48 protein-coding genes and 1 pseudogene (2 of these 49 running past the window's edge) are annotated in these 57,671 nt (G+C 68.2%); 29 read left to right on the forward strand and 20 right to left on the reverse strand.

Annotation, left to right across the window (positions count from 1 at the left end):
- The 3 genes in view from DI276_RS28490 to cobF are tightly spaced (at most 9 nt apart) and all read left to right on the forward strand, a layout consistent with a single transcriptional unit that may run on beyond the window.
- Positions 1 to 2,192 carry the 3' portion of an acyl-CoA reductase gene (locus DI276_RS28490; RefSeq protein WP_112268890.1) on the forward strand. It extends 280 nt beyond the left edge of the window, so only the last 2,192 of its 2,472 coding nucleotides appear in the window; its start codon lies off the left edge, out of view; it ends in the stop codon at positions 2,190 to 2,192.
- A complete protein-coding gene (locus DI276_RS28495) occupies positions 2,192 to 3,424 on the forward strand; it encodes a phenylacetate--CoA ligase family protein (RefSeq protein WP_112269286.1) in 1,233 nt (410 codons plus the stop codon). The genes DI276_RS28490 and DI276_RS28495 overlap by 1 nt, the downstream gene beginning before the upstream one ends.
- A gap of 9 nt (positions 3,425 to 3,433) precedes the next feature.
- Positions 3,434 to 4,177, forward strand: coding sequence for a precorrin-6A synthase (deacetylating) (gene cobF, locus DI276_RS28500; RefSeq protein WP_112268891.1), 744 nt, complete (start codon positions 3,434 to 3,436; stop codon positions 4,175 to 4,177).
- A 9-nt stretch (positions 4,178 to 4,186) separates the two neighbouring features.
- Here the strand turns inward: cobF and DI276_RS28505 are convergent, their stop codons facing one another.
- Positions 4,187 to 4,714, reverse strand: a complete 528-nt coding sequence (locus DI276_RS28505; RefSeq protein ID WP_112269288.1) for a TetR family transcriptional regulator — start codon at positions 4,712 to 4,714, stop codon at positions 4,187 to 4,189.
- 111 nt (positions 4,715 to 4,825) lie between these two features.
- Here DI276_RS28505 and DI276_RS28510 point away from each other — a divergent pair, with 111 nt between their 5' ends.
- The 3 genes from DI276_RS28510 (at position 4,826) to DI276_RS28520 (ending at position 8,543) form a co-directional block, all read left to right on the forward strand.
- Entirely contained in the window at positions 4,826 to 5,641 is an 816-nt protein-coding gene (locus tag DI276_RS28510) for an oxidoreductase (protein ID WP_112268893.1), read from the forward strand.
- A 57-nt stretch (positions 5,642 to 5,698) separates the two neighbouring features.
- On the forward strand, positions 5,699 to 6,589 hold the full coding sequence (locus DI276_RS28515; RefSeq protein ID WP_232836979.1) for a helix-turn-helix transcriptional regulator: 891 nt from the start codon (positions 5,699 to 5,701) through the stop codon (positions 6,587 to 6,589).
- Between the two features lie 178 nt (positions 6,590 to 6,767).
- Positions 6,768 to 8,543 (forward strand): alpha/beta hydrolase, encoded by a 1,776-nt coding sequence (locus DI276_RS28520; protein ID WP_232836980.1) that lies wholly within the window; start codon positions 6,768 to 6,770, stop codon positions 8,541 to 8,543.
- Between the two features lie 51 nt (positions 8,544 to 8,594).
- Here the strand turns inward: DI276_RS28520 and DI276_RS28525 are convergent, their stop codons facing one another.
- The 3 genes from DI276_RS28525 to DI276_RS28535 all read right to left on the reverse strand — a co-directional run bounded on the left by DI276_RS28525 (position 8,595) and on the right by DI276_RS28535 (position 10,829).
- The gene (locus tag DI276_RS28525) at positions 8,595 to 9,479 is read right to left on the reverse strand and encodes a CU044_5270 family protein (RefSeq protein WP_112268895.1); all 885 of its coding nucleotides are present in this window, start codon (positions 9,477 to 9,479) and stop codon (positions 8,595 to 8,597) included.
- Positions 9,472 to 10,065 (reverse strand): RNA polymerase sigma factor, encoded by a 594-nt coding sequence (locus tag DI276_RS28530; protein ID WP_112268897.1) that lies wholly within the window; start codon positions 10,063 to 10,065, stop codon positions 9,472 to 9,474. Before DI276_RS28530 ends, DI276_RS28525 begins: the two co-directional genes overlap by 8 nt.
- 68 nt (positions 10,066 to 10,133) lie before the next feature.
- A complete protein-coding gene (locus DI276_RS28535; RefSeq protein WP_112268899.1) occupies positions 10,134 to 10,829 on the reverse strand; it encodes a PP2C family protein-serine/threonine phosphatase in 696 nt (231 codons plus the stop codon).
- Positions 10,830 to 10,882: 53 nt separating this feature from the next.
- Here DI276_RS28535 and DI276_RS28540 point away from each other — a divergent pair, with 53 nt between their 5' ends.
- Together DI276_RS28540 and DI276_RS28545 are read left to right on the forward strand one after the other, a co-directional pair.
- Positions 10,883 to 12,265, forward strand: a complete 1,383-nt coding sequence (locus DI276_RS28540; RefSeq protein WP_112268901.1) for an N-6 DNA methylase — start codon at positions 10,883 to 10,885, stop codon at positions 12,263 to 12,265.
- 16 nt (positions 12,266 to 12,281) lie between these two features.
- Entirely contained in the window at positions 12,282 to 13,232 is a 951-nt protein-coding gene (locus DI276_RS28545) for a serine/threonine-protein kinase (protein ID WP_112268903.1), read from the forward strand.
- Here DI276_RS28545 and DI276_RS28550 read toward each other — a convergent pair.
- Positions 13,138 to 13,998, reverse strand: coding sequence for a DNA-3-methyladenine glycosylase family protein (locus tag DI276_RS28550; protein WP_232836981.1), 861 nt, complete (start codon positions 13,996 to 13,998; stop codon positions 13,138 to 13,140). The two genes, DI276_RS28545 and DI276_RS28550, sit on opposite strands and share 95 nt — an antisense overlap.
- Positions 13,999 to 14,136: 138 nt before the next feature.
- On the reverse strand, positions 14,137 to 14,850 hold the full coding sequence (locus DI276_RS28555) for a response regulator (RefSeq protein ID WP_082114617.1): 714 nt from the start codon (positions 14,848 to 14,850) through the stop codon (positions 14,137 to 14,139).
- Positions 14,851 to 15,054: 204 nt separating this feature from the next.
- Between DI276_RS28555 and DI276_RS28560 the strand changes: the two genes are divergently transcribed.
- Complete coding sequence (locus DI276_RS28560) at positions 15,055 to 17,463, forward strand: ATP-binding protein (protein WP_112268907.1); 2,409 nt, start codon at positions 15,055 to 15,057, stop codon at positions 17,461 to 17,463.
- Positions 17,464 to 17,565: 102 nt separating this feature from the next.
- Here the strand turns inward: DI276_RS28560 and DI276_RS28565 are convergent, their stop codons facing one another.
- A complete protein-coding gene (locus DI276_RS28565; protein WP_112268909.1) occupies positions 17,566 to 18,342 on the reverse strand; it encodes an NAD(P)H-dependent oxidoreductase in 777 nt (258 codons plus the stop codon).
- 124 nt (positions 18,343 to 18,466) lie between these two features.
- Here DI276_RS28565 and DI276_RS28570 point away from each other — a divergent pair, with 124 nt between their 5' ends.
- The gene (locus DI276_RS28570) at positions 18,467 to 19,324 is read left to right on the forward strand and encodes a helix-turn-helix transcriptional regulator (RefSeq protein WP_112268911.1); all 858 of its coding nucleotides are present in this window, start codon (positions 18,467 to 18,469) and stop codon (positions 19,322 to 19,324) included.
- On the opposite strand, the gene DI276_RS28575 is transcribed toward DI276_RS28570, so the two are convergent.
- Both DI276_RS28575 and DI276_RS28580 read right to left on the reverse strand, forming a co-directional pair.
- Positions 19,256 to 19,468 carry a DUF397 domain-containing protein gene (locus DI276_RS28575; protein ID WP_332874715.1) on the reverse strand — a complete coding sequence of 71 codons (213 nt, stop codon included), beginning with the start codon at positions 19,466 to 19,468 and terminating at the stop codon, positions 19,256 to 19,258. The two genes, DI276_RS28570 and DI276_RS28575, sit on opposite strands and share 69 nt — an antisense overlap.
- The gene (locus DI276_RS28580) at positions 19,425 to 19,814 is read right to left on the reverse strand and encodes a DUF5753 domain-containing protein (protein WP_157985008.1); all 390 of its coding nucleotides are present in this window, start codon (positions 19,812 to 19,814) and stop codon (positions 19,425 to 19,427) included. Before DI276_RS28580 ends, DI276_RS28575 begins: the two co-directional genes overlap by 44 nt.
- Before the next feature lie 556 nt (positions 19,815 to 20,370).
- On the opposite strand from DI276_RS28580, the gene DI276_RS28585 reads away from it, so the two are divergent.
- Positions 20,371 to 21,972 (forward strand): glycosyl hydrolase family 18 protein, encoded by a 1,602-nt coding sequence (locus DI276_RS28585; RefSeq protein WP_112268917.1) that lies wholly within the window; start codon positions 20,371 to 20,373, stop codon positions 21,970 to 21,972.
- Between the two features lie 53 nt (positions 21,973 to 22,025).
- Here DI276_RS28585 and DI276_RS28590 read toward each other — a convergent pair whose 3' ends face one another.
- The 4 genes and pseudogenes from DI276_RS28590 to DI276_RS28605 form a co-directional block, all read right to left on the reverse strand.
- Entirely contained in the window at positions 22,026 to 23,120 is a 1,095-nt protein-coding gene (locus tag DI276_RS28590) for a serine hydrolase domain-containing protein (protein ID WP_112268919.1), read from the reverse strand.
- A gap of 77 nt (positions 23,121 to 23,197) precedes the next feature.
- A pseudogene (locus DI276_RS28595) lies at positions 23,198 to 24,275 on the reverse strand (serine hydrolase domain-containing protein).
- 62 nt (positions 24,276 to 24,337) lie between these two features.
- The gene (locus tag DI276_RS28600; RefSeq protein ID WP_112268921.1) at positions 24,338 to 25,417 is read right to left on the reverse strand and encodes a serine hydrolase domain-containing protein; all 1,080 of its coding nucleotides are present in this window, start codon (positions 25,415 to 25,417) and stop codon (positions 24,338 to 24,340) included.
- A 16-nt stretch (positions 25,418 to 25,433) separates the two neighbouring features.
- Positions 25,434 to 26,711: a M14 family zinc carboxypeptidase gene (locus DI276_RS28605; protein ID WP_112268923.1), complete on the reverse strand. Its 1,278-nt coding sequence runs from the start codon at positions 26,709 to 26,711 to the stop codon at positions 25,434 to 25,436.
- Between the two features lie 364 nt (positions 26,712 to 27,075).
- Between DI276_RS28605 and DI276_RS28610 the strand changes: the two genes are divergently transcribed.
- Positions 27,076 to 27,840, forward strand: a complete 765-nt coding sequence (locus DI276_RS28610; protein WP_112268925.1) for an alpha/beta fold hydrolase — start codon at positions 27,076 to 27,078, stop codon at positions 27,838 to 27,840.
- Here DI276_RS28610 and recD2 read toward each other — a convergent pair.
- Positions 27,815 to 29,998 (reverse strand): SF1B family DNA helicase RecD2, encoded by a 2,184-nt coding sequence (recD2, locus tag DI276_RS28615; RefSeq protein ID WP_112268927.1) that lies wholly within the window; start codon positions 29,996 to 29,998, stop codon positions 27,815 to 27,817. The genes DI276_RS28610 and recD2 overlap by 26 nt on opposite strands.
- Positions 29,999 to 30,082: 84 nt before the next feature.
- On the opposite strand from recD2, the gene DI276_RS28620 reads away from it, so the two are divergent.
- The 5 genes from DI276_RS28620 to DI276_RS28640 all read left to right on the forward strand — a co-directional run bounded on the left by DI276_RS28620 (position 30,083) and on the right by DI276_RS28640 (position 38,783).
- On the forward strand, positions 30,083 to 30,757 hold the full coding sequence (locus tag DI276_RS28620) for a response regulator transcription factor (protein ID WP_112268929.1): 675 nt from the start codon (positions 30,083 to 30,085) through the stop codon (positions 30,755 to 30,757).
- Positions 30,754 to 31,752, forward strand: coding sequence for a HAMP domain-containing sensor histidine kinase (locus tag DI276_RS28625; RefSeq protein WP_112268931.1), 999 nt, complete (start codon positions 30,754 to 30,756; stop codon positions 31,750 to 31,752). The genes DI276_RS28620 and DI276_RS28625 overlap by 4 nt, the downstream gene beginning before the upstream one ends.
- Positions 31,753 to 31,824: 72 nt before the next feature.
- Positions 31,825 to 33,753: a DUF4153 domain-containing protein gene (locus DI276_RS28630; protein ID WP_157985009.1), complete on the forward strand. Its 1,929-nt coding sequence runs from the start codon at positions 31,825 to 31,827 to the stop codon at positions 33,751 to 33,753.
- A 99-nt stretch (positions 33,754 to 33,852) separates the two neighbouring features.
- Complete coding sequence (locus tag DI276_RS28635; RefSeq protein ID WP_112268935.1) at positions 33,853 to 37,590, forward strand: Pls/PosA family non-ribosomal peptide synthetase; 3,738 nt, start codon at positions 33,853 to 33,855, stop codon at positions 37,588 to 37,590.
- Positions 37,587 to 38,783, forward strand: a complete 1,197-nt coding sequence (locus DI276_RS28640) for a M1 family metallopeptidase (protein WP_112269295.1) — start codon at positions 37,587 to 37,589, stop codon at positions 38,781 to 38,783. The genes DI276_RS28635 and DI276_RS28640 overlap by 4 nt, the downstream gene beginning before the upstream one ends.
- Here the strand turns inward: DI276_RS28640 and DI276_RS50275 are convergent, their stop codons facing one another.
- Positions 38,784 to 38,942, reverse strand: coding sequence for a hypothetical protein (locus DI276_RS50275; protein ID WP_157985010.1), 159 nt, complete (start codon positions 38,940 to 38,942; stop codon positions 38,784 to 38,786).
- A gap of 313 nt (positions 38,943 to 39,255) precedes the next feature.
- On the opposite strand from DI276_RS50275, the gene DI276_RS28645 reads away from it, so the two are divergent.
- From DI276_RS28645 to DI276_RS28660, 4 genes are all read left to right on the forward strand, one after another.
- A complete protein-coding gene (locus DI276_RS28645; RefSeq protein WP_232836982.1) occupies positions 39,256 to 40,338 on the forward strand; it encodes a mechanosensitive ion channel family protein in 1,083 nt (360 codons plus the stop codon).
- A gap of 35 nt (positions 40,339 to 40,373) precedes the next feature.
- A complete protein-coding gene (locus DI276_RS28650; RefSeq protein ID WP_157985011.1) occupies positions 40,374 to 41,051 on the forward strand; it encodes an alpha/beta fold hydrolase in 678 nt (225 codons plus the stop codon).
- Positions 41,051 to 42,397: an MFS transporter gene (locus tag DI276_RS28655; protein WP_112268939.1), complete on the forward strand. Its 1,347-nt coding sequence runs from the start codon at positions 41,051 to 41,053 to the stop codon at positions 42,395 to 42,397. Before DI276_RS28650 ends, DI276_RS28655 begins: the two co-directional genes overlap by 1 nt.
- Before the next feature lie 100 nt (positions 42,398 to 42,497).
- Positions 42,498 to 42,773 (forward strand): hypothetical protein, encoded by a 276-nt coding sequence (locus DI276_RS28660; RefSeq protein ID WP_157985012.1) that lies wholly within the window; start codon positions 42,498 to 42,500, stop codon positions 42,771 to 42,773.
- 50 nt (positions 42,774 to 42,823) lie between these two features.
- Here the strand turns inward: DI276_RS28660 and DI276_RS28665 are convergent, their stop codons facing one another.
- Together DI276_RS28665 and DI276_RS28670 are read right to left on the reverse strand one after the other, a co-directional pair.
- The gene (locus DI276_RS28665) at positions 42,824 to 46,060 is read right to left on the reverse strand and encodes a S8 family serine peptidase (RefSeq protein WP_112268944.1); all 3,237 of its coding nucleotides are present in this window, start codon (positions 46,058 to 46,060) and stop codon (positions 42,824 to 42,826) included.
- A gap of 252 nt (positions 46,061 to 46,312) precedes the next feature.
- Entirely contained in the window at positions 46,313 to 46,855 is a 543-nt protein-coding gene (locus DI276_RS28670; protein WP_112268946.1) for a hypothetical protein, read from the reverse strand.
- Positions 46,856 to 46,978: 123 nt separating this feature from the next.
- Between DI276_RS28670 and DI276_RS28675 the strand changes: the two genes are divergently transcribed.
- The gene (locus DI276_RS28675; RefSeq protein ID WP_112268948.1) at positions 46,979 to 47,665 is read left to right on the forward strand and encodes a hypothetical protein; all 687 of its coding nucleotides are present in this window, start codon (positions 46,979 to 46,981) and stop codon (positions 47,663 to 47,665) included.
- Here the strand turns inward: DI276_RS28675 and DI276_RS28680 are convergent.
- Complete coding sequence (locus tag DI276_RS28680) at positions 47,649 to 48,092, reverse strand: DUF6098 family protein (protein WP_232836983.1); 444 nt, start codon at positions 48,090 to 48,092, stop codon at positions 47,649 to 47,651. The two genes, DI276_RS28675 and DI276_RS28680, sit on opposite strands and share 17 nt — an antisense overlap.
- Positions 48,093 to 48,526: 434 nt before the next feature.
- Complete coding sequence (locus DI276_RS28685; protein ID WP_112268952.1) at positions 48,527 to 48,952, reverse strand: cupin domain-containing protein; 426 nt, start codon at positions 48,950 to 48,952, stop codon at positions 48,527 to 48,529.
- Between the two features lie 73 nt (positions 48,953 to 49,025).
- On the opposite strand from DI276_RS28685, the gene DI276_RS28690 reads away from it, so the two are divergent.
- From DI276_RS28690 to DI276_RS28705, 4 genes are all read left to right on the forward strand, one after another.
- The gene (locus tag DI276_RS28690) at positions 49,026 to 50,681 is read left to right on the forward strand and encodes an FAD-binding dehydrogenase (RefSeq protein WP_112268954.1); all 1,656 of its coding nucleotides are present in this window, start codon (positions 49,026 to 49,028) and stop codon (positions 50,679 to 50,681) included.
- Between the two features lie 74 nt (positions 50,682 to 50,755).
- Complete coding sequence (locus DI276_RS28695; protein WP_112268956.1) at positions 50,756 to 51,559, forward strand: S1 family peptidase; 804 nt, start codon at positions 50,756 to 50,758, stop codon at positions 51,557 to 51,559.
- 55 nt (positions 51,560 to 51,614) lie between these two features.
- Entirely contained in the window at positions 51,615 to 52,094 is a 480-nt protein-coding gene (locus DI276_RS28700; RefSeq protein WP_112268958.1) for an NADPH-dependent FMN reductase, read from the forward strand.
- The gene (locus DI276_RS28705) at positions 52,091 to 52,558 is read left to right on the forward strand and encodes a flavin reductase family protein (protein WP_112268960.1); all 468 of its coding nucleotides are present in this window, start codon (positions 52,091 to 52,093) and stop codon (positions 52,556 to 52,558) included. The genes DI276_RS28700 and DI276_RS28705 overlap by 4 nt, the downstream gene beginning before the upstream one ends.
- On the opposite strand, the gene DI276_RS28710 is transcribed toward DI276_RS28705, so the two are convergent.
- A complete protein-coding gene (locus DI276_RS28710) occupies positions 52,547 to 54,241 on the reverse strand; it encodes an FAD/NAD(P)-binding protein (RefSeq protein WP_112268963.1) in 1,695 nt (564 codons plus the stop codon). The two genes, DI276_RS28705 and DI276_RS28710, sit on opposite strands and share 12 nt — an antisense overlap.
- A 191-nt stretch (positions 54,242 to 54,432) precedes the next feature.
- Between DI276_RS28710 and DI276_RS28715 the strand changes: the two genes are divergently transcribed.
- The 3 genes from DI276_RS28715 to DI276_RS28725 all read left to right on the forward strand — a co-directional run.
- Positions 54,433 to 55,530 carry an LLM class flavin-dependent oxidoreductase gene (locus DI276_RS28715; protein ID WP_112268965.1) on the forward strand — a complete coding sequence of 366 codons (1,098 nt, stop codon included), beginning with the start codon at positions 54,433 to 54,435 and terminating at the stop codon, positions 55,528 to 55,530.
- Positions 55,527 to 55,901 carry a GNAT family N-acetyltransferase gene (locus tag DI276_RS28720; protein WP_112268967.1) on the forward strand — a complete coding sequence of 125 codons (375 nt, stop codon included), beginning with the start codon at positions 55,527 to 55,529 and terminating at the stop codon, positions 55,899 to 55,901. Before DI276_RS28715 ends, DI276_RS28720 begins: the two co-directional genes overlap by 4 nt.
- A gap of 246 nt (positions 55,902 to 56,147) precedes the next feature.
- A protein-coding gene (locus DI276_RS28725; RefSeq protein WP_198680968.1) for a putative bifunctional diguanylate cyclase/phosphodiesterase crosses the window boundary here: on the forward strand, positions 56,148 to 57,671 show its 5' portion. 510 nt of this gene lie beyond the right edge of the window; the window shows 1,524 of its 2,034 coding nt (coding positions 1–1,524); it begins with the start codon at positions 56,148 to 56,150; its stop codon lies beyond the right edge, outside the window.

Raw genomic sequence — 57,671 nt, forward strand, 5'->3', positions numbered from 1 at the left:
ACCCGGCGCGGATGGTCCGGTACGACTTCCGCACGCCCACGTACGAGGCTTGGGTGCCGCTCGGGCTGCTCACCCACGTGACCGCCGGCAACGCGCCCGCAGCGGGCGTCCTGAGCGCCGTTGAAGGCCTGCTCTCCGGCAACCTCAACGTCATCAAGGTTGCTTCCGACGACTCCGGCTTCACGGCCGAGGTGCTCGCCGCGCTGGCCGCGCACGACCACACCGGGCAGATCGCCGCACGGCTCATCGTGCTGCACTTCTCGTCTTCGCGGACCGACTGGATGACCCGCGTGCTCGGTGCGGCCGACGCGGTCGCGGTGTGGGGCGGCGAAGAGGCGATCAACGGCGTCACGGAGCTCACCCGACCCGGTGCGCGAGTGATCGACTGGGGCCCGAAGCTGTCGTTCGCCTACCTGACTCGCGACTCGTGGTCCGATGTGGACACTCTGCACGCGCTGGCCGCGGACGTCTGCGCGTTGGAGCAGCAGGCGTGCTCCAGCCCGCAGGTGATCTACCTCGACACGGAGGAGCCTGCCCAGGTCTTCGCGTTCGCCGAGCGGTTCGCTGCCGTGCTGGAGCTGACCGGACCGCTGACCCGCGAGCCCTCGCAGGCGGAGTGGGCGGAGATCACGAACACCGTGGTCGTCGCGCAGCTGGAGGAACACCTCGGGCTCACGAAGGTGCACACCGGCGACCGCTGGCGCGTGCTGGCGGACGTGCGGCCGGCACTGCGCACGTCGCCGCTGTACCGGACGGTGTGGGTGAAACCGCTGCCGCGCAAGCAGATCACTTCGGTTCTGCGGCCGATGCGCCGCTACCTGCAGACCGTCGGACTCGCCGCGGACCGTCCTGACGTCGCGACGCTGGCACGGTCGTTCGTGTCCGTTGGCGTGCAACGAATCACCACGCCCGGCTCGATGCTCGGCGGCTACAGCGGGGAGCCGCACGACGGCGTCTACGCGTTGCAGCGCTACAGCAACCGGGTGTCCGTGCAACTCGACGACAGGTTCGCGTTCGACGCGGCGCTGGACGACCTGGCCGAGTCGCGCCAGCTGCCCGTCCCGGCCGTGCCCGTGACGCCGAAGTCCGACTTCGAGACTCTGCAGGACCGTCCGGCCGATGTGTACTTCCGCAGCGGCGGCAGCTCCGGTGCGCCCAAGCTGTCCGCCTACACGTGGGCGGACTGGGACGAGCAGATGTGGGTCGGCGCCGAGGCGTTGCTCGCGACCGGACTGGACCCGCGACACGACCGGATCATGAACCTGTTCTTCAACGGGCACATGTACGCGAGCTTCGTCAGCTTCTTCTCCGCGCTGGAGCGGATGAACGCCGTGCAGTTCCCGATGGGCGGCGAGTGGGGCCAGCTCGAGGCGATCGCTCAGGCCATTGTGGACAACCGGGTCGACACGCTGCTGACCGCGCCCTCGTTCGTGCAGCGGCTCTTCGCCGAGCACGGCGACCTGCTGAAGGAGTACGGCGGCATCCGCAAGATCTTCTACGCGGGTGAGCACTTCGGCGCGCAGGCCATCGCGCGGCTGCGCGACGAGTTCGGCGTCGAGACCATCCGTTCGGCCGCCTACGCGACGGTCGACGCGGGCCCGGTCGGCTACCAGTGCCAAGCGTCTTCCGGGAAGGTGCACCACCTGTTCACCGGACTGCACACGCTGGAGATCCTCGACCCTTCGTCGGACCGCCCGGTTTCTGCCGGAGAGCCCGGACGGCTCGTCTTCACCACGCACACGCGGCGTGGCCAGCGGCTGGAGCGCTACGAGATCGGCGACCTCGGCCGGTGGATCACCGGCGACTGCCCGTGCGGCCGCCGTACCCCGCGGTTCGAACTGTTGGGGCGCACCGGTGACGTGTTCCGCGCGGCGGCGCAGACGTTGAACTACCGGCGGTTCCTCACGATCCTCGAGGACGAGTACAGCTACGCCGGCGCGTTGCAGATCGAGCTGAACGAATCCTCGACCGGCGAGGAACTGGTGGTGCGGCTGGAGTGCGGCCGTGCGCCGGAGCCGGCCGCCAGCCACGTCACGCTGCTGTCGCGCTACGCCGAGGTCGCGGAGGCTGTTGAACAGGACGAGCTGCTTTCCGTTCGTGTCGAGAACGTACCCCTCTCGGACTTTCTGCGCACCAAGAGCAGCGGCAAGTTGATCGCGGTCGTCGACCACCGCAGCAGCAGGAGCGTGTGATGTCCGTCCTCGACCTGATCTGCTACGCGCGCACACACTCCCCGTTCTACAAGGATCTCTACGACGGCGTCGAAGGTTCCTCGCTCGCTGATCTGCCGGTGGTCGACCAGGCCGCGTTCTGGGCCGCGAACACCGTCCGCAACAACCAGGTGCTGACCCGCGCGCACACCGACGGGCTGATCTTCAAGACCGGCGGCACGACCAAGGCTCCTCGGGTGTCCTTCTACACCAACGAGGAATGGGACGCGATGTGCCGCACGTACGCGGAAACGCTGCCCGCGGCCGGACTGCGGCACGGTGACCGGATCGCGAACCTGTTCGCGGCCGGTGAGCTGTACTCGAGCTTCATCTTCGCGCTGAACGCGCTGCAGCGGTCGCCGATCGACCTGGTGCAGCTGCCGATCACCGGCAGCGCTCCTGTCGAGTTCACGTTGTCCACGATGCAGGACTTCGACGCCACCGTGGTCGCGGGCTTCCCCACGACGTTGTGCCGGTTGGCCACGCACGTGGTCGCTGAGGCCGGATCGCTGCCCTTGGTGCGGCTGATCCTGTTCAGCGGGGAGGCGTTGTACGACGACCAGCGCGCCTTGTTGTCCGAGGCCTTCCCCCGCGCCGAGTTCCGGTCGTTCGTCTACGGCAGCGTCGACGGCGGGATCATCGGAACGGCGGTGCTCGGTTCGGACGACCCGCGGGTGTTCCGGGCCTTTGTGGACAGTTCCGTGCTGGAGATCGTCGACGTCGAGACCGGTCAGGTGATCACCTCACCGGGCCGGCCGGGGCGGTTGCTGCAGACGGATCTGGCGCGGCGGTTGCAGCCGATGATCCGGTACCCGGTCGGTGACCTGGCCGAGTGGGTCGACGTCGAGGACGGCATCTTCCGGTTGCTCGGCCGCGCCGACGAGGGTGCTCGGATCGGACCTGTGACGCTGCACCTGGATCACCTGCGTACCGCTGTCGATCGAGCTGGTGTGGTGCACAACGGGGTTCAGGTCGTGATCCGACGGGTCGACGCGCGGGACCAGTTGGTGTTGCGGATCGCTGGTGCTCCGCAGGACCTCTTCGAGGCGGTGCGGGCCGAGGTCTACGTGATCAGCCCGCGCTTCGAGCTGCAGGTCGAGCGCCGGACCGTGGCACCGCTGGCGGTGGAGTGGGTGTCCGCGCTGGAGGTGAACCCCCGCAGCGGGAAGACCCCGCGGCTGATCGACGAACGCCCCGTTCCGCCGCTCGGTTAGTGTGTCCGGGTGCGAAAGATCCTGGTCATCGGTATCGGCGCGGGCAACCCCGACCACCTGACGGTGCAGGCCGTCAAGGCGCTGCAGACGGTCGACGTGTTCTTCGTGCTGGACAAGGGATCCGTGAAGCAGGAGCTCGTCGACCTGCGCGCGTCGATCCTGACCGAGCACGTGACGCGCCCGTACCGGTGGGTCGAGGGCCGCGATCCGGACCGCGACCGCAACCCGTCCGACTACGAGGCGACGATCGACGCCTGGCGCCGGGCCCGCGCGGACGTGTGCCTTTCGCTGCTGTCCGAGCTGGGCGACGACGAGGTCGGGGCGTTCCTGGTGTGGGGCGACCCCTCGCTGTACGACTCGACGCTCGCGATCCTCGACGACCTGCTGGGCCGCGGCGAGTCGTTCGAGGTCGAGGTGATCCCGGGAGTGACGTCGGTGGCCGCGCTGACCGCCGGGCACCGGGTGTCGCTGAACCAGGTCGGCAAGCCCGTGCAGATCACCACCGGCCGTCGGCTGGCGGAGGGCTGGCCGTCCGATGTGGACGATGTCGCCGTGATGCTGGACGCCAAGTACTCGTTCGAGGGCGTCGACCCGGACACGTGGATCTACTGGGGTGCCTATCTGGGCATGCCGGACGAGATCCTGGTGTCGGGGCGGGTCGGTGACGTGGCGCCGCGGATTCGCGAGGTGCGCGAGGAAGCCCGTGCGCGCAAGGGCTGGATCATGGACACCTACCTGCTGCGCCGGAGCTGATTCCGGCGGCTACTCGGCGATCAGCCTGCGGACCGCCTTCTCGACGAGTGCGCGGGTGGCGTTCGGAGTGCTGAAGGCCAGTATCGACATGTGCACGACCAGGTCAAGCAGGTCGTCGGCGTCGTACGCGGCCGTGAGCTTGCCTTCCATCTGCGCCTGCGCGATGGCCTCGATCTTGTGGCGGTGGGCCTCTGCTTCCGCCGCGGGGACGACGTCGAAGCCGTTCTCCAGCCGGTGATAGGCCGCGAGCCTCAGGATCTGCGGCCGCTCCACGTACGAGTCGAACAGTCGGCCCGCGTAGCCGGGCAGGTCGTCGGGCGTGATGGGGACCGACTGGATCATGCGGTCGATCTGGATCTTCAGCAGCTCCTCGAACAGCCCCTCCTTGCTGCCGAAGTAGGCGTAGATCATCGCTTTGTTGCACCCGGCCTTGGCCGCGATGCGATCGACCCGCGCACCGGCGATGCCGTACTCGGCGAACTCGTCGAGCGCCGCCTCCAGCAACTTGGCCTTGGTCGCTTCCTTGTCCCTCACCACGCTCCGCATTCTAACCAACCGGTTGGTAGAAGCAACTAACTAGTTGGTTGACAGGCGATCCGATCCATGGTTGCCTTGTTGTAGCAACCAACCGGTTAGTTAGGAGACGTCATGAAGGTCGCACTGGTCACGGGAGCGTCGTCGGGCATCGGTGAGTCGACGGCCGTTGAGCTGCACAAAGCCGGATACACGGTGTACGCGGCGGCGCGGCGGGTGCAGCGGATGGAAGGTCTTGCCGCCCAGGGCATCCGGGTGCTGGAGATGGACGTCACCGACGACGACTCGATGGTCGCGGGCGTCAAGCAGATCATCGCCGACGCGGGCAGGATCGACCTGCTCGTCAACAACGCCGGCTACGGGTCGTACGGCGCGTTCGAGGACGTGCCGCTGTCGGAGGGCAAGTACCAGTTCGAGGTCAACGTGTTCGGGCTGGCGCGGCTCGTGCAGCTGGTCGTGCCGCACATGAGGAGGCAGAAGAGCGGCCGGATCGTCAACGTGTCGTCCATCGGCGGCAAGATCTACGAACCGCTCGGCGGCTGGTACCACTCCACGAAGTTCGCGGTCGAGGGGCTGAGCGACTCGTTGCGGCTCGAGCTGAAGCCGTTCGGGATCGACGTCGTGGTGATCCAGCCGGGCGCGATCAAGACCGAGTGGGGCGGCATCGCGGTCGAGAACCTGCAGAAGACGTCGGGCGGTGGCGCCTACCAGGACCAGGTGAAGCAGCTCAGCGGGCTGTTCTCGCAGACCGACCGCGGCAGTGAGCCCAAGGTCATCGCCGACGTCATCGTGAAGGCTGCGCAGGCCCGCAGGCCCAGGACCCGCTACGCCGCCGGCTTCGGGGCGCGGCCGATCCTGTTCGCGCGCAGGGTGTTGTCGGACCGGGCGTACGACGCGATGTTCCTCGGGACGCTGCGCCGGTTCGCCTAACCCCCTTGCCTCCTTTCTGGGCAGGTACCTTCGGTTCAGAACTGCCGAGGGGGTCGCGTGCACGAGGGGCTGTCGCAGGAGGCCGAGCAGCTGTACCTGGCGATGCTGCGCGGCGCGATGAGCGAGCCCGGCGCGGCGCACGAGGAGCTCGAACGGCTGGGGCTCGTCCGCGACAACGACGTGCGCCCGCCGCGGTCGGCGTTGGCAGCGATCGCGTCCAGTCACGAGGCCGCGGCCGTGCGGGCCAGGGAGACGGCCGAGATGCTCGCGAAGGCCTATGCCGAGCACGGCGCGAAAGAGGTCGACTTCGTCGAGGTTCTCACGGACGCGGACGAGGTCATCAGCGCGTTCGAGGAGATGCAGAGCCAGGCCAAGACCGAGATCCGGGCGCTGGATCCCGGTTCGTACCTCAGCCCGCAGCCGGAGGCGAGTCCCGCGCAGCCTCCGGCGCTGGCCCGCGGCGTCGGGTACCGGGTGGTCTACGAGTCGGCGCTGTTGCAGACCGAGCTCGGGTTCGCGTCGGTGCAGGCGAGCATCGCGGTCGGCGAGCAGGCGCGGACGTTTCCCGGGGTGCCGCTCAAGCTCGTGATCGCCGACTCGGACCGGGCGTTGATCGCGGTGCCGACGGTCACCGGTGGGAACGTCGTGGCACTTCTCATTCACCCGTCCGTGCTACTGAGCGCGCTCATCGAGTTGTTCGAAGCGTTCTGGCGGATGGCCGTGTCGATCACGCCGGGCGGTCAGCAGGACACCCACGAGGAACCGACGACGGCGACGCGCAGGCTGATGGCGCTGCTCAGTGCCGGTCTGACGGACGAGTCGATCGCGCGGGAACTGGGCGTCAGCGAACGCACGGTGCACAGGAGAGTCAGCCGGCTGCAGCAGTTGCTGGGCGCGCAAACGCGGTTCCAGCTCGGCGTCCAGGCGTCACGGCGTGGTTGGCTCTAGTCACGCAAGGTCACAGAGACACCCCATGGTTCATCACTCTGTGAACACCATCGGTGACAGTTTTCAGACATGGCGACTTTCTGCCACCGCGCACGAGTGTCAAACGAGGGAAATCTTCTTCTTCCCCTGATGCGAGCACGGCCTCCAAAGGCCGTGCGGGGGCAGAAGGGGATCGACCTTGCGGAAGTACTTCAGAGGGCTGGCCGCGCTGACGGGAGCGCTGATCGCCACGAGCGTCGTGCTCGTGCCGACGGCGAGCGCGGCACCGAAGCAGGAACCGGACACGGCCAAGCTCGCGGGCGCGCTGGCCACCCAGAAGATCACCTGGGAGGAGTGCACCTTCCCCGGCGTCGCCGAGGAGACGGTCAAGCGGTTCAAGACCGTGAAGGGCCTGGCCTGCGCCACCGTCCAGGTGCCGCGCGACTGGCACAACCCGGCCGACGGCAACACGATCGGCATCCGGGTCTCCAAGACCGAGACCGCCTACAAGGGCACCAGCCGCCAGGGGATCGCGCTGGTCAACCCCGGTGGTCCCGGCGGCTCCGGCCTGCCGTGGGGCGCGGCGATGGCCCTGCGCACCCCGGTGCTCGCCGGCCAGTACGACTTCATCGGCTTCGACCCGCGCGGTGTCGGCCTCTCCACGCCGCTCACGTGCAGCTACACCGTCCCGAACAGCACCGACGTCAACGTGCTGAACAAGGCGAAGGTCGACGGCTGCCTCGAGAACCCGCTGACCAAGTTCATCACCACCGAGCAGACCACCTACGACATGGACTTCATCCGTGTCCTGCTCGGCGAGAAGAAGATGAGCTACATCGGCTACTCCTACGGCACCTGGCTCGGCACGTGGTATGGCGCCACGTTCCCGGCCAAGGTCCACCGCATGCTGCTCGACTCGGCCGTCGACGCCTCGCAGTCGACGCTGGAGAAGACCTGGGACCTGCAGCCGCGCACCCGCGACCGCCAGTTCCAGGAGGCGCTGCTGCCGTTCATGGCGCGTGACGACGCCCGCTACGGGCAGGGCACCGACCCGATGGAGATCCGCCGCAACTGGGAGAAGGCCGGCGGCACCCGCGAGTTCGTGGGCCAGCTGTTCGTCGCCTGGTTCGTGATCCCGGCGATGTACGACACCACGCAGTACCACGTGGCGGCGTCCGCGGTCGCCTCGGTGATCGACGCCTCGAAGGCCCCGGCCGGCGGCACCGACTCGGAGAAGGTCGAGCAGATCGTCGCGAAGATGCTCGCGACGCCGGACCTCACCGCCGAGAACAAGGCGTTCATCGCCAAGGGCAAGGAGAACGCGCTCGCCGCGATCGCCAAGAAGGAGCGCGTCGCGGTGAAGTCCACGACCGCCGCCGCCGAGGTCGAGACCTGGGACGCCACGTTCGAGGCGATCCGCTGCCAGGACGGTCAGTGGAACCAGAACCTGCACTACTGGAAGTACTGGCTGGCCGACCTGACCGTGAACGCGCCGTTCATCGCGCCGTTCATGGACACGCCGCTCTGCGCGTACTGGCCGACCAAGAACTCGATGCCGAAGCCGGACAAGAAGACGTTCCCGCGGCTGCTCGTCGCGCAGTCCGAGCTCGACGCCGCCACCGCGTACGAGGGTGGTCTGGCCACGGCGAAGGCACTGCCGAACGCCAAGCTGATCAGCGTCGACAACGAGGGCTCGCACGGCCTGTTCCCGTACAACACGGACTGCGTCGACGACCCGATCGTCTTCTACTTCCAGACCGGTGCGACCCCGCGCAAGCAGTTCACCGGCTGCCAGGGGCTCCCGCTGCCGCACGAGGACAAGACCTACGAGGTCGGCGGCAAGATGACCAACGGCAAGATCAAGATCAAGATGATCACGCCCGCCGTCAAGGAAGCCAACAAGATCGTCAAGGATCTGCTCAGCGGTTCCTCGACCGCGGCTGCCGACGAGTCGGGCATGCCGGCCAACCTGTAACACCCTGTAGAGCTGCGGGCCCCGGCACGGCGTGCCGGGGCCCGTTTCCATTCAGGGCCGCTGACCCACCTGGTCCACGACGCCCCTCGCCAGCACGGCGGTGTCCTCGCTGCCGAGCACGGTGTAGGTCTCCGCATCGAGGATCAGGTCACCACCCCGGTGATCACCGATGTCCGGCCAGGAGATCTTCACCCCTCGACGGCCTGCCGCATCCTTCTCGTCCTGTTCGAGCGTGAGGTCGGGCACGAGGGCCAGGGCTTCGAACAACGCGGCCCTGGACTGCGGCGACAGGTAGCTCTCGGTGAGCAGGTAGGCGACGTCATCACCGTTGACCGGCCGGTCGTTCGCGCTGGAGTCGTCCAGGTCGTCGAGGCCGTTGCGGTTGAGGAACACCAGCATGGCGGCGACGTCGGTGGGCATGTCCGGGCGGTACGCAGGCTGCGGCGTGCAGTCCTCGAACCGGCCGGGCATCGGCCTGCCGCCTTTGGTGAGCTGCTTCTTGCCGTTGCGGCAGCCCATCAGCCAGGCGGGTTCCTCGGACGGGTCGTTGCGGATCATGCCGTCTCCCGTGCCGTCCACCGACTGCCAGGCTTCCCGGACGCCGTCGGGGTGCTCCGTCTTCGTGTACACGAACTGGTCGGCTCGCGGTGCGGTCTCCTGCAGGCCGCGCACGACATCAGCCGCACGGCGCAGCACTTCGGCGGCCTCGGCGGTGGGCGACGGACCACCGAACGGCGTCAGCACCACCACGGCAGCGATCGCCGCGGCCAGACCGACCACGCCGGCGATCGTCAGCCGGCGACCGCGACGGCGCGTCCGCGGCCTGTTCTCGGCGCGGGCGGCGGCGAGCAGGCGTTCCCGAACGGGCGCAAGGGTTTCGGGCTCGGGCAGGTCGGTCTCCGCGACCATGCGGCGGAGCAGCTGGATCTCATCCATGGTTGGCTTCCTCCGGAGTCGCGATGTCGTCAGCGGTGCGCAGCTTGAGCTGGACTTTCCGGCGGGCGCGGTTCAGCCGGGAGCGCACGGTGCCCACCGGAATGGCCAGCGCGGCGGCGACCTCGTCGTAGGACAGGCCCTCCCACGCGATCAGCAGCAGCACATCGCGATCGGCGTCGGCCAGCTCGGCCAGTGCAGCGGCGAGCAGCTTGCCCATCGCCTGCGCGGTGACCTGCTCGGCGACTCGCTCGGCGTGGCCGTCCTCCCGTTCACCGACGAGTGCGCGGTTGTGCAGCTTGAGCTCACGCGCCTCGGCTCGCCAGTGCCGGCTGACGAGGTTCGTGGCGATCCCGTACAACCACGGCCGGGCGTCCGGCCGGCTCAGGTCGTACTGCCAGCGCTTGTCCAGCGCGGTCAGGAACGTTTCCGCCAGCAGGTCATCGGCGTTCTGCTTGCCCAGGCGGCGTTCCAGGTAGCGACTGATGTGCGGGCCGTGTCGATCGAAGATGACGGCGAACCGCTCTGGGTCCTGCAGCGATGCCTCGATGACTTGCGCATCGTCGGCATCCTCCCCCGGTGAAGTCAATGACCGGCCTTTCGTCGTGACGGGCTGTTCACCGCGTTATTCGCAAGTCGCCCGTTACGAGTTCACGGTCAGCGCTGCCACCACTTCTTCTTGGCGACGTCCGTGATCACGCACGTGATGTTGTCCGGGCCGCCGTTGCCGTTCGCCAGCGCGATCAACTGCCAGGCCGCCTCTGTTCCGTCCTCAGTGGACAGCAGGATCTCGTGGACGTCTTCGATGTGCGCGTAGTCCGTGAGGCCGTCGCTGCAGAGCAGATAGCGGTCCTCGAGCTTGGCCTGGTGCCACGACAGGTCCGGCTCGTGCGAGTTGCCGGACTGCAAGGCGCGCAACACATACGCGCGTCGCGGATGGTTCGCGGCCTCCTCCAGCGTCATCCGGCCGGCGTCGACCAGCGCCTGGACCATGGTGTGGTCGTGGGAGATCTGGCGGAGCTCGCCTTCCCTGAGCACGTACGCGCGGGAGTCGCCGATGTGCGCGAGCTGGAAGGCCAGCCCCTCCCAGCGCATCGCGGTGAGCGTGGTGCCCGCGCCCTGCGGGGCTTCCGCGTCGAGCCTGCGCGCGATCTCCGTCACCGCGGGGCCAAGATCGCCCTGCCAGCCGGCGAGGACGTCCACCGCGATGGCACTGGCCAGCTCGCCGTGCTCGTGGCCGCCCATGCCGTCGGCCACCGCCTGCAGGCCCGGGCGGACGTAGACCGAGTCCTCGTTGTGCTCGCGCACAAGACCTGGATCGGTCGCCACGGCGATGCGCAGCTCGTGTGTCATAGGCTCAGTACACCAGTTGTGAAGTGAGTTCACAAGCAATACGGTTGTGAACTATGGATGAGACGGTTAACGCCGGGGACATCGCTCGCCTCGCCGACGTGGGGCGGGCAGCCGTGTCCAACTGGCGGCGCCGGTTCGAGGACTTCCCGGCACCGGTCGGCGGGACGGCTTCCAGTCCGTTGTACCTCCTGCGCGACGTCGAGACCTGGCTGCGGCGCAACGGCAAGCCGTTCCGGGTGTCGCCGGCCGAACGCCTCTGGACCCAGCTGCGCACCGTCGACGATTTCAAGCTCGGCGAAGCCCTTGCGCACGTTCAAACGGACGCCGAGACGTTCGAGTTCCTGCACGAGCGCTACCTGGAGGCGCACTCGCGGCTGCTGAACCCCACACCGCCCGAGGTCGTCGACATCGTCCTGGCCTTCGTCGACGGCGACACGGTGATCGACCCGGCCTGCGGGACCGGGAACCTGCTGAAGGCGTCGAAGGGCCGCAACAAGATCGGGCAGGAGCTCGACCCGGTGTCCGCGGTCATCGCGCGCCGCCGGCTGCCCAAGGCGCAGATCGTCGTCGGAGACTCCTTGCGGCACAACGGAATCGCCCAGAAGGCCGACGCCGTGGTGTGCGATCCTCCGTGGCACGACCGGACGTGGGGCCACGAGGAGCTCGTCGGCGACGCCAGGTGGACCTACGGACTGCCACCGCGCGGAGAACCGGAGCTCGCCTGGTTGCAGCACTGCCTCTCGCTCGCCAAGCCGGGCGGCCAGGTGGCGGTGCTGCTGCCGTCCGCCGCCGCTGCTCGCCGGCCGGGCAAGCGGATCCGCGGGAACCTGTTGCGGGCCGGGGCGATCCGCGCGGTGGTCACGGTCGGAGCGGGACGCGATCTCTGGCTGCTCAGGAACCCGATCGGCCGCGTGCCCGAGCAGATCGCGCTGCTGGAGGAGCCGGGCCCGATCGAGCCGAACACGCGCGTCATCGACCTGTTGGACGACGACGTCGATCTCAGTCCCTCGCGCCGCAGCCGCACCGACGCGACGGCCTATCTCTCCCAGCAGTCGAGCTTCCGCGTGCCAAGCCTTCCCGAGCTGCGCGAACAGGCCGCACCACCGCTCACGACGATCGGCGAACTGGTCCGCAACGCCCCTGGCACGCACGTCGTCACCTCTCCGACCGGCGCCACGTACGAGATCGACCCGCGCAAGGTGGACCCGGACTTCCTCGAAGGCGTGCTGCGCGCCGCGTTCGCCCGCACGCCCACCGGATCGACGCGTCTCGACGTCCGCCGGACGCAGGTGCCGTCGCTGCCAGTCGACGAGCAACGCCGGTACGGGGAGGCGTTCGCGCAGCTCAAAGCACTCGAAGAGCGGCTGGACGAAGCCGCGGGGCTGGTCCGGCTCGGGTACGCGGGCCTGCTGGGCGGACAGATCGGCCCAGCGTGACAGTTAGGCTGCGCACGTGCTGATCGCCGACCGCTACGAGATCGACGACCTGCCGTTGGGGCGGGGCGGCATGGGCACCGTGCACCGGGGCCGCGACCTGCGCCTCGATCGCCGGGTCGCGGTCAAGCTCCTGCGCCTGCCCGGCAGCGACGACGAGGTGCAGCACCGCTTCACCCGCGAAGCGCGGATCGTCGCGAAGCTGGAGCACCCGGGAGTCCCGGTCCTCTACGACTTCGGCACCTACGACCAGCGGCTGTTCCAGGTCATGCAGTTCGTCGACGGTGTCACGGTCGCCGACCTGGTGCAGGAGTTCGGCCCGCTGCCGGAAGCCTGGGCGGCGAACATCGCGGCGCAGGCGGCCGCGGTCCTCACCGAGGCCCACGAGCACGGCATCTGCCACCGGGATCTCAAGCCCACCAACCTGATGCTGTGCCCGGACGGCGCGGTGAAGGTGCTGGACTTCGGCCTCGCGCTGCTCAAGGAGAGCGACGTCGCGCCGTTCAGCCGAGCCGGCCAGATCCTCGGCACCCCGTCGTACATGGCACCCGAACAGATCCAGCGCGGCACCGCCGAACCGCGCAGCGACCTGTACGCGCTGGGCTGCGTCCTGCACGAGATGCTGACGGGCGACCAGCTCTTCACCGGCCCGACGGCGTACGCGGTGTTCGACAAGCACGTCAAGGAAGCGCCGCGACGGCTGCGCAGCGCGCTCGACCCGGTCGTGCAGCGGTTGCTGGCCAAGGATCCCGAGGACCGGCCGGCCACCGCGCTGGACGTGTTCGTCGACCTGCAACGGTTCGCCCAGGACCCGCCGCCGTTGCCCGGCTTCGTGCACAACCCCTCGACGGCGGCGATGTACGCGAGCGTCCAGCTCAGGCCGGGATCCGGTTCACCTCGTGATCACCGGTCGCCCACAGGTGCTGCACCGCGTACGCACGCCACGGTCGCCACACCTCCGACCGCCTGACCAACGCACCGGGCGTCGACGGCAGGCCCAAAGCCTTGGCCGCCAGTCGAATCCCGAGATCGGTCGGCAGGAACGCGTCCGGGTCGCCCAGCGAACGCATGGCAATCGATTCCACGGTCCACGGACCGAAGCCCGGCAGCGCAGTCAACCACTCGCGCGCGACCGCACGATCCGCGGTCGGTGACAGGTCCAAACCGGACTGAAGCGCCTCCAGCAGTGCGGCCATCGTGCGGCGCCGCGACTCGGGCATCGCGAGCTCGGCGACGTCGAACTCCAGCGGGAACAGGAACAGGTCTCGCACCGGTGTGCCGTAACGCGATACGAGACGTGCGGCGTGCGTGCGCGCGGCCTTCGTCGACACCTGTTGCCCCAGCACCGCGCGGATCGCGAACTCCGCACCGTCCACCGTGCGCGGGACACGGCGGCCGGGTGCGCTCAACACCAGTTGTGCCAACAACGGGTCGGAAGACAACGCGCCGTCCACCTCGGCCGGATCGACGTCCAGATCCAGCAGGAACCGGCAAAGGTCTAGAGCTTCAGTCAGATCGCGTTCGTCGGACAGCTCCACAGTGCACGCGACGTGATCGGTCAAGGGGCGCAAAGACGCGATCCCGCAACCGAAAGGGAGACGCAATGTGCGCCGGTACACGCCGTCCCGCCACTCCTCCACACCGGGAACCGCGGTAGCGATCAAGTGACCGAAGAGGTTGTCCGGGCAGAGAGGTGCCTTGAACGGCAAGCGTTCCGTGAACGTGTTCAAGCGCATGCGACCAAGCATGACGCCGTTCCAACCGAGACGCTGGCGGGAAAAGGACATCATTCTGGACGGGGCCAACCGGGTGACCTGCTTCGCGACGCGATCTCGCGTGGCTAGTCTGGCTGCTGCGCCGTTGAAACAGTCAGTTCAGCAGGGAAGGGCGGCGTCGCGTGCGATGAGAGCGGCCTGGACGCGGTTGTCGCAGCGAAGTTTCGTCAGCAGTCGGCTGACGTGGGCCTTGATCGCCCCTTCTGAGAGGTACATGAGCCGTGCGATGCGTGCGTTCGCCATGCCCTGCGCGAGGTACACCAACACTTCCTGCTCCCGCCGAGTGAGCAGGCTGATGCGGCTGCGCGCGGCGTCACGACGTTCCGAGTCGGCGCCGGTGAAGTGGTCGACGAGCGCACGCGTCGCGGACGGCGACAGGATCGCCTCGCCGGCGGCCACCACGCGGACGGCGTTGACCAGAGCGTCGGGTTCGCCGTTCTTGAACAGGAATCCCGCCGCCCCGGCGCGCAACGCCGGGAACAACATCTCCTCGGTCTGCGGCGTGCACAGCATGATCACCTGGGTGCCCGGCACGTGCCTGCGCACCATGCGCACCGCCCCGAGGCCTTCCATGCCGGGCATCGCGGCGTCCATCAGCAGCACCTGCGGACGGTGGCGCCGCGCGAGCTCGACCGCGCCGCCGCCATCACCCGCCTCGCCGACCACGACGACGTTGCCGGAGCGCTCCAGCACGCCGCGGACTCCTGTGCGGATCAGAACCTCGTCGTCAGCGATGCCAACGGTGATCGTGCGCGGCTTGTCCACCAGTTGCAGACCTGTGCTCGCCCACGAGGTGCTGGTTGTCAACGTCATGCGCGCTCCCTGTCAGACCGGACCAGTCACCAGTTTGTTCCCGAACGAGGATCTCGGGAAGGTAGGCATAACGAGCACATTGCGAACCGTCTCGCGCGCACCGACGTGTAACGGGTTGCACACGGCAGGTCACCACCCACGACCTGCGCTTCTGCCGGACCGAGACAGGGACGGCCTGCCGTTACGGCTGGAGGAGAGGACCGCATGACCAGCACCGGACGTTGCGCCCTGTGCGCCGGCACGCTGCCTCCCGCCACCTCCGAGCAGCGCAGGTCCTACTGCTCCAACGCCTGCCGCCAAAGGGCTTATCGCCGGCGCGCCGCCGTTCCTGCGCTGATGCCCGCGAACAGCAAGAACTTGCGTGTGCTCGCAAACTTGCCCGCTGCGCGCGACACGTTCATCGGCCGCCAGACGGAGCTGTCGAAGCTCGACCAGCTCATGCGCAGGCACCGTCTCGTTACGCTCGTCGGCAGTGCGGGTGCGGGTAAGACCCGGCTCGCCCTGGAGGCCGCCGGCCGGTTGCGGCGCGGGAGAACGGACAGGGTGCTCCTCGTCGAGCTCGGTGAGGTCCTCGCCGCCGAGGACGTCGTGCCGGCCGTCGCTCACGCGCTCGGTGTCGTTGCGCAGCCGGACGAGCCGTTGCGCGACACCGTCCTGGAAACGCTCGTCAACATGAAAGTGGTCGTAGTCCTCGACAACTGCGAACACCTGCTCGACACGTGTGCCGAGCTCGTGGATTTGCTGCTCAACCGCTGTCCCGGCGTCCGGGTGCTCGCGACCTCGCGGGAAGCGCTGTGGATCACGGGTGAGGCGAGCTTTCACGTCGAGGGCTTGCCGGTGCCGTCGACGGACCGCGACCTGGTCACCACGGCGGCGCCGCGCTCCGAGGCCGTGAAGCTGTTCGTGGACCGGGCCCGCGAGCGCAAGCCCGACTTCCGGCTGACTCCCGCCAACACCGCCGCAGTCGCGCTGTTGTGCGCGCGACTGGAGGGCATGCCGCTCGCGATCGAGCTGGCGGCGCGGTGGGTGCAGCTGTTGCCGGTGGCCGACATCTGCGACCGGATGGACGAGCCGTTGGAGCTGCTGACGCTGGGCTGCCGCAAGTCGCCGTCCCGGCAGCGTTCGTTGCGGGAGGCGATCGACTGGAGCTATCAGCTGCTGGCACCGGACGAGCAGTTCGCGTTGCGGCGGCTGTCGGTGTTCGACGGCGGCTTCGATCTCGCTGCCGCCACCGAGGTCTGCTCGTCCGAGCGTTCTGCGGAGCCCGTGCTGGACGTGTTGTCGCGGCTGCAGGCCAAGTCGCTGCTGACGGCGGTCCCCGGCACGACCCGGTTCCGGCAGCTGGAGTCGGTTCGGTTGCACGCACGGGAGAAGCTGGTCGCGGCGGGCGAGCTGGACGTCGCGTTCGAGGCGCTCGCCCGGTGGTTCACGGACCTGTCGGACGTGCTGATCACCCAGCCCCTGTCGGTGTCCTTCGAGGTGCAGGACAAGCTCGACAACCACGTCGACAGCCTGCTGGGGACCGTCGAGTGGGCGGCGGAACGCGGTGACGAACGCTTGCTGCTGCTGACTTCCGCGTTGGCCGACTGCGCGGCCCGGCGCGGACGGCTCGGCCAGGCCCGAGTGCTGCTGCGCGATGCGTTGCGTCGTCCGTCCACTCGGGACGATTACCGCTGCGTGGCGCTGAACCACGCCGCACGTTTCGCCGCCGAGCAGGGTGATCACGACGAGGCGGTCGAGCTGTCCGGTGAGGCTTCGCGGTTGGTGCGCTCGCTGGGGCAACCGGCGCTGGCGATGAGCTGCCGCAGCACGTTGGCCGCGGTGCAGCAGTCGTCCGGCGAGTGGGAGGCGTCGGACGAGAACAACACCGAGTGCCTGCGGGTCGCGGAGTTGTTGGGCGAACCTCTTGCCCGTGCGACCTGTTTGGTGGACTTGGCCCGTACGGCGTTGTCGCTCGGTAAGCACGAACGGGCTGAGAAGGCCGTCATGAAGGCGTTGCCGATCTCGCGCGCGTCGGGCGTTCCCGCGCGCATCGCGTCCGCCCTCAACACACGCGGCGTCGTGGCGTTGGTGCAAGGCGACCTCGACGAGTCGACGCACGCCTTTCAAGAAGCACTGCGGATGGACGGTATCAACCCGTTGACCGCGCCGGATGCCTTGGAAGGCTTGGCGGTCGTGGCGTTGATGCGCGGACAGGCAGAGCGCGCGCTACGACTAGAAGCGACCGGACGGGCGTTGCGGCGGTCGGTCGGCGTGGTGCCGGATCCGTTCTGGGCGGAGAAGGTCGCCGGTGCCATGCGCACTGCACGGCTGATGTTGTCCGTCGCGCGCGCAGAGGCTGCTGCCACGCCGCTGTCCGCGGCCGAGACCGAGGCGTTCATCCAGGACGAGGTGTGGCTCGATCGCTGCGAGGCCGCCCACGACTCGTTGGACGACCACGAGCGGCGGGTGATCGCCCTGCTGGCCACGGGCCTGACGAACCAGCAGATCGCGAACCGGCTCGGCGTGTCGGTGCGGACCGTGGCCTCCCGGTTGCAGCGGCTGCGGGAGAAGCTGGGGCTGCAGAGCCGGGAGGACATCGCGGCGTGGGGAGCCGAGCGGGCGATTGGTTAGCGGCGTGGCTCAGAACGGGGCCGGGGAAATCAGCGGTCAGACGGGTGCATCGCGGTGCCCTGCTGAGCGCCGATTACCTCGCCCACGTTCTGAGCCACGCCGCTAGCGCACGTGCAGCCCGAATCCCATGCGGCCGGCGGGTTCCAGTCCCTCCTTCAGGTGCAGCGAGGGGATCTCGTAGTCACCGAAGTTCTGCCGCCGGAACGGGATCGGCTCGGTCGACTCCAGCGTGAGCAGGCGCTGCTCCCACGCCTTGGCGGCGTCCGCGTAGTCGTCTGCCGTCATCCGGTCGACGCTGTACAGCACGAACGGCGGCAGCGCCTCGATGCCGGGGTAGTAGAGGATGCCGTGGTGAATCGGGAACAGCAGGTCCTCGATGGGCCCGTTGATCCCGCGTGCGGCGTAGTGCGACTCCGGGCCGCCGGCGGTCACCGACAGCAGCGCCTTCCTGCCTGCAAGGGTGCCTTCACCGAAGCGTTCGCCGTACTTCGTGTCGCTGTGCTCGCCGACGCCGTACGCGAAGCGGTAGGTGAACACCCGGTCGACCCAGCCCTTCAGGATCGCGGGCATGGTGTACCACCACAGCGGGAACTGGAAGATGATCGTGTCCGCCCACAGCAGCTTCTCTTGTTCGACTTGCACGTCCGGCGTGAGCGTTTTGGTGTCGAAGGCCCGGCCGGAGTCCAGCGCGACCTTCAGCGGGCTCGACGCCTCTGGCCCGTAGTCCGCGGCGTCCACGGCCGCCTTCCAGTTCATCGCGTACAGATCGCTCATCCGGACCTCGTGCCCCGCACTCTCCAATGTGGACACGGCGAGGTCCTTCAGCGAACCGTTGAGCGACTTCGGCTCCGGGTGGGCGTAGACGATGAGCGTCTTCACGGGTGACTCCTTCGGATCAGGTTGACTCCGATCCTGGGCACTCTCCGCGCCGGCGTTCAGGGCCTGGACTTCCTGGTACCGGCAGGGCCACCCTCGTGGCTGCCGCCGCAGCCATACTGGGTTTGTGGAAGATCTCGCGGGGTTCCTCAGGATCCGGCGCGCCCGCGTCGACCCGGCGTCCGTCGGCATTCCCACCGACCGGCACCGCCGCGTTTCCGGGCTGCGCCGCGAAGAGGTCGCGCACCTGTCCGGCGTGAGCGTCGACTACTACGTGCGCCTGGAGCAAGGCCGCGCGACGCAACCCTCCGAGCAGGTCCTCGACGCGCTCGCCCGCGTGCTGGACCTCGACGACACCGAGCGCGAGCACCTCTACCGGCTGGCCCGCCAACGCCGCCGCACCGCCGCGAAAGCACCTGGTGGGCGGATCCGGCCGGAGCTGCTGCGCGTCCTCGACCTGGTGGTGGACGCACCGGCGCTGATCATGAACCACCGCTTGGACGTGCTGGCCGGCAACCGCTTCGCCTCGCTCCTCTACAGCCTGCCGTTGCAGGGCCTGAACATCGCCCGGCACATCTTCCTGCAGGAGTCCGAGCTGTACGGGGAGTGGGAGAAGTGCACGCTCGACGTGGTCGGGCACCTGCGCCTGGCCGCCGGCAAGTTCCCGGAGGATCCCCGGCTGGCCTCGCTCGTCGGTGAACTGGCAATGGGGAGCGAGCGGTTCCGCCGGCTCTGGGCTCGCGCGGACGTGCGGGCTCGTGCGCACGGGCGCAAGACGTATCGGCATCCGCTCGTCGGGACGTTGGAGCTGCACCAGGAGAACTTCGCGCTGCCGGACGAGTCGGGGATGGAGCTGATCGTGCTGTCGGCGGCTCCTGGCAGCGCTGCCGCGGACGGGCTGCGGCTGCTCGGGAGCCTAGGCGTTGCTCTTGATGGCGCGGAGGAACGCGGACCACGCGTCGGCGCTGAGGGAGAGCTGGGCTGAGGGAGCCTTGCTGTCCCGGATGCCGATGCCACGACCGATCTCGACACAGTCCATCGCGTTCGCGCTGTAGCTGCTCTTGCGCCACATGCCAGGCGCCCCCTCAGGTCGCGTGCTTGGATATCCGCTTTCGCGATTCTTCCGCATCCAAGGCGATCCGATCGAGCGACTTGAGGACGTCCTGGTACCCCTGCACGGGTGTCGGACCCTCGATGACCAGGCTGGAGTTCTCCGCCTCCACGAAGACGACCGGCTCGATCCGGTCGAACTCCATGAGGCTGAACGGGCCGGCCAGACCGGCGTGCGCACCCGCCTCCGTCGGCACGATCCTGATGTCGATGTACGGCCGCACCCACATCTCCAGCAGATGGTGCAACTGCGCGCGCAACACCCCACGTCCGCCCACAGGCAAGTGCAAGACCAACTCGTGAATGTGGAAGACGCAGTCGAGGCGCTGCCGGAACACCTCCTGCATGGCCAAACGGGTCGCCACCCGTTCTTCGATCTACCTCGGCCTCGATCTTGCCGGTAGCGCGGCACACCGCCCGCATGTAGTCAGGCAGCTGCAGCAGCCCTGCGATGAACTTCTTCGCCTTGTTCAGGTGCTCCATCAGTGTCCGGGGCCGGATCGGCTGCGTGGCACCCGTGCTGCTGCCACCAGTCCTTCGTGCCGGTCTGCCGGTGGATCGCCAGCAGGTGCTCACGTTCTTCCGGTGGTGTGCGACAAAGCCGAGCAGGACCGCCAGATCCACCTCGGAGCTGCCGCCCTTGCCGTTGACGAGGTCCGAGAGCTTGCTCGGGAAACGCTTTGGCATGGAACGAAGTGAGGGCCGACCGTCCTCTTTGTGCAGTCGCCTCGCCAGAACTCAACCCGAAGAGGCGTCGTCTCGGAACCCCTCCAATGGTTAACCAAGTAGACCGAAACTGGACAACCTGCGCTTCGCAACCGTTTTCGGACTGCTCCATTCGAGTGACGGCAGAGGTCTAGACCTTGACCATCGAGTGGTCTGGACCACATCGTTCCGGTACCCCTGCGACTGAGGAGACCGATGTCCAAGTTCCGATGGCATCTAGCTGCTCTCTTCGCGGCTGTCGCCGCGATGGTCCTCGGAATCGTCGTCGTGCCCGCCGCGAGCGGTGCCGGTGGCGTTTCCGCCACGTTCTCCAAGGGTTCGGACTGGGGAACGGGCTTCGAGGGCAAGTACACGATCACGAACAACAGCGCGGCGGCCCTGACGTCGTGGACTGTCGAGTTCACCATGCCGGCCAACCACCGGGTGACCTCCCTCTGGGAAGGTAGCTACACCACGTCCGGTCAGGTCGTCACGGTCAAGAACACCTGGAACGGCAACATCGGTGTCGGCGCGTCGGTGAGCTTCGGCTTCAACGGTGCGTACACGGGCACGTTCGCCGCTCCCACCAACTGCAAGCTCAATGGTGGCTCGTGTGAGGCGGGCGGGACGAACCCGACCACCACTACTACGACCACCACTACCACTACTACGACCACCACGACTGGTCCGCCGCCGCCTCCCGGCAAGATCAACCTGGGTTACTTCGCCGAGTGGGGTGTCTACCCGGCTCGCAACTACCAGGTGAAGAACATCGACACCTCGGGGTCGGCGTCCAAGCTGACGCACATCAACTACGCGTTCGGCAACGTGTCGGGCGGTCAGTGCACCATCGGTGAGGCGTTCCCCGCCATGGAGAAGGCCATGACGGCGGCCGAGAGCGTGGACGGCGTTGCCGACACGTGGGACCAGCCGGTGCGCGGCAACTTCAACCAGCTGATGAAGCTGAAGAAGAAGTACCCGCACATCAAGGTGCTGTACTCGTTCGGTGGCTGGACCTGGTCCGGTGGCTTCGGCCAGGCGGCGCAGAACCCGGCCGCGTTCGCCGAGTCCTGCTACAAGCTGCTCGAGGACCCGCGCTGGGCGAGCCTGTTCGACGGCATCGACATCGACTGGGAGTACCCCAACGCGTGTGGTCTGTCGTGTGACACCAGTGGTCCCGCGGCGTACAAGAACCTGATGCAGGCGCTGCGTGCCCGCTTCGGTTCGAACTACCTCGTCACCTCGGCGATCACGGCCGACGGCTCGGCCGGTGGCAAGATCGACGCCGCCGACTACGGCCCCGCGGCGCAGTACCTCGACTGGTACAACGTCATGACGTACGACTACTTCGGCGCCTGGGCGGCACAGGGTCCGACGGCCCCGCACTCGCCGCTGACGTCGTACAACGGCATCCCGACCGCCGGCTTCAACGCCGAGGCCGCGATCAACAAGCTGCGTTCGAAGGGCGTGCCGGCGTCGAAGCTGCTGCTCGGCATCGGCTTCTACGGCCGCGGCTGGCAGGGCGTGACGCAGGCTGCTCCCGGCGGCACGGCCACGGGTCCGGCTCCCGGCACGCACGAGCAGGGCATCGAGGACTACAAGGTCCTGAAGACGAAGTGCCCCGCGACGGGCACGGTCGCCGGCACCGCCTACGCGTTCTGCAACGGGCAGTGGTGGAGCTACGACACCCCGCAGACGATCGCCAGCAAGATCTCCTGGGCACGTGGCCAGGGCCTTGGCGGCGCGTTCTTCTGGGAGCTCACCGGTGACACCGCGAACGGAGAGTTGATCACAGCGATGAGGAACGCCCTCGGGTAGTTCCTCACAACGCCGGGAGGGGAGCTGGGTCAACCCAGCTCCCCTTTTGCTTGCTAGCAGAAGACCTCGTTGAGGATGGCCTGGTAGGCCTGACCGGGGTCACCCGGCGTCGGCGCGCTGGTCGCGGACAGCTCCAGGCGCTTCTTGGTGTCCGGCGTGCTCAGCAACTCCGTGGAGTAGCCGGGAATGCCGCCGCCGTGGCCCCAGACCTTGGTGCCGCACGGCAAGGTCTGCACCGACAGGCCGAGACCGTAGTTGGGGCTGATCGACGTGGTCTTGCTGAGTTCCTGCTGCTGCGCGGGCTTGAGCAGCTTGCCGCTCGACAGCGCGACGATGAACGTGTCCAGGTCGCGGGTCGTCGACACCATCTCGCCGGCGGCCCACGCGACCGACGGGTTGATGCGGGTGATGTCGGACGGCTTGCCGTTCACCGTCCAGTAGCCGTGCGCGTGCGGGCCCTTGATGTTGACGCTGTCGCCGGGCACCTCGGTGTCGTTGAGGCGCAACGGCTTCAGGATCCGCTGTTCGACGGCCTTCTCGTACGGCCTGCCGGTCAGCTTCTCGACCAGCAGTCCGGCCACGATGTAGTTGGTGTTGGAGTAGCTCCACTTCGTGCCGGGCGGGAAGTCGAGCGGCTTGCTCGTCGACAGCGCGACGAGCTCCTTCGGTTCCCAGTGCTTGTAGCGGATCTTCTCGAACTCGGCCGGGTCGAGCGGCAGTGCGTCCGTGTAGTTGTAGAGGCCGCTGGTGTGCTGCAGGAGCTGCCGCACGGTGATGTCCTTGTGCGGCAGCAGGCCGGGCAGGTAGCGGTCGACCGGGGCGTCCAGGTCGACCTTGCCCTCCCCCGCGAGCTGCAGCAGCACCGTCGACACGAACGTCTTGGTGATGCTGCCGACGCGGAACCTGCCGTCCAGCGGCACCGGCTGGTTGCTGTCCAGCTCGGCCTTGCCGGAACGGGCGGTGAAGCGCTGCCGCCCGTCCGTGACCCGAGCCTGCACGCCGAGCGCTCCCCCGCTCTGCGCGAGCTGGTCCATCGCCTGCTGAACGACCTTGCGGTCGACCTTCTGCTCATCGGCGAGCGCGGTGCCCGCGGTGGTCAGAGCCAGCAGACTGGCTGCGGTAACGGTTGCTACCAATCGAATCCCCATGGCTCCCACCCTTCCGCCACGAGACTGAGAGCGCATCGGCCCCAGGTCTGAAGCTCTCTCAGGGGAAACCCTGGCTCCTAGCAGAAGACCTCGCCGAGGACCTGCTCCAGACCGGACGACGGATCGCCCACGTTCGGCGAGGTGGCGGCGTTCAACGCGATGCGCTGGCGAGCGTCCGGGGTGGTCAGCACCAGCGAGGCGAAACCTGGCACACCACCGTCGTGGCCCCAGACCGTCGTGCCGCACGGGAGGGTCAGCACCTGCAGACCGAGGCCGTAAGCGGGGCTCAGCGCTGTGGTCCTGGTGAGTTCGCGCTGCTGGGCGGGTTCGAGCAGCCTGCCCTGAGCCAACGCGGCGAAGAACCTGTCGAGGTCATGAGTGGTGGACACGATGTTGCCCTCCGCCCAGAACACGGACGGGTTGAAGCGGGTGATGTCCACCGGCCGGCCGTCGATCGCCCAGTAGCCGTGTGCATGCGGGCCGCGGATCCGGTCGTCTGCCGGGAACACCGTGTCGTTGAGGTGCAACGGCTGCAGGATGCGCCGCTCGACGTTCTTCTCGTACGGCTTGCCGGTGACCTTCTCGACCAGCAGCCCCGCGACGACGTAGTTGGTGTTGGAGTACTCCCGCTTCGTGCCGGGTTCGAAGTCGAGCGGCCTGGCGGTGGAGAGCGCGACGAGCTCCGCCGGTTCCCAGTGCCGGTACCGGATCTGCTCGAAGCCGGCGGGGTCGAACGGGAGGGCCTCGTTGTGGTCGTAGAGGCCGCTGGTGTGCTGCAGCAGGTTGCGGGACGGTGATGCGCTGGTCGATCAGGCCGGGCAGGTAGCGGTCGACCTGGGCGTCGAGGTCGAGCTTGCCCTCACCCACGAGTTGCAGCACGACCGTCGCGGTGAAGGTCTTGGTGATGCTCGCCGCGCGGAACTTTCCGTTGAGCGGCACCGGCCGGTTGCTGCCCAGCTCGGCTTTGCCGGAACGGGCGGTGAAGTGCTCACGGCTGCTCGTGACGCGGACCTGAACGCCCAGCACTCCTGCCTGGACGACCTCGTCGAGGCCTTGCTGGATCACCTCGCGGTCCGTGTCCGCGCGCGCCGTTCCCGCGGTGGTGGCGACCAGCACGGCCGCCACCACCAATGTGGCTTTGCTTCGAATCCCCATGGGAAGCCACGATGACGACACCGCCGGGCGCGGGCATCAGGGATCGCCCTGAGGCGTTCCGCTCAGCAGAACACCTCGTTCAGGATTCCGAAGTAGCCGGACGTCGGGTCACCGGTGCCGAGGCCGGCGGTGGCGGACAGTTCGGCGCGGCGCTTCAGGTCCGGGCTGAAGAACGCGTACGTGCCGTAACCGGGGACGCTGCCGGTGTGGCCGATGATCGTGGCGCCACACGGGGCTTTCTGGATGAACAGGCCGAGGCCGTACTCCGGGCTGACCGCCGTGGTCTTCAGCAGTTCGGCCTGCTGGGCGGGTTCGAGCAGCTCGCCGCTCAGCAACGCGGCGTAGAACGTGTCGAGGTCCTCGGTCGTCGAGATGAGATCACCCGCAGCCCAGAAGACCGACGGGTTCCACCGGGTGGTGTCGATCGGCTTGCCGTTCACCAGACCGTACGAACGCGCGTGCGGGCCGTGGATGTTCGGGTTGTCGCCGGGAAGCACAGTGCCGTTGAGGTGCAACGGCTTCAGGACGCGTTGCTGGACTGCGCGTTCGTAGGACTGCCTGGTGACCTTCTCGATCAGCTGGCCGAGGATGACGAAACCGGTGTTGTTGTACTCCCACTTGGTGCCGGGCTCGAACTGCATCGGCCGGCTCGTCGAGATCGCGATGAGCTCGGCGGGCTTCCACTGCTTGAAGCGGATCGGTTCGAAGCTCTGCGGGTCGAACTCGATCGAGTCCGTGTAGTTGTAGAGGCCGCTGGTGTGCTGGAGCAGGTGGCGCACGGTGATCCGCTGGTCGACCAGGCCGGGCAGGTAACGGGTCACCGGCGCGTCCAGCTCGACCTTCCCCTCGCCTGCGAGCTGGAGCACGACCGTCGCGGTGAAGGTCTTGGTGATGCTGCCGGCGCGGAACCGGCCGTTCAGCGGCACCGGCCGGTTGCTCCCCAGCTCGGCGGTGCCGGATCGGGCGGTGAAGCTGCGGCGGCCTTCCGTGACGCGCACTTGTGCGCCTTGGGCCGCGGTGCTGGTGATCTGGTCCAGGCCCTGCTGGACGATCTTGCGGTCGATCTGCTGGTCATCAGCAACCGCGGTACCGGTGAAGAGCAGGCTGAACGCCGCAACGGTTGCGAGTAGTCGAGTCCCCATGACATCCAAGATGCCGTCAGTAGGGCTTCTTGGCCGCCTTCATGGCCGAAACGAGCATTGAGCGCACTTTCGGCCAATGCACGCCCTGCTGGCACGAGTAAGCCGGGAAGAATCCGCCGCACGTGCCCGAAGCAGCACCGATCTCCCACACGAAGCTCGGCACGCCCAGGTCCTCGTACACCCAGTCATCCGTGGCACCGGACGCGTTGTAGAGCAGTTCACCCGGCTGCCCGGCGCGAAAACCGGACAGCGCCGCCATGTCCTGGGCGATCCTGCGCAGCGCGGCGTCGTTGCCGGTCTTCTGCGTGCTCCAGCCCCACGGGAAGAGCACGTAGTTGCCGTAGCTGTGCATGGAGATCACGGCGCCGGTGGTGTCCGCGGCGGCCGCTGCCGTGTCGCCGGGTGCGCGGGTGTCGCGGTAGAGCTTGCGCCACAACGACTGCAGAGCCTGGGTCTCGACTTCGGAGTCGGGGCGCGGGCCGCGGTAGACCTCGCTGCACTTGTTCGTGGACGTGCCGACCTCGCCCCAGTGCGAGCCGGCGTTGCGGTTCAGGTCCACGCCGCGCTGGCCGGACGAGCAGGTGCCGTTGGCGTTCTTGCGGTGCAGCACCGGTGAGTCGCCGCCGGACTCGACGATCTCGACGCCGTCCGGGTTCGCGATCGGCACCACCCACACCTCGACCGAGCTCAGCAGCGCGGTGAGGTCGGAGCCGACCAGGTCGTCGATGAAGCGCCACGCCATGTCGCCGGTGGTGATTTCGCGCGCGTGGAGTTGTCCCATCACGAACAGGCGCGGTTTCGGGGCGGTGGGCGTCAATGCGCAGTCACCTGCGCGTTTCTGCGTGAGGCAGATGGCTTTCAGGTCATATCCGCCGGAACCCTGGGTCTTGCGCCAGGAGTCGCCGTAGTCGACGACGGTGGCGAGATCGGGATGGGCTGCGGCAACCGAGTCGAGATGGGCGATATGCGCGGTAACCGTTCGGTAGCCGCCGTTGTACGTCGTATCTCCAAGAGAGCGGGGCGCCCATTGAGACGGAGGCATCACCGTCTCAATAGCGGGCCGGAAACCGTCCGCGCGAAGCTTGTCGGCGGTGTGCGCGTCGCCGACGACGAACAGGTCGGCGCCGTCGCGTTGCTCGATCACGTCGTAGCCCGAGGCCAGCAGCCGTTGCGCAGAATCACCCAAAGGTGCAGGTACGCGCAGCACGTACGGCGCTTGCGGACCTTCGGCCGGGGCCGGTGCGGGGCTGAGGAGAAGGCCGAGACAGGCGAGCAGGGCCAAGGCGGTGCGCATGATCAACGATGATGGTCCGTCCGGGCGAACACCGCCAGTTCGTTCGACCGACCGGATGATTACCGTCCGGTGCTTGGGATCTCCGAATCCGGCCACTTGGCGCGTTGTGACGAAAGTCAATAGTATTTCCCCCAGCATCGCAGCGGTTATTGTGCTGACAAGCCGAAACCGACTCAACGAACAGTGAGGTTCCGCAGACAAGTCCGGGGAGTAACGGGAGTGCAAACCATGGATCATCTTTACAACGACACCGTCGCTGAGATCTCTCTCGACTTCCCTTGGCGCGGTTCCCTCACGGACGACGACGAGGGGTTGGAGCCGACCATCGTCCGCAGCATGGACTGACAAAACTCGGGGGTTCCCCATGTCCGGCCTGTCCACCGTCGTCAAGGGCACCGGCCCTGCCCTGCTGCTCGTGCACGGCGCGGGCGGCAGCGTCCAGGCCAACTACGGCCCGATCCTGGGGACCCTCACCCAGTACTTCACCGTCATCGCACCGGATCTGCCGGGCTCCGGCGGCTCGCCGAAGGCCGCGGGGCCGCTCGACCTGGAGAAGCTCGCAGACGACCTGGTGGACGTCGCGGTGCAGGCCGGGCACGAGTCGTTCTTCGTATCGGGCTACTCGATGGGCTGCGCGGTGGCGGTCACCGCTGCCGTGCGGCATCCGGAACGGGTGCGCGGCCTGGTGCTGAGCACCCCGTTCACGAAGATCGACGCCGCGACCAAGGCGAAGATCGACGAGTGGAAGTCGTTGCTGGACGGGTCGCCCGCGGTGCTGTCGCGGTTCATCCTGTCGGTGATGTGCAGCAGGGAGTACCTGGCCCGGCTCACGCCCGCGCAGGCGGAGGGCTTCGCCGAGCTGATCGCGGCGAGCGTGCCGACCGGGTCGCCCGCGCACGTCGACCTGATCCTGAAGATCGACCTGACCGAGCTGCTGCCGCAGGTGTCGCAGCCGACGCTGGTGATCGGCGCGGCCGGCGACCAGTTGCTGTCGCGCAACCTCGGCAAGGAGGTCTCGGACCTGATCCCGGGTTCTAAGTACACCGACATCGCGTGCGGGCACGCGATCGCGCTGGAGTCCGCGATGCCGTGGGCGCGGCTGATCACGGACTATCTGACGTCGGTGTAGCAGTTCTCAGGCGGTGGGCCAAGGCCGTGTGGCGGCGGCCCGCCCCGACCGTGCGCACGGCCTGGCCGATCGCGCGCTTGCTGCCCACCAGCACGACCAGCTTCTTCGCGCGCGTGACGGCGGTGTAGAGCAGGTTGCGCTGCAACATCATCCACGCGCTGGTGGTGATCGGGATGACCACGCACGGGTACTCGCTGCCCTGCGACCGGTGGATGGTCATGGCGTACGCGTGGCTGAGCTCGTCCAGTTCGGAGAAGTCGTAGTCGACGTCTTCGTCCTCGTCGGTGCGGATGGTCAGCTTCTGCTCGACCGGGTCCAACGCGATCACGACGCCCAGGGTGCCGTTGAAGACGCCGTTCTTGCCCTTGTCGTAGTTGTTGCGGATCTGGGTGACTTTGTCGCCGACCTTGAAGACCCTGCCGCCGAAGCGTTTCTCCGGCAGGTTGTCGCGGGACGGTGTCAACGCCTCCTGCAGGACGGTGTTGAGCGCGCCCGCGCCGGCCGGGCCGCGGTGCATCGGAGCGAGGACCTGGATGTCCTTGCGCGGGTCGAGCCCGAACTTGCGCGGGATGCGGTTCGCCACGACGTCGACCGTCGTCGTGGCCGCTTCCTCCGCCTCGTCGGTGCTGAACAGGAAGAAGTCCGGCAGCCCTTGCACCACCGGGTAGTCACCGGTGTTGATGCGGTGGGCGTTCGTGACGACGCCGGACTCCTGCGCCTGGCGGAAGATGTGAGTGAGGCGCACGTTCGGGATCGGACTCCCTTGCGCCAGCACGTCTCTGAGCACCTCGCCCGCACCGACCGACGGCAGCTGGTCGACGTCGCCGACGAGCAGCAGGTGGGCTCCTGGCGGAACGGCCTTCACGAGTTTGTTGGCCAGCAAAAGGTCCAGCATCGACGCCTCGTCCACCACGACCAGGTCGGCGTCGAGCGGGTGGTCCCGGTCGAACGCCGCGTCGCCGCCGGGCTTGAGCTCGAGCAGGCGGTGGACGGTGCGGGCTTCGTGGCCGGTCAGTTCGGTGAGGCGCTTGGCGGCACGTCCGGTGGGTGCGGCCAGCACGATCTTGGCGCGTTTCGCTTGTGCGAGACGGACGATCGAGCGAACCGTGAAGCTCTTGCCGCAGCCAGGTCCGCCGGTCAGCACCGCGACCTTCTCGGTCAGCGCGAGTTTGACCGCTTCCGCCTGGTGCTGCTCGAGTTCGGTGCCCAGCCAGGCGAACGCCTTGTCCCAGTCGACGTTCGCGAAGCTCGGCATGCGGTCCTCTTTGGTGTGCAGCAAACGCTTGAGCTGCCCCGCCAGCGAGATCTCCGCGCGGTGGAACGGGATGAGGTAGACCGCGACCTCGTCGTCCGGAAACTCCTCGCGGACGACGCCCTCCTCCTCGACCAGCTCCGCGAGACAGTCGATGACCAGGCCCGCGTCGACCTGGAGGATCTTGATGGCCTCCGCGATGAGGGACTGTTCCGGCAGGTAGCAGTTGCCGTCGGTGGTGGCCTCGGACAGCGTGTACTGCAGACCGGCCTTGACGCGTTGCGGGCTGTCGTGCGGGATGCCGACGGCCTTCGCGATCACGTCGGCGGTCTTGAAGCCGATGCCCCACACGTCGTTCGCCAGCCGGTAGGGCTCTTCCTTGACGACCTCGATGGCCCGGTCCGTGTACTGCTTGTAGATGCGGACGGCCAACGACGTGGACACGCCGACGCCCTGCAGGAAGACCATGACCTCCTTGATGGCCTTCTGCTCTTCCCACGCCTCCGCGATGGCCTTCGTGCGCTTCGGGCCGAGCTTCGGGACCTCGATGAGGCGTTCCGGCTCCTGCTCGATGACGTCCAGCGCGTGCACGCCGAAGTGCGTGACGATCTTGTCCGCGAGCACCGGGCCGATGCCCTTGATCAGACCGGAACCCAGGTAGCGGCGGATGCCCTGGATCGTCGCGGGCAGGATCGTCGTGTAGTCGTCGACGTGGAACTGCTTGCCGTACTGCGGGTGCGAGCCCCAGTGGCCGCGCATGCGGATGGACTCGCCCGGCTGGGCGCCGAGCAGCGCGCCGACGACCGTGACCAGGTCGCCGCGGCCGGTGTCGACCTTGGCGACGGTGTAGCCGTTGTCCTCGTTGGCGTACGTGATCCTTTCCAGGACCGCTTCGAGGACGTTCATGCTGCGAACCTACATCGAGGTTCTGCACACGATCTTCACAACTTGTCCCGGCGTCCTCCACGACATGCCCATAAAGTCACCGCCATGACAGGTCAGCGCCGGGTGCTCGTCGTGGAGGACGACATCACGATCGCCGAGTCCGTGGCCGCGCGGCTGCGGGCGGAGGGGTTCGTGGTGGCGGTGGCTCACGACGGGCCGTCCGGGGTGGCCATGGCCGCTTCCTTCACGCCTGACCTGGTGGTTCTGGACGTGATGCTGCCGGGGTTCGACGGGCTCGAGGTGTGCCGGCGGATCCAGGCGTCGCGGTCGGTGCCGGTGCTGATGCTGACCGCGCGGGGGGACGAGACCGATCTGCTGGTCGGGCTCGCCGTGGGGGCGGACGACTACCTGACCAAGCCGTTCTCGATGCGCGAACTGGCGGCGCGTGTGCATGTGCTGCTGCGGCGGGTGTCACGGGCCGTTGCGTCGACGTCACTGGAGCTCGGGGACCTGGTGATCGACCTGGCTGCTCGGCGGGTGAAGCGTTCGGGGGTGGAGGCGCATCTGACGCCCACCGAGTACGACCTGCTGGTGTTCCTGGCCGAGCGGCCCTCCGCCGTGCAGGCCAGGGAGCGGCTGCTGGCGGAGGCGTGCGGGTGGCACGAGGGGGCTTCGTCGCGGACGGTCGACAGTCACGTGAAGGCGCTCCGGCGCAAGCTCGGGGCTGACCTGATCCGGACCGTGCACGGGGTGGGGTACGCGTTGGAGGTGCCCCGATGAAGCGGATCTTGGGCTGGATCGAGCTGCTGCCGCGTCCGCTGGACTCGGTGCGGTCGATCAAGCTCAAGCTCGGGATCGTCATCGTGGTGTCGGGGTGCGTGTCGTTCGCGTACTTCCGCTACGTGACGGGGTGGTTGCCACCGCGGACGACGTTGATCGCTTTGGTTTTGGGGCTGCTGACCTCGCAGTTGCTCGCGCACGGCATGACCTCGCCGCTGCGGGAGATGACGTCGGCGGCCCAGTCGATGGCGTCCGGGGACTACTCGCGGTCGGTCCGGGCCACGTCTTCTGACGAGGTCGGGCAGCTTGCGGAGGCGTTCACGGTGATGGCTGCCGACCTGGCCGCCGCCGACCAGCAACGGCGGGAGCTGATCGCGAACGTCTCGCACGAGCTGCGGACTCCGATCTCGGCGTTGCAGGCCGTGCTGGAGAACGTGGTGGACGGGGTGGCGGTCGCCGACGCGGCGACGATGAAGACCGCGCTGGCGCAGACCGAGCGGCTGGGGCGGCTGGTCACCGAGCTCCTGGACCTGTCGAAGATCGACGCCGGGGTGCTCTCGCTGAACCGGGAGAAGCTGTCGGTGTCGTCCTTGGTCGCCGATGTGGTGGCGGAGGCTGCCGTGGCTGCGCCTGCCGCGTCGTTCTCGATCGACGTGCCTGGGGATTTGTCGGTTTTCGCCGACGGGGAACGGCTGCACCAGGTGCTGGTGAACCTGGTGGACAACGCTGCCCGGCACGGACCCACCGGGGGGTTGGTGTCCGTGTCCGGCTACGCGTTCGGTTCTTCGGTGGTGTTGGAGGTCCGGGACGAGGGGCCGGGGATCGCCCTGGCCGACCGGTCGCGGATCTTCGAGCGGTTCACCCGAGGGGAGAGGGCGGGCGGTGGTGGGACCGGGCTCGGTCTCGCCATCGCCCGGTGGGTGGTGGACCTGCACGGCGGCACGATCGCCGTGGTGGATCCCGGGTCGTGCATCCGGGTGAGTTTGCCTCGCTGACTTGGTACTTGTTCGCGCCGCTGGGCGGTGTGACGGTGAAGCACGCCCTTTTCAGGGCTTTGGGAGAGAGAAATGACTGACTCGACTGATTCGCCTGACGCCGCGTCTTCTGACGAGGGCGCTGCTGCTCGGCGGAGGTACCGGAACTTCCGGAAGGTCGGGTACCGGCCGGTCGCCGGGGACTCCTCCGAGGCCTCGGAGGAGATCGAGGAGCCCGGCGAGACGGCGGAAGAGCCCGAGCAGGCGACGGAGCCCGAGAGGGCCGCGGAGCCTGCGAAGGCCGCGGAGCCCGAGAAGCCTGCGGAAGGCACCAGGAAGGACGAGAAGGGCGTGGAAGGCACCGAGCAGGGTGCCCAGGCAGGCTCGCGCAGGGGTACCCCCGAGCCGGGAACCCCTACAACTCAACCTAGCGACGAGGTCCGACAAGATCAGGTGCCGAGCCAAGGCCCTGGTCAGACGCCTCAGCCCGCTCAGGTCGCCACCGCCACCCTGCCCCCGCCGTCCCCCTGGCAGGCCGCGCCCCGCTACCCCACCGCCGGCCCGGTGGTCATCCCAGGACCACCCGGCGTCCCGCTCGTGCCCTGGTGGCGGCCACCCACCGACCCGGCCCCCGCGAAGGTCATGGTCGTCGGCCTCGTCGCAGGCCTGGCCGGAGCGTTCCTGGCCCCGCCCAACAACGGCATCGGCTGGTTCCTGGCCGGTCTGTTCGGCGTCGGCGCCGTCCTCTACTACGCGGGCAAGCCGACAGTCGAGCGCGCGCTGTGGCTGGCCGGTGCGCTGGCGTTTCTCGCGATGGGCTTCCTCAGGGCGGCCGAGTGGATCTTCCCGCTGTGCGTGCTGGCCTCGTTCCTGTGCGGCTCGATCGCCATGGCCGGCGGCAAGACAGTGCGCGGCCTGATCTTCGGGGCGCTCGGGGTCGGGCTCGGCGGGTTGCGGTCGATTCCGTGGGTCGCCAAGGGGCTCGCCAAGCGCGGGCCGATCGGCATCCGGCCGGTCATCTCGGTCGGGGTGGCGCTGGCGTTGCTGCTGATCTTCGGGTCGCTGCTGGCCGGCGCGGACCAGGGGTTCAGCAAGTTCCTCGAGAGTCTGGTGCCGGATCTCGACATCGGCGTTTACGTGCGGATGGCGTTCTTCGGGGGCGTTGCGGCACTTGGGGCGTTGGGTGCGTGCTACCTCGTGGCGGCGCCGGCGAGCATCAACGAGGACGCGGAGAGCAAGCCGGGGTCGTTGCGGATCAAGGACTACGCGCTGCCCGTGGGTGTGCTCGTGTTGCTGTTCGCCGGGTTCGTGGGCACGCAGCTCGCGGTTCTGTTCGGTGGCGAGAAGTACGTGATGGAGACGGCGGGCGTGACGTTCGCCGAGTACGCGCGGTCCGGGTTCTGGCAGCTGCTTTGGGTCGCGATCCTGACGCTCGGCGTCATCGCCGGTGTGGGGCACTTCGCGGCGAAGAAGTCCAAGCAGGATCAGTTGTGGCTGCGGATCCTGCTCGGGTCGCTCGCGGTGCTGACGCTGGTGATCGTGGCGAGTGCGCTGAGCCGCATGTGGTTCTACCAGCAGGCGTACGGGTGGACGGTGCTGCGGCTGCTCGTCGCTTCGTGCGAGATCTGGCTCGCCGTGGTCTACCTGATGGTGATCGCGGGCGGGATCACGTTGCGCGCCAACTGGTTGCCCAAGGCCATCATCGGCACCGGGACGGCGTTCCTGCTCGCGGTGTTCGTGCTGAACCCCGAACGAGTGGTTGCCGACTACAACGTGTCGCGGTTCGAGGCCACGCAGAAGATCGACACGGGCTACCTGGCCACGCTGTCGGAGGATGCGGTGCCGGCGCTCGTCAGGTTGCCTGAGCCGCAACGGTTCTGCGCCTTGAAGTGGGTGCGCGGCCGCAACGTCGAGCAGGACTGGCGCGACTTCAACCTGGCACGCTACAACGCGAAGAAGTCACTCGAAGGTGTTGCGGTGACCGAGGCCACCTGTGAAACGCCTTACTGGGGTGAGAGGTAGCGCGTTAACCCACGGTAAAGTGGCTGGTCCACAAGTTGTCGAGGGGTGAGAAGTGACGCTGTCGTGACCATTGCGGCTGGACCCGTTGTTCTTCGATCGATGTTCACGGCAGGGGATGCGCCCACACCGCGCACACTCCTGGACATCTTGCGCGCGAGTGCCGAACAGCACCCGAACGCGCTGGCCGTCGACGACGGCACCACCGCGCTCACGTACCGCGCGCTGATCACGGAAGTACTGGAACTCTCCGAGAAACTCGCCGCCGAGGGTGTCGGGGTCGGTGACCGCGTCGGCATTCGCGTGCCGTCCGGGACGGTCGACCTCTACGTCTCGATCCTCGCCACCCTCGCGGCGGGCGCCGCGTACGTGCCGGTCGACTTCGAGGACCCCGACGAGCGAGCAGAGCTCGTTTTCGGTGAGGCGCAAGTGAGTGCCGTGCTCGGCGAAGGACGATCCCTGGTGCTGCACGGCACTCCGCTCGGCGTTCCGGGTGAACCCGGGCTCGACAACGACGCGTGGATCATCTTCACGTCCGGTTCCACCGGCAAGCCCAAGGGCGTTGCCGTGACGCACCGCAACGCCGCGGCGTTCGTCGACGCGGAGGCGCGGCTCTTCCTGCAGGACGAGCCGATCGGCCCGGAAGACCGGGTGCTGGCGGGACTTTCCGTCGCGTTCGACGCCTCGTGCGAGGAGATGTGGCTCGCGTGGCGGTACGGCGCCTGCCTGGTGCCCGCGCCGCGTTCGTTGGTGCGCACCGGAATGGACCTCGGCCCGTGGCTGGTCGAGCAGGAGATCACCGTCGTCTCCACGGTGCCGACGCTGGCCGCGCTGTGGCCGGTCGAGGCGCTGGACGACATCCGGTTGCTGATCTTCGGCGGCGAGGCCTGCCCGCCGGAGCTGGCCGAGCGGCTCGCCGTGGACGGCCGCGAGGTCTGGAACACCTACGGCCCAACGGAAGCGACCGTGGTCGCCACCGCTGCGCAGTTGACCGGCGAAGGTCCCGTGCGCATCGGGCTGCCGCTGGACGGCTGGGAGCTCGCCGTCGTGGACGCGGCTGGCGAGGTCGTGCCGATGGGCGAGTCCGGCGAGCTGGTGATCGGTGGCGTCGGCCTGGCCCGCTACCTGGACCTCGCGAAGGACGCCGAGAAGTACGCGCCGCTGCCGTCGATGGGCTGGGACCGCGCGTACCGCAGCGGCGACATGGTCCGCGCCGAGCCGGAGGGCCTGGTGTTCCTGGGTCGCGCGGACGAGCAGATCAAGCTCGGCGGCCGGCGCATCGAACTGGGCGAGGTCGACGCCGCCCTGCTGGCGCTGGACGGCGTGGCCGGTGCGGCTGCTGCCGTGCGCACCACGCGGGGCGGCAACCAGATCCTCGTCGGCTACGTGGTGATCGACGGCGAGTTCGACCAGTCCGCTGCCGTCGAACGGTTGCGGGGCGAGCTTCCTGCCGCGCTGGTGCCGTTGATCGCGGTCGTCGACACGTTGCCCACGCGCACGTCCGGCAAGGTCGACCGCGCCGCGCTGCCGTGGCCGCTGGCGTCGATGGACACCGCCGGAGTGGTGTTCTCCGGTCTCGAAGGCTGGCTGGCCGAGCAGTGGGCGGCCGTGCTGGGTTCCGGTCCGGCTTCCGAGGACGCGGACTTCTTCGCGTCCGGCGGTAGCTCGTTGTCGGCGGCGCAGCTCGTCTCGCTGGTGCGCACGCGCTACCCGAGCACCTCGGTCTCGGACATCTACCAGAACACGACTCTGCACAAGCTGGCGCGCCGCCTGGAGTCGTACGGCAAGACGGCCGAGGTGCGCGAGGTCGCGCCGACGCCGCGCTGGACGGGCGTTCTCCAGACGCTGCTGATGATCCCGCTGGTGACCGTCTCCGGCGCGCGCTGGGTCGTTGCGCTGACGGCACTTTCGAACGTGCTGGGCTGGACTTCCGTGTCCTGGTGGTGGGTCGTCGCCGGCTGGGCGGTGTTCATCTCCCCCGCCGGTCGGCTCGCCGTCTCGGCCGGTGGCGCACGCTTCCTGCTGCGCGGCGTGAAGCCCGGCGAGTACCCGCGCGGCGGGTCTGTCCACATGCGACTGTGGACCGCCGAGATGCTGGCGCAGATGTCACGCGCCACCGAGCTTTCCGGCTCGTGGGTGACGCACTACGCGCGGGCGTTGGGCGCGAAGATCGGCCCCGGCGTCGACCTGCACTCGCTGCCGCCGGTCACCGGCATGCTGAAGGTGGGCCGCGGTGCTGCCGTCGAGCCCGAGGTGGACCTGTCCGGCTGGTGGCTGGACGGCGACCGCCTGATCCTGGGCCGCATCCGGATCGGCGCCGGCGCGACCGTGGGTGCGCGTTCGACGTTGTTCCCCGGCGCCCGCGTCGGCAAGCGCGCCGAGGTGGCGCCCGGTTCGGGTGTCGTCGGTTCCGTGCCGACGGGCCAGCGCTGGGCCGGCGTGCCCGCGATCCGCGAGGGCAAGGCGGCGCGCTCGTTCCCGTCGCGTCGCCCGTCGCGGTCGTACTTCTGGAACCTCATGTACGGCGTGTCCTCCGGCCTGCTGGGCGCGCTGCCGTTGCTGGCGGCCGCTCCTGCCGTGCTCTACGTGCTGCGCCGGCCGGTGACGCTGACGTCGGCGCTGTGGGACGTCCCGGTCGCCTCCGCGATCTGGTTCGGCTCGTACGCGTTGCTGGTGCTGGTCTCCGTGCGGCTGCTGGGCATCGGCATGCGCGAGGGCCACTACCCCGTGCACAGCCGCGTCGCGTGGCAGGCGTGGACGACCGAGCGCCTGATGAACAACGCGCGTTCGGCCCTGTTCCCGCTGTACGCCTCGCTGTTCACGCCGGTGTGGCTGCGGCTGCTGGGCATGAAGGTCGGCCGCCACGTCGAGGCGTCCACCGTGGTCGCGCTGCCGAAGATGACCCGCGTGGGCGACGGCGCGTTCCTGGCCGACGACACGATGGTCGCGACCTACGAGCTCGGCGGCGGCTGGCTGCGCATCGCCACGGCTCGCGTCGGCAAGCGCGCGTTCCTGGGCAACTCGGGCATGACCGCACCCGGTCGCAACGTCCCCAAGGGCGGGCTCGTCGGCGTGCTGTCGGCGGCTCCGAAGCGTGCCAAGGCCGGTTCGTCGTACCTGGGCATGCCGCCGATGAAGCTGCCGCGCGCGGCCGAGGTCTCGGACCAGTCGCGCACGTTCGACCCGCCCAAGCACCTCATGTGGGCACGCGCGCTGGTCGAGCTCTGCCGGTTCATCCCGGTGATGCTGAACGTCGCGCTGGTGGTGCTGGTGCTGTTCGCCCTGCGGGAGTTCGGCCTGTGGTGGTCCGGCGTCGTGCTGTTGGGCGCTGGAGTCGCCGCGTGCCTGGTGGCCGTGCTCGCCAAGTGGGCGCTGGTCGGCCGCTTCCGCGTCCGCGAATACCCGCTGTGGTCGGCGTTCGTGTGGCGCAACGAGCTGGCGGACACGTTCGTCGAGGTGCTCGCCGTGCCGTGGCTGGTCGGCTTCTCCGGCGGCACTCCGATCATGAACTGGTGGCTGCGCTCCCTGGGCGCGTCCGTCGGCCGTGGCGTGTGGTGCGAGTCGTACTGGCTGCCCGAGGCGGATCTTGTCCGGTTGGGTGCCGGTGCGTCCGTGAACCGCGGCTGCGTCGTCCAAACGCACCTGTTCCACGACCGGATCCTGCGCATGGACCGCGTCGTTCTGGGCGCCGGCGCGACCTTGGGCCCGCACGGCATCGTCCTGCCGGGAGCGTCCGTGGGCGCGAACACGACCATCGGACCCGCCTCGCTGGTCATGCGCGGAGAGGATGTACCGTCGGGAACCCGTTGGCTGGGCAACCCGATCTCCGCGTGGACATGAGCTTCTCGGTACACCACTACGCACTAGAGCTTGACTACAAGCCGCACTCCGCACGCCTCTCGGGGCGTGCGGTGCTGCAGGCTTCCTGCACGTCGCTCTCGTCGTTCTCCCTGTCCTTCGGCCCGCTGCGGATCTCGAAGGTCCTGGTGAACGGCAAGCCCGCGCGTTATGCGCACGCGGGCGGTGTTTTGAACGTGCGTACGGCCGTGCGCGGCTCGTTCTCGGTCGAGGTCCGCTACTCGGGCACGCCCGTGCCGGTGCACACGCCGGAGTGGGGCGACCTCGGCTGGGACCAGCTCACGGACGGCTCGATCGTCGCCTCGCAGCCGATCGGCGCACCGTCCTGGTTCCCGTGCCTCGACATGCCGTCCTCGAAGGCGTCGTACCACCTGGACGTGACGGCGCCGTCGCCGTACACGGTGGTGTGCAACGGAGTGCTCGTCGACGGCAAGGTGTCCGGCAGCACCACGCGCTGGACCTACTCGATGGCCGCGCCCATGGCCAGCTACCTAGCGACCGTCCAGATCGGCCAGTACGTGGAGGCGCTGCCGGACGTGTGGGCGCCCGCACGGCTGCGTCGTCTGGTCGCGCACGACTTCGGCCGGCAGAACCAGATGATCTCGTTGTTCTCGTCGCTGTTCGGGCCGTATCCGTTCGCCAGGTACTCGGTCGTGGTGACCGACGACGAGCTGGACGTTCCGGTTGAGGCGCAAGGACTGTCGACGTTCGGCGCCAACCACGTCGACGGGCGCCGCGGTTCCGAACGGTTGGTGGCGCACGAGTTGGCGCACCAGTGGTTCGGCAACTCGGTCGGAATCGCCGACTGGGAGCACATCTGGCTCAACGAGGGCTTTGCCTGCTACTCGGAGTGGCTGTGGTCCGAGGCTTCCGGTGGCCGGTCCGCTGATGCTTGCGCGGCTGGGGCGCGGGATCTGTTGTCGCGGTTGCCGCAGGACCTGGTGATCGGGCGGCCTGATCGGGCCGACTGGTTCGACGACCGGGTGTACAAGCGCGGGGCGTTGACGTTGCACGCCTTGCGTCGGGCGATGGGTGACGACTCGTTCTTCGCGTTGCTGCGCGAGTGGTGTGCGCGGAACCGGCACGGTGTGGTGACCACCGAGGACTTCCTGTCGCTGGCTGGACACCGGGATCTGCTCACGCGGTGGCTGTTCGAGCCAGCGCTGCCGATCTGACTACGCGTCGTACGGGTAGAGCTCGATTTCCGGTACCCGGAACGAGATGAAGCGCCCCTCGGGCAGCTCCGCCGTCCGGCTCGGAATCTCGACCAAGAAGATGTGCGGCCCATCCTGGCCACCACGACCGAGTTCTCGCAGACCTGCTCGACCTGGCACCGGAACCACACCACGGCTCCCGGTTCGGCGGCTCCGGCGAGAGCGGGCTCCTCCGGGGTGGCCACTGTCCACTCCTCGACTGCGGGAAGGGTGAACTCGACCGCGAAGGACCCGGCCTCGGCAGGCTCGTGTCCCTTCCAGCGACCGGACGCGGAGCCGAAGTCACCCCGGAAGAAGACGATCCCTTCCGCGGGGTCCAGCACCTTCAGCACGTCCACTCTCATGTCACCAGCTTCTCATCTGCAGTGAGCCGTTTCATGGTGTTCCCCTCCCCAGACACCGGGTACCCGGCCTCGATACGGGAGGAGGAAACGTGCTGTTCGTCGTGCTCGGCTGTTCGATCGCATTCGCGTTGCTGGTGGTGGAGGTGATTCACCGGCTGGTGCGGCGCTTCACCCACAGCGGCCGGATGTACCGGTCCGGCCAGGTGTTCGGTGGACTGCTGGCCGCGCAGATAAGCCTCAGCGTGTACCCGATCGACGCTCCCATCACCCTGCACGCGCTGGGAATCGCGCTGATCTGCGCCGGAGCTTGGTTGTTGTCGGCGTTCATCAGCACGATGGTGGACATCTCGTTGTCGCGGATCCGCACGGATGTCACGGACAACCGCCACGCGCGGCGCGTGCACACGCAGGTCGTCTTGATAAGGCGGCTGGCGCTGGTGGTCATCGGTGTGCTGGCGATCGGTGCGATTCTGATGACGTTCCCCGGCGCGCGGGCGATCGGGTCGACCGTGCTGGCGTCGGCGGCGGTCATCGGTGCGGTGGCGGCATTGGCGGCGCAGTCGTTGCTGGGCAACGTGATCTCCGGGATGCAGATCGCGTTCAGCGACGCCATCCGGCTGGACGACGTTGTGGTGGTTGAAGGTGAGTGGGGGCGGGTCGAGGACATCACGCTGACGTACGTGGTGCTGCACCTGTGGGACGACCGGCGGCTGGTGCTGCCGACCTCGTACTTCTTGAAGACTCCCTTCGAGAACTGGACCCGCACGCAGTCGGCGTTGCTGGGGACGGTGGAGCTGGATCTCGACTGGACGGTGCCGGTCGAGGCCATGCGGCAGGAGATGCGGTCCATGCTGGAGGGCAGCGACCTGTGGGACGGGCGGGTGTCCGTGCTGCAGGTGACGGCTGCAACGCAGGGGTTCGTGCGGCTCAGGGCGCTGGTCAGCGCTGCTGACGCCGGGAAGTTGTGGGACCTCAGGTGCCTGGTCCGCGAGCACCTGGTGGACTGGCTGCAGCGGCACCACAACGGAGCGTTGCCGCAGGTCAGGACGCGGGCGGTGACCGGGACCAAGCGGGTGCAGCAGGCCAGCGACCAGCACACCGACGCGCGGGTCTTCGGCGAGAGCGTGGACGGGGCGCAGCGGGAGCAAGCGTTTGCGGGCCCCAAGCCTTGACCTTGACATTGATGTCAGGTCTTACGGTCCAGCCCATGAACGTGATCCTGCACGGCGCACAGGCCGTGGCAACGGACTGGGACCAGGTCAAAGCCCTGCTGGGCCCCACCGATGTGCCGGAACGACGAGGACGCAACGGGGTGCCGCTGCCCGGCGACTACGGCCTCCGCACCGAGATCGACGACCTGCACGCGGTTCTGGACCGGCACGAGCGCCCCACGCTCATCGGGCACAGCTACGGCGGGCTGATCGCGCTGCACGCCGCGCAGGAGCGCGATGACCTCAGCGCACTCGTGCTCTACGAGCCGTCGCTCCGCATCAACAGCGCCACAGTGGAGAGCTTCCAGCACGCACTGAGGAACGGTGACCGAGACCTCGCGTTGGAGATCATCGTGACGAAGCTGGCCGGCGATCCGTCGTTCCGGGACGATGATCCGGAGCGCTGGCTGAAAGCGCAGGACATGCTCGACACGTCGTCGCGCGAGCTCACGGTGGTCGACGACTACCGCTACGAGCCACCGAAGCTGAACATCCCGGTCACGGTCATCGTCGGCGAGCACACCGACCACATCTTCGGGCCGGGTGCGCGGGACCTGGTGAAGGACACCGGCGGCACGTTCGTCACGCTCAGGGGCGAAGGCCACGTGGCGCACCTGACGAACCCGGAGCTCTTGGCCGCGACGATCCGCGAGGCATCCACCACACTGGGCTGATGAGAACCGGGGACCAGGTCGTCCAGAGCCTGCCGTGGCGATGGCGTGCGCAGGGCACGATCTTCATCATCGGCGGGCTCGGGTTTCTGTTCGACGCGTGGGACGTCACGCTCAACGCGTTCCTGATCCCGCTGGTCGCCGCCGAGTGGGGGCTCAGCCTCGGCGAACGTGGCTGGGTCGGCACGGCGAACCTCATCGGCATGGCCGTCGGGGCGTTCGCGTGGGGTGCCGTCGCGGACACCATCGGGCGCAAGAAGGCGTTCAGCCTCACGATCCTGATGTTCTCGGTGTTCACCGTGGCCGGGGCGGCGAGCCCGGACTTCGTGACGTTCTGCGTGTTCCGGTTCCTGGCGGGCGTGGGGCTCGGCGGGTGCATTCCGGTCGACTTCGCGCTGGTCGGCGAGTTCACGCCGGCCAAGGTGCGCGGCAGGGTGCTGGCGGCGATGGACGGGTTCTGGCCGCTGGGAGCCACGTTGTGCGGCCTGACCGCGGCCTTCCTCGCCGACCTCGGCAGTTGGCGGCTCCTGATGCTCACGATGGTGCTGCCCGCGTTCCTGCTGTTCTGGATCCGCCGGGGAGTGCCCGAGTCGCCGATGTTCCTCGTGGCCAAAGGCAGGCCGCAGGAAGCCGAGAAGGTGATCGACGACCTGGTCGCCAAGACCGGAGCTCCAAAAGAAGAGTGGCGGCTCCCTGAACCCCAACAGGTCCAGCGGCTCTCTCCCAGAACCATGTTCGCGCAGCTCAAGGACATCTGGCGGTTCGACCCGAAGAGAACCGGCGCGATGTGGTTGATGTTCCTCGCGGTGTTCCTGCTGTACTACGGCGCCGTCACGTGGCTGCCGAGCATCCTCAAGGCGCAGGGGTACGGCACGTACGCGGCGTTCATGGTGACGACGGGAACGGTGGCGGTGGGCATCGTCGCCGCCCTGATCAGCGCCTGGCTCGTGGACGTGTTCGGGCGGAAGTGGGTCATCGCGGTGACCGCGCCGCTCGCGTCCGTGGCCCTGGTCATGTTCGCGGTGCAGATCGAGGTCGACACGGCCGCGAAGGCGTGGATCACGCTCTACGGGATGTTGATCCAGGTCGCGATCCCCGCGCTGTACGCGTTCGCGCCCGAGCTGTACCCGACGCACCTGCGGGCCAGCGGGTTCGGCTGGGCCTCGACGATCAGCCGGATCGGGGCCGCGTTCGTGCCGGTGCTGTTCGGGGCGATCCTGTGGCCGCGCCTGGGGCTGCCGCTGACGTTCGGGGTGATCGGGGTCGTGGTGGTCGGCGGGGTGATCGTGATGATGCTCGTGATGCCGGAAACGAAGATGCAACCGCTCGCGGAGCGCGTTCCGTCCTAGACACATGAGAAGACCGCTCGCCGTCGCGTTTTGCGCGCTGGCTCTCGGAAGCTGTGGTACGAACGGGACAAAGGCCGTGCCGTACGCGGAGGTCCCGACCGTGTCTTCAGCAAAACCGGACAAGTTCCGGATCGAGCAGGCGAAACGCGACGGCCACCTCACCGTGCCACTGATGATCTCCGTGCAGCCGGGACGCGACGAGGAGGTCGAGCAGGCACTGACGAAGCTGGGCGCGACCGTCGAGTCGCGGGATCCCAGAATCGGTTACCTGCGGGCCGAGATGCCGGTCGACAAGGTGGAAGACGCGCGTCTCATCGCCGGTGTGTCCAAAGTGGATTTGGACGAGCCGCTGAGCAACAGGTTGCCAGAACCGTAGAAAGCCCCAGGATCTCGTGAATCCTGGGGCTTTCTGCGTACCAACGGCGACTAGCTGACGGACTGGACGACGACGGCACCGCGGCCGACGACGTTCTCGTCCGCCGTGCGCACCTCGAGCTCACCGCGCAGCACGCGGCCGGCACCGGGCTGGCCGAGCGGCGTGATGACACCCGACGCGGTCCAGGACGAACCGGCGGCGCGGTCGGCGTTGCTGTCCGTCACGGTCAGCGTGCCCAGACCGGCCGAGATGAAGGCGTCGAAGTAGTCGTACTGCGTGGTGCCCGCGGGCACCGCGTAGCCGTCCACCTGGACGCGCCACAGACCGGCGGCCGGGGCGTTGACGGTCACCGACTCCTCGGAGTCACCGTCCGCGGACGAACCAGCCGTCACGCACGTGCCGGACGTGCAGTTCAGCAGGAACAGGTCGAGGTCGGCACCCGCGTCGGACGTGTTGCCGATCGTCGTGGTGATCCGCGACGCGCCGGCCGGCACCTGGATGTCGAAGAACTTGGTCTCCAGGTTGGCGATCGACGGGCGGTCCGACACGGCGCTGCCGACCGGACCGGCCACGAGCCGGCCGTTGAACCCGGCCTGCGTGTTCGTGACGGTGTAGCTGCGGTTCACCGGCGTGCCCAGCGCCGCGGACGCGATGACGTCCGGGTTCGGGCTGATCGACGTGCCGAGCACGGACGCGGTCACCGAGTACGGCGCCTCAGCGGCGTCGGAGGTGCGACGCGCCTCGACCACGATCTCCCACACACCGGCCATCGGGTTGGTCACCGTGCGGCTGGTGGGCGTGCCACCGGAGCAGCCGGCACCCGCGTCCGGGTTGTAGCAGTTGGTCGAGCTGGTCACGTCGAGCGGCGTGCCCTGCGGGGTGTAGCGCAGGAAGCGGACCTGGCCCTTGCCGGCCTCGGCGCCACCGGCGGCCATGTCGACCTTCAGCGCGGTCGTGCCCTTGGGCACGTCCACGAAGAGGCTGGTCGACTGGTTGCGCGCGATCTTGCCGGACTTGGTGACCGAGAACTTGTTGGCGGCGTTGAACTTCTGCGCCGCGAACACGGTGTTCAGGGTCTGCACGTCGACGCCGGGCGTCTCGGTGTTGTCGAGCTGCAGCACGGCGCTGTGCACGCCCGCGGTCTTGGCCTTGATCTTGACCGGGAACAGCACCGGCGTGTTCAGCGGCAGGACGACCTTCGTCGGTGCGGTGAACGTACCGTCGTTGCCCTTCCAGGAGACCTTGTACGTCCCCTTGGTGCCGCCCGTGGTGCGGGTCAGCGTGTAGGTGCGGGTGTACTCCTGGCCCGCGGTCACGCCCTCGCGGTCGTGGATGCCGACACCGACGTTCGGGGTGGCGAGCAGTCCACTGAGGACGGTGCTGACCGGGACGGTCGTGGTGACCTGGTCCGGCACGGAGTGCTTGTCCAGCAACGCCCACGCGGCGCTCGTGTTGAACAGACCGGCACCCTGCTCGTAGGCACCGAGGGTGTCGACCCACTTGGCGGAGCGCTGGATCGCGTAACGCAGCTCGGCGCTGGTCGGACGCTGGCCGTCGTGCTTGGCCTTGTAGGCGCTCACGAGCAGCGCGGCGGCACCGGTCGCCTGCGGGGCGGCCATCGAGGTGCCGTTGAACATGGCGTAACCGGCCGGGAGCTCGTAGGTGCCGGCCACCGGGCCGGGTGCCTGCCAGCGCGGCGTGGTGGAGATCGCCGAACCCGGCGCGACGATGTTCGGCTTGAAGCCGCCGTCCTCACGCGGGCCGCGCGACGAGAAGCCGTGCAGGCCCTGCTTCTGCGCGGTCTTCGAGCCGTAGTTCGAGAGCCAGGTCGCGCTGCTGATGGACGAGCCGACGCTGACGGCGTCCGTGGCGACCGACGGGTCGCCGACGGTGTTCGCGCCCGCACCCGAGTTGCCCGCCGAGATGAACAGCTGGACGTTGTACTCGTTGATCGTGCGGTTGTAGAGCTCCGCACGGGCGTTGTTGCCGTCGTTGAGGGCCGGCAGACCACCGATGGAGATGTTCACGACGTCGGCGCCGTTGCGCGCGGCGTAGAGGACACCGTCGATGAGACCGGAGCTGGTGCAGGCCGGCGTGGTGAGGCAGGCCTTGATGGACATCAGCTTCGCACCCGGCGCGGCACCGGCCATCTTGCCGTCGAACAACTTGTGCGCGGCGGTGATGCCGGCGACGTGGGTGCCGTGCGCACCAGAGATGCCCAGGTTGACGTACGGCGTGCCCTGGTTGTCGTAGATCGAGCGGTCCGTCTGCACGACGAACGCGATGCGGTCGATCACCGGGGTCGCGGGGTTGTCGGCACCGAAGAAGCCGACGTCCTTCTTGACCTTGTAGTCGATCATCCGCTTGTTGTTGGTGAAGTTCGCGTCACCATCGGTGTCGACGAAGACTTCCTTCGTGGTGATGTCCTGGATGACACCGAAGGAGTCGACGCGGTCACCGTCGCGGTTGATGTCGCCGCCGACCTCGCTGTTGCCCAGGGCGAGGTCGCCCGAGGTCTCGCGGAAGAGGCCGAACGAGTAGGGGCCGCCGGTCGCGGGCGCCGTCCACTCCTTGCCACCGTTGGTGAACTTGCCGGTGACGCCGGTCTTGGTCATGGTGACCCAGGTGCCGTCGCCGGAGTTCGTGGCGTTCGCGTTGTACCAGTCGACGATCTTGCGCTCGCCGGTGCTGGTCGTCTGCAGCGCGGGCGAGTCCAGGTCGATGCCGCCGTCGATCACGGCGATCGTGGTGCCGCGGCCGTCCCACTTCGGGTGCGCGGTGGCGAACTGCGCCGCCTGCGTGTCCTGCGTCGGCATGTACGGGTTGGTGCGCGGCGTCTTCGCGTCCGGCGCCTTCTGCGGGGCCGGGTTCTCCATGCCCTGCGGGCGCGGGTCGTCGAGCGCGATGAGGCCGTCAACGTCCACCGTGTTGACGGACTTCAGCTTGGCGGCCTTCTCCGCGTTGTCGCGCGGGATGGTGACCTTGACGTAGTCGACGTCCTTCTCGGTCTGCTGGACCGTGGCGCCGAGCGTCTTCAGCTCGCTGATCGCGGCATCGGTCTTGCCGTCCTCTGCGGCGACCAGCAGGTCGACGGTCGGCTTGCCCTCACGGGCGGCCTGGTCGACGAGCTCGCGGTCCTTCTTGTCCAGCTGCTTGTCGGCGGCCGGCGCGTCCTGCTGCTGCGCTGCGTTCTGCGCGATGGCGGGGGTGGCGGCGAAGCCGAGCCCGGCGGTGCCCAACACCGCGGTCAACAAGACCGTTCCGGTGCGGCGTCTCCAGTTCTTCACGGCGCATGTGCCCTTCGTGGGGTAAAGAGTGCTCCGAAGCACATCTCTTCGCCTCGCGAGGGGCAATCGTCTTCCCGGACTATTCTTCAGCTCCACATTGGACTGTTCAGCGTCTTGTCCGGGCACGCCTTCGGTGCTGCACGTTTCTTTTTCGCCTTAGAACGAGCAGTCCTCCTCCAGTCAAGAGCTGATAGAGGGGAATGTCAAGGCCTGCGTCAACGGTGAATGCCGTTGCCGGGTAACAGGATCTGCTCAGCGGACGATGGACTGATCGCTATTTCCGCGCAGTAGCGCCAGCAATCTCGACCGCATGCGGGCAACGAGGCCCTGGCCGGTCGCGAGCGGTTTCGGCTGCGCTCCGCACGCCGGGCAGTTGCCGCGGTGTTTCGCCAGCGCCTGCCGGAGTTCCTCGATCTGACTCGCGGTCCGTTCGGGCACGGACTCCTTTTTGACCGAGAGCAGGCTCAGCTCCCTCAGCGTCTCCTTGCGGTGCTGCAACCGCACCACCGGCGCGATGGTGTGGAAGAAGATCAGGTTGCGCCGCCGGACCGGCTCGATCGTGGCGATGCTGCACCACGGGATCACCGTGCGCCCCTCGAGATCGGTCGAGACGATGCCCTCGTCGGTGAGCCGGGTGCCCATGGCGAAGCCGCGCCACGCGACGGCGCCGCCCATGACCAACCACAGGCCGCCGAACACGTAGCCGTACCAAGGGCCGTCGAGCATCGCCACCGGGCCCGCGACGGCCACGGCGGTGCCGAGCCCGCAGAGGACCCATCGCCACCTGGTGTGCATCTCCCCATCCTGTTTACCCGATTTCCGGAGCTGACTCTTCAACGCCGGCCGGGCTCGCCTCGTTGAAGACGGTTCGAGCGCGTTCCACAGGACTGGAGGCTGATCAGGCGCTACCTTGCGCCAATGGACCTCAAGCTGGTCGCCGACGAGCTCTACGGGCTGAGCCCGAAGGAGTTCACCGCGGCCCGCAACGCCGCCGCCAAACAGGCCGACGACAAGGACCTCGCGAAGGCCATCGCCGAGCTGCGCAAGCCGACCGTGGGCGCCTGGGCGGTCAACCGGCTGGTCCGGGACGCCCCTGAGGGCCTGCAGGAGGCCCTGGGGCTCTCCACGGCGCAGCTGACCATGCGCGAGCTCGGCCGCAAGCGCAAGGAGCTGCTGGAGGCCCTCGTCTACCGCACGCTGGAGCTGACCGGGCCGCTCGCGGACGACGCCGTGACGCAGGTCCGCAACACCCTCACCGCGGCGATGGCCGACCCGGAGTCCGCCGAGCAGGTGCGGGCAGGGCACCTCACGAAGGCGCTCGAGTACTCCGGGTTCGGGTTCGCGCTGCCGGTGCCGGAACCCGTCCAGGACGGCGAGGACGCGCTCGCCCGCAAGCGCAAGGAACGGCAGGAGCGCAAGCTGGCCGAGGCACAGCAGGCGCTGGACGAGGCCGAGCAGGCCCTCGGGGAGGCGCAGGCCGACCAGCTGGCGGCGCAGCGGGCGTTCGACCGGGCCGCCGAACGGCTGGAGGACGCCAAGCGGATCACGGCGGCGGCCGAGAAGGCCCGCAAGGCCGCCGAACGCAAGCTCAGCGACCTGAGCTAGAGCGGTCGAGCGGGCCCCACTCGTCGGAGTGCTGGGCGTTGACCAGCTCCTCGCAGGCCGCGAGAGCGCTTTCGGCCACCCAGGCGAGCGGTTCCAGACAACGAACCAGCGGCTCGTTGTCCGGCCCGCGCCCCACCTCTTCGCCTCGGAGCACCCACGCCCGCACGTCCGGGCCACGCAGATCCCGCAGGTGGCGGTAGTCGTACAGGCGCCGCGCCACCCACAGCTGCGCCGAGCGGTCCTCCCACCAGGGCTCGATCGCCAGCGGGCTCGCGGACAGCCCCGGCAGTTCCACACCGGTCAATGAGTCGCGCGACGACGAGGCGGCGTCCTCGTCCGGTCCCTTCGACCAGCGCACGTAGACGTCGTCACCCAGAAGGCCCACCAGTTCGGCGAGATCTGTGATCGTGGGCAGCTCAACCGTCACACCAGGTGACATACCCGGTCCGAACCTGAAGACAACCTGAAGGATTTGAGCCCGGTCACAGTGAAAGCCGACCGGAACACCACGCTCCGGTTGTACGTTCAACAATGTGGTTGGCCGCGGGCGCTCGAGCTGCTCGCCGGGGCGATCCGACACCCCCAGGTCGGAAAAGCCCTTCCGCAGGCGTCGCGTGCTCGCGCCGCGGTCAACCCGCCGTCGGCCGGCACACCGGAAACCCCCCTCACCGGTAGTGGCGGTCGGCGGCATCCGAAAGTGCGGTGACCGCCGACCTCGCCGGCCGTTTCCGGCGCCCAGCGGGGCACCTCGCGGCACCGGCCCCGCGCCCCCATGTGCCCGATATGAGGGCGCGGGGCCGGCACCACGATGTACCCACCTGGACGGCAGAAGCCAACGGGCAAGGCCGGCGGTCACCGCACTTACACGTCCAGGTTGTACTGGTCGTGCTTCGCGTAGAACGCCGCCATCTCCTCCGGCGGGAGCCCCTTGGCCTCGCCGACCTCCAGGAAGAACTTCTCCCGCGCGATGCCGGGCGAGAAGAGGATCAGCATGCGCACCGGGGCGTCGCTGTCGTTGCGGAACGCGTGCGGCCGGTTCGGCGGCACGTACAGGAAGTCGCCCTCTCCGCCCTTGATCCATTCGTCGCCGTTGTACAGCGAGATCTCGCCTTCGAGCACGTAGAACGACTCGGAGAAGGTCTTGTGGAAGTGCGGTCGGGCGCCGGGCTGGCGAGCGTCCATGCGCCACTCGAACAGGCCGAACTCGCCGTTCGTGACCGATCCCGGTGCCACGAACCGGGCGGACTTGGTGCTGAAGTCGATCTCAGAAGCCGGCCGGAAGGTCATCTCTCGCCACTCCCCAGAAAGTGAATTTGATTCAGGTCTCGTGCGTGATCAGCGGTGGATCTATGCTCGCCCGATGGCACATGACGCGGATGTCATCGTCGTCGGCGCAGGCCTCGCAGGTCTCGTCGCGACCGCAGAGCTCGCGGACGCGGGTCGCAAGGTCATTCTGCTCGACCAGGAGCCGGAGGCGACGCTCGGCGGCCAGGCCTGGTGGTCGTTCGGCGGGTTGTTCCTGGTGGACACCCCGGAGCAGCGCCGGCTTCGGGTCAAGGACTCGCACGACCTGGCGCTGCAGGACTGGATGGGCTCGGCGCAGTTCGACCGGGAGAGCGACCACTGGCCCCGGCTGTGGGCCCAGGCGTACGTGGACTTCGCCTCGGGTGAGAAGCGCTCGTGGCTCTACAACATGGGCGTGCGCTGGTTCCCGTTCGTGCAGTGGGCCGAACGCGGCGGCTACCTCTCCAACGGCCACGGCAACTCCGTGCCGCGGTTCCACGTCACCTGGGGCACCGGGCCGGGCGTGGTCGCGCCGTTCGAGCGCCGGGTGCGAGAGGCCGTGGCCAAGGGCCTCGTCACGCTGAAGTTCCGCCACCGGGTCACCGGCATCAACGTCACCAACGGCGTGTGCGACGGCGTGTCCGGCGAGGTGCTGGAGCCGTCGTCGGTCGGCCGCGCCGAACCTTCCTCGCGCACGGTCGTCGGCGACTTCTCGCTGTCCGCGCAGGCCGTGATCGTGACGTCCGGTGGCATCGGCGGCAACCACGACCTGGTGCGGCGCAACTGGCCGGAGCGGATGGGCACGCCGCCCAAGTTCATGCTCTCCGGTGTGCCGGACTTCGTGGACGGGCACATGATGGAGATCGCGCAGAAGGCGGGCGCGTCGATCATCAACGCCGACCGCATGTGGCACTACCCCGAGGGCATCGCGAACTACGCGCCGGTGTGGGGCAAGCACGGCATCCGCATCCTGCCGGGCCCGTCGTCGCTGTGGCTCGACGCGGACGGCAAGCGGTTGCCGATCCCGCTGTTCCCCGGCTTCGACGCGCTGGGGTCGTTGCAGCACATCACGACGCACGGCCACGAGCACTCGTGGTTCGTGCTGAACAAGAAGATCATCGGCAAGGAGTTCGCGCTGTCGGGCTCCGAGCAGAACCCGGACCTTACGGGCAAGGACACGCGTGCGGTGCTGAAGCGCGCGCTGCCCGGTGCGGTGGCGCCGGTCGAGGCGTTCGCCCAGAAGTCCAAGGAGTTCATCCAGGCGGGCACCGTCGCGGAGCTGGCGCGCGGCATGAACGCGTTGACCGGGGACGACCGGATCGACGCCGCCGCGCTGGAGCAGATCATCGTCGAACGCGACCGGCAGGTGACTTCCGGGCTGGGCAAGGACATGCAGGTCAACGCGATCCGCGCGTCCCGGCACTTCCTGACGGACAAGCTGATCCGCGTCGTCGAGCCGCACCGGTTGCTCGACCCCAAGGCCGGTCCGCTGATCGCCGTGCGACTGTCGGTGATCACCCGGAAGACGTTGGGAGGCCTGCACACCGACCTGTCGTCGCGTGTCCTCGACGGGTCCGGCGAGGTGCTGCCGGGGCTCTACGCGGCCGGTGAGGCGGCGGGCTTCGGTGGCGGCGGCGTGCACGGATACCGTGCGCTGGAAGGAACTTTCCTCGGCGGCTGCCTGTTCTCCGGCCGCGTGGCCGGACGTTCCGCAGCCGAGGCCGTTTCCTAAGTTGCACAACCGAACTGAGACGAACCGTTCGCCGTTCCTTGCCGCGTACTGCTTCTTCGCGGAAGGAACGGCGAATGCTTTTACGAGGTGGAATCGCGACCGCTCTGCTCGTCCTGACGATGGCGGGCACGGCGGTCGCGGATCCGTCCGCCCAGGTGGTCGGCGGCACCCGAGCGTCCATCAAGGACAACCCGTTCGCGGTGTACCTGGCACCCACCGCCGACACGCGCGATCCCCGGTGCACCGGCGTGGTCGTCGCGCCGAACAAGATCCTCACCGCCGCGCACTGCGTCGACGAGGGCGTGACCGGGCCAAAACCGATTCCCTTGAACAAGCGCGTGGTCGTGGCCGGCCGGGAGAACGTCCACAGCACCGGCGAGGGCGTGGTCGCGAAGCTCACGAAGATCGCCATCAACCCGAAGTACGACGGCATCTCCTTCGACTCGGCGGTGCTCACGCTCGACCGTTCGTTGCACCAGAAGCCGATCAGGATGGCCGGTGCGGCCGACCGGCACCTGTACGCGCCCGGCAAGTCCGCCACCGTGATGGGCTGGGGCGACGTCAAGGAGGGCGGCGACACCAACGGCTACCTGATGAAGGCGCAGATCCCGATCCTCGAGGACGAGACATGCCGCGTCTTCTGGGGCGATGACGGCCAGGGCAACGACTTCTACGAGAACCGGTCGATGATGTGCGCCGCGGTGATGAAGGGCGGCATCGACGCGTGCAACGGTGACTCCGGCGGCCCGTTCGTCGCGGGCGGCAAGTTGATCGGTCTCGTGTCGAAGGGCGAGGGCTGCGCGCGGCCGAACCACCCGGCGATCTACGCGCGTGTCGACGCCATCAACACGTGGGTCGCCAAAGAGATTTTGCTCTGATCTCGCGTGGTGGACGCGGGTTGACGGTCCACCGGCTTGCGGCTGTGCTGAAGGCATGACGCAGATCGGTGTTCTGGTCGGCAACCCGCGGCCCGCCTCGCGCACGTTGCAGGCGGCGCTGGCCCTGCGCGAGGCCCTCGCCTCAACGCTCGGTGTGCCCGTCGAGGGACCGGTGGTGGAGGCGGCAGAGCTGGCACCTGCCGTGTTCACGGAGCCGGACACGATCAAAGCGGCGTTGGAGACGTTGGGCCAGGCAGACGTGCTGGTGGTCGCGACACCGACGTACAAGGCCGCGTACACCGGACTGTTGAAGGCCGTGCTGGACCAGGCGCCGCCGGGGTGGTTGCGGGGCAAGGTCGTCGTGCCGCTGCAGATCGCCGCGTCCGACAAGCACGCGCTGGCCGTCGAGGTCCATCTACGGCCGGTACTCGCCGAGTTGGGTGCTCTGGTGCCGCAGGCGGTGTTCCTCAACGAGGCGTCGCTGCCCGCCGGCGTCACGGACTTCGACCTCGACGCGCTGAAGGTGCTGCGATGAAAGAACAACTGCGCAATGCGTTGAGGCACCACGCCCAGGCTGTCACGATCGTGACCGCCACCGGGTCCGACGGGCCGGTGGGGACGACGGTCTCGTCCTTCACCTCGGTGTCGTTCGAGCCGCCTCTCGTCGTCGTGTGGATCGGCGAGGGTGCTTCGGTGTGGCCGGTGCTGCGTACTGCACCGCTGTTCGCCGTGCACCTGCTGGACGCTGCGCAAACGGGGCTCGCGGATCTGTTCGCCACCAAGGGTGTTGACCGGTTCGGCTCCGAAACGCGGTGGCAGGCCGATGATGACGGTGTGCCGTGGCTGCTGGACGCACCGGTGCGGCTCAGGTGCCGGACTGCGCGCCGGATCGCGGTGGGCGACCACATCGCGTTGGTCGGTGAACCTCTGGACATCACGCATTCCGATATCGCCGCGCCCCTGGTGCGGCACCAGGGGCGGTACACCTCAGTCGCCTAACGTGCGCAGGATCGTCCTGGCCAGCACGTCGTTCTGCCGGAACGCCGGCGCGTTCGTGTTCGGCCGCGCGAACGCCGCGTACGCCTTCCCCGTCGTGTACGGCCCGACCGCGAACCGCACCGGATCCTCCTCGCCGCGCTCGTTGATCAGCCGGCCTTCCGGGGACACCCGCACCAGCCCGGTGTCGTCCTCGGAGACGTCCCCGACCACGCGCAACGACTGCAGCACCGGGTCAGCCGTGCGGGACAGCGAGTGCGTCGGCAGCCGCGCCTCGACCAAGCCGTTGGCGCGCACCACGTCCGGCGTTGTCGGGCTGCCCGCCAGGAACGCGCCGTCCACCGCCTCCACCCACATGTCGGCGCCGACGAACCGCACGACTCCCGCGCGCGACAACGCCAGCAGCTCCTCCAGCCGGTCCGGTGGCGGCCCCGAGGCCAGGTAGCTGAAGTAACCGTGCCACCAGCCGTCGAACGGCATCAGCTGCGGCAGCTGGCCGTACACCGACAGCAGGGCCAGGAACGCGCCCAGATCCGCGCTGTGCCGTGGATCGGAGCGGCGGGTCACGTCCGCCTCGATGTACGCGCGCAGGTAGTCCTGGAACTCCTCGCCGGACGCGAAGGTCAGGCCGGTCAGCGGACGGTCCAGGCGTTCGAAGTCGATGCGGTCGTCCGGATCGGGCACGGCGAGCAGTTCCAGCTCCCGCATCTCGGCGCTGTACCAGGGAAACGCGGCGTACGACGTCGCGAACTCGACGAACGGCATCCGCACCAGGCCGGGATGACCGGTGAAGAGCTCGTGGTAGTAGCCCCACGCGATCTCCTTGGCCATCAACGGCCAGACGTCCGCGCGGAAGTCCAAAGCGCGACCGCGCAAGTCGTCCGCGACGAAGAAGTGCGGGAGTACCGGGCGGGTTCCCTGCAACCGGTAGCCGGTCTTCGAGTGGTACGGCACGCCCCGCCGCGAGCCCACGAACAGTCGCGGTTCCAAACCTGAAGGCACGTAACGCAGAACGCCGTCAATTCGCTCGTACGTGCCGCCGCGCCCTTCGGTCAGCAGCACCATCAGGTCGATGAACGCGAGACCGAACCCGCGCAGCACCACGTCACCCGTCACCTCGGACAGGTCGGCATCGGCCGAGTACAGCGGCGGCACGTGGACGAGGCCGTGCTCCGCCGCGTGCTCGGCCAGCTTGCGGTGTTCTGGCTCGGGTTCGGCGTCGAGGTGACCGAGCGCCAGCACCAGCACATCGGCCCGCAGCGGCTCCCCGCTGTCCAGCCACACCCAGTTGCCGACGACCTTCAAGGCGCGAGCCTCATGCACGGACACCGAGATGTTCGGAGGCAGAGATTCTCTTACGTGGTGGAAGAACCAGGACAGGTACTTGCTCTGCACCTGCCGCGACGGGAACGACGTCGGGTCGACGTCACCCCACTCCGCCAGCGACGGACCAGGACGAACCGGACCAACCCCGTCGAACGACGAGTCGGTGAAGACCGTCACGTCCTCAGCCATGGAGTTCATGCGCAGCAACGGGGACTGCGCGTGCCGCCACACCCGGCCGGCGCCAGGCGGGTGAGGGTCGATGACGTGCACCGTCAAGGGCGAGGTGGGCGACTGGGCGGCAATGCGTTCGAGCAGGCCGGCGGCACGAGGGCCGCCGCCGATGACGACGAGTGAGCGCATGCGCGTCTTTCCGTTGGAGGGCAACGAGAAACGAGCCGCGCCCCTCAACGCGAACAACCCCACAGTACCCCGCGTGTGCAAGGAAATCCCGCTCTGTGGACGTCGTTGCAGGCTGAGCGGGCTCGGTGCTGCACTCGCAGGGCGTCTCCCTCAACGCGCAAACCTCACTACCAGCTCGGGGGAATCAAGCCATGCCAGTTGAGTTTCTCGGAATCGCCGCCACCAACAACGGGTCGGAGACGACACCGCGCTCAGGTGCCGCGTTCGACAAGGACTACACGATCAGGCTCGCTCGGGCGCACGAGGAGCACGGATGGGACCGCGTGCTGTTCGCGTACGGTTCGGGCGCGCCGGAGCCCGCGTCAGCCGCCGCCTACCTGGCGACGAAGCTCGACAAGCTGCAGATCCTGCTGGCGCACCGGCCGAACGTCTCGTACCCGACGTTCGCGGCCAAGACGTTCGCGACGCTGGACCAGATCAGCGACGGCCGGCTGACCGTGCACTTCATCACCGGCGGCACCGACCACGAGCAGCAGCGCGAGGGCGACTACCTCAGCAAGGACCAGCGCTACAGCCGCACGCGCGAATACATCCAGATCGTCAAGAAGGCCTGGATCAGCAGGTCCGCCTTCGACCACGACGGTGAGCACTACAAGTTCGCGGACTTCGTGAGCGACGTTTTCCCGGTGCAGCAACCACGTCCGAACGTGTCGTTCGGCGGCTCCTCCCCCGCCGCGTACGCCGCAGGAGGTGCGGAAGCGGACATCTTCTGCCTGTGGGGCGAGCCGTTGGCCGAGACGGCCGAGCAGATCGAGTCGGTGCGGCAGGCGGCCAGGGACGCGGGGCGCATGGATGTGCCGCGGATCCAGGTGGCATTCCGGCCGATCATCGCGCCGACCGAGGAACTGGCCTGGGAGAAGGCCTACCGGACGGTGGACCGGATCGAGGCGCGGAAAGCGAACGGCCCGTTGAGCCGGCGGCATTCCCTGACGAATCCGGAGAACACCGGCTCGCAACGACTTCTGGCCGTCGCGGAACGCGGCGAACGATTTGACCGTGCATTGTGGACACCGACCGCGAAGGCCACCGGCGGCGCGGGCAACTCGAACGCGTTGGTCGGCACTCCGGAGACCGTCGCGCAGGCGTTGCTGGACTACTACGACCTCGGCGTGGACATCCTGTCGGCGCGGGGCTACGACCTGCTGGACGACGCCATCGACTTCGGCCGATACGTGATCCCGCTGGTGCGCGAGGAAGTCGCGAAGCGGGACCGGGCCAAGGCCGCATGACCACCCTCGAAGTGCGCCGCGTCCGGCAGTCGGATCCGGACGCGGCGCCGTTGGTCGCTGAACTGACGTACGAGTACACGACCCGCTATGGGCCCGTGGGCGCCCAAGAGATGCAACGGCCTGCGGACGTCTTCAAGCCGCCGCACGGGCAGTTCCTGCTGCTCCTGGAGGCCGGCGAGGCGCGCCGGGTCGTCGAAGAACTGGAGAAGGAGGCACGGGCGTTCGGATACCGCCGCATCTACCTCACCACGAGACCACGGCAGACAGAGGCGAAAGCGCTCTATCTGGCGACCGGCTACACACCGTTGTTCGACGTTGCCGCGGACCCACTGACAATAGGTCCACTCGCCTTCGACAAGATGATTCACTAGTTCAAACGAGTGAATTCACGGGCGAGCGCACGATTCACGACCGGGAATCCGGGTTCGGTTGGACAGGCCAAGCGTGATCAGTAAGCTTGTTCGTTGGACCCACACCCGGTGGTGGTACCGCGCGGGGCTGTCACCCGTTCGACCGAACCTGGCGGAAGTGGGTTGCAGAGGCGTATCGATTGGCGTCCGACGATCGATCAACGGATCACACCGGTCCCCACGAATGGCCACCTGAGCTGAATGAACATGGTCGACAGCCGAGAGCCCGCCGTGCACTGGGCGGCGGCGATCTCCCCCACCCTCCTCGCGAACCTCACGCGCGAGAAGCTCGAGGAACTGCTCGACGGCTTCGTCGAGCAGTTGCTCGGCGGTGGTGTGGACGCGGCGCGGCAGGTCGGCCGGTCGATGGTCCGCAACGACTTCATCTCCTCGGCCACGCTGGAGCAGACACTCACGCACCTCGGTGAGCACACCCCGGTCACGCCGGCCCAGCTGGCCGCGCTCGCCGCCGGGTACGCCGAGGGACTGCGCGACCGCACGCTCGACCAGCAGGAGATCACGCGGACGGCCGCGATCAACACCATGCGCCGGGCCGAGAGCGCGATCAGGGCGAGCGAGACGAAGTTCCGGGCGATCTTCCAGAGCTCGGCGTTCGGGATCGTCGTGAGCAGCCTCACCGGCGACATCATCGACGTCAACGACGCGTTGCTCGCGATGCTCGACTACAAGCGCGACGACCTGCGCACGATGAGCGGCCGCGACCTGGTGCACCCGGACGACAGGGCGGCGCTGCGGGAGATGGCCCAGCAGCTGATCGCGTCCGGCCTCGACCACGTCAGGGTCGAGAAGCGGATGATCCGCAGCGACGGCGAGACCATCCAGACGCACATGGCGATCTCGCTGGTGCGCGAGGAGGACGACGCGCCGCCGTACTTCGTCACGATGATCGAGAACATGAACGAGATGCGCGCACTGCAGACGCAGCTCGTCCGCCAGAGCCTCAACGACATGCAGACCGGCCTGCCGAACCGCGCGCAGTTCCTCGGCTGGCTGGAGGGCGCGGTCGGCACCAAGGGCCCGGAGACGCTGGCGTTGGTGCAGGTCGACATCGACGGGTTCCGCGGCGTGAACGACGCGTTCGGGCACGACGCGGGCAACCGGGTGCTGATGCAGGTAGCGACGCACCTGAAGGCGGTGTTCTCCGAGGACGTCGGCAAGGTCGCGCGCATCGGCGAGGACGAGTTCGGCGTGCTGATCAAGGAGCCGCGCGACGTGCGGGGCGTGATCGCGCTGGTCGAGGAGTTCACCGCGCGGCTGGAGGAGCCGATCTGGATCGGCTCGCACGGCGTCGGGGTGACGACTTCGGTCGGCATCGTGGCGCGGGCGGCTCGTGGTGGCGACGCGGTGGACCTGCTGCGGTCGGCGGACGTCACGGTCGGCTGGGCCAAGCGCGACGGCAAGGCGCAGTGGGCGTTGTACGACCGCGAGCGCGACCTGCGCGACAAGGAGAGGTACGCGCTCGCCGCGTCGATCCCCGGTGCGCTGGAGGAGGGGCAGTTCCGCGTCGACTACCTGCCCGTCTACTCCCTGGTCGACGGTTCGGTGCTGGCGCTCGAAGCGAAGATCGTCTGGCACCATCCGGAGCGCGGGGTGTTGTGCCCCAACGTGTTCATCGACCAGTCCGCCGACAACGGCATGATCGTCCGGCTCGTGCACTGGGCGCTTTCGGAGGCCTGCGCGCAGGCTGCTTCGTGGTACTCGGTTCTGGGT

The sequence above is a fragment of the Lentzea terrae genome (assembly GCF_003265345.1).
GTDB lineage: Bacteria > Actinomycetota > Actinomycetes > Mycobacteriales > Pseudonocardiaceae > Lentzea > Lentzea terrae.

Bases quoted from the DNA above. Each gene is read 5' to 3' on its own strand.
- DI276_RS28495 (WP_112269286.1), top strand. From the start codon at position 2,192: ATGTCCGTCCTCGACCTGATCTGCTACGCGCGCACACACTCCCCGTTC.
- DI276_RS28510 (WP_112268893.1), top strand. From the start codon at position 4,826: ATGAAGGTCGCACTGGTCACGGGAGCGTCGTCGGGCATCGGTGAGTCG.
- DI276_RS28525 (WP_112268895.1), bottom strand. From the start codon at position 9,479: ATGGATGAGATCCAGCTGCTCCGCCGCATGGTCGCGGAGACCGACCTG.
- DI276_RS28535 (WP_112268899.1), bottom strand. From the start codon at position 10,829: ATGACACACGAGCTGCGCATCGCCGTGGCGACCGATCCAGGTCTTGTG.
- DI276_RS28540 (WP_112268901.1), top strand. From the start codon at position 10,883: ATGGATGAGACGGTTAACGCCGGGGACATCGCTCGCCTCGCCGACGTG.
- DI276_RS28550 (WP_232836981.1), bottom strand. From the start codon at position 13,998: ATGCGCTTGAACACGTTCACGGAACGCTTGCCGTTCAAGGCACCTCTC.
- DI276_RS28555 (WP_082114617.1), bottom strand. From the start codon at position 14,850: ATGACGTTGACAACCAGCACCTCGTGGGCGAGCACAGGTCTGCAACTG.
- DI276_RS28560 (WP_112268907.1), top strand. From the start codon at position 15,055: ATGACCAGCACCGGACGTTGCGCCCTGTGCGCCGGCACGCTGCCTCCC.
- DI276_RS28575 (WP_332874715.1), bottom strand. From the start codon at position 19,468: ATGCGGAAGAATCGCGAAAGCGGATATCCAAGCACGCGACCTGAGGGG.
- DI276_RS28585 (WP_112268917.1), top strand. From the start codon at position 20,371: ATGTCCAAGTTCCGATGGCATCTAGCTGCTCTCTTCGCGGCTGTCGCC.
- DI276_RS28590 (WP_112268919.1), bottom strand. From the start codon at position 23,120: ATGGGGATTCGATTGGTAGCAACCGTTACCGCAGCCAGTCTGCTGGCT.
- DI276_RS28600 (WP_112268921.1), bottom strand. From the start codon at position 25,417: ATGGGGACTCGACTACTCGCAACCGTTGCGGCGTTCAGCCTGCTCTTC.
- DI276_RS28605 (WP_112268923.1), bottom strand. From the start codon at position 26,711: ATGCGCACCGCCTTGGCCCTGCTCGCCTGTCTCGGCCTTCTCCTCAGC.
- DI276_RS28610 (WP_112268925.1), top strand. From the start codon at position 27,076: ATGTCCGGCCTGTCCACCGTCGTCAAGGGCACCGGCCCTGCCCTGCTG.
- recD2 (WP_112268927.1), bottom strand. From the start codon at position 29,998: ATGAACGTCCTCGAAGCGGTCCTGGAAAGGATCACGTACGCCAACGAG.
- DI276_RS28620 (WP_112268929.1), top strand. From the start codon at position 30,083: ATGACAGGTCAGCGCCGGGTGCTCGTCGTGGAGGACGACATCACGATC.
- DI276_RS28625 (WP_112268931.1), top strand. From the start codon at position 30,754: ATGAAGCGGATCTTGGGCTGGATCGAGCTGCTGCCGCGTCCGCTGGAC.
- DI276_RS28630 (WP_157985009.1), top strand. From the start codon at position 31,825: ATGACTGACTCGACTGATTCGCCTGACGCCGCGTCTTCTGACGAGGGC.
- DI276_RS28635 (WP_112268935.1), top strand. From the start codon at position 33,853: ATGTTCACGGCAGGGGATGCGCCCACACCGCGCACACTCCTGGACATC.
- DI276_RS28640 (WP_112269295.1), top strand. From the start codon at position 37,587: ATGAGCTTCTCGGTACACCACTACGCACTAGAGCTTGACTACAAGCCG.
- DI276_RS28650 (WP_157985011.1), top strand. From the start codon at position 40,374: ATGAACGTGATCCTGCACGGCGCACAGGCCGTGGCAACGGACTGGGAC.
- DI276_RS28655 (WP_112268939.1), top strand. From the start codon at position 41,051: ATGAGAACCGGGGACCAGGTCGTCCAGAGCCTGCCGTGGCGATGGCGT.
- DI276_RS28670 (WP_112268946.1), bottom strand. From the start codon at position 46,855: ATGCACACCAGGTGGCGATGGGTCCTCTGCGGGCTCGGCACCGCCGTG.
- DI276_RS28675 (WP_112268948.1), top strand. From the start codon at position 46,979: ATGGACCTCAAGCTGGTCGCCGACGAGCTCTACGGGCTGAGCCCGAAG.
- DI276_RS28685 (WP_112268952.1), bottom strand. From the start codon at position 48,952: ATGACCTTCCGGCCGGCTTCTGAGATCGACTTCAGCACCAAGTCCGCC.
- DI276_RS28690 (WP_112268954.1), top strand. From the start codon at position 49,026: ATGGCACATGACGCGGATGTCATCGTCGTCGGCGCAGGCCTCGCAGGT.
- DI276_RS28695 (WP_112268956.1), top strand. From the start codon at position 50,756: ATGCTTTTACGAGGTGGAATCGCGACCGCTCTGCTCGTCCTGACGATG.
- DI276_RS28700 (WP_112268958.1), top strand. From the start codon at position 51,615: ATGACGCAGATCGGTGTTCTGGTCGGCAACCCGCGGCCCGCCTCGCGC.
- DI276_RS28705 (WP_112268960.1), top strand. From the start codon at position 52,091: ATGAAAGAACAACTGCGCAATGCGTTGAGGCACCACGCCCAGGCTGTC.
- DI276_RS28710 (WP_112268963.1), bottom strand. From the start codon at position 54,241: ATGCGCTCACTCGTCGTCATCGGCGGCGGCCCTCGTGCCGCCGGCCTG.
- DI276_RS28715 (WP_112268965.1), top strand. From the start codon at position 54,433: ATGCCAGTTGAGTTTCTCGGAATCGCCGCCACCAACAACGGGTCGGAG.
- DI276_RS28720 (WP_112268967.1), top strand. From the start codon at position 55,527: ATGACCACCCTCGAAGTGCGCCGCGTCCGGCAGTCGGATCCGGACGCG.